Here is a 57,671-nt window from a genome sequence, read left to right as displayed (position 1 = left end):
AATGCGGCACCGGGCTGTCCTCGGGCACTATCGAAATTTGAAGTGCGAAAGGTATGTGTGGAGCAAACAGTTCCACATTTTTGATTTGCTCGCGGATCAATGACCGGTTATTGGGGAGAGGCTATAAAACTTTTCCGGGCGGCTATATTGCAACTCAAAAAAATGATATCGTTATCGCGAAATATTCTTAGCAATTTATATATATAACAATCAACCTAGGAGACAACTTACATGTCTGTAGAAAATGTACTTAAAATGATTCAGGAGCACGATGTTAAATTTGTCGACTTTCGCTTTTGTGATACGCGCGGCAAAGAACAGCATGTGACTTTTCCTGCTCATGATGTGGATGAAGACCTCTTTGAAGAAGGCAAGATGTTCGATGGCTCCTCGGTTGCGGGCTGGAAAGGCATTAACGAGTCGGACATGATTCTGATGCCGGATCCAAGCACGGCAGTGATGGATCCGTTTTATGACGATAACACGCTGATTCTACGTTGCGATATCATCGAGCCGAACGACATGCAGGGCTACGAACGCGATCCGCGTTCTATCGCGAAACGCGCAGAAGCTTATCTGGCGAGTACCGGTATAGGTGATGCGGCTTTCTTCGGTCCTGAAAACGAGTTTTTCGTGTTTGACGATGTACGTTGGTCGTCCGATATTTCAGGTGCTTCATACAAGATCGATTCTTCCGAGGCAGGTTGGAACTCCGAAAAAGCTTATGAAGACGGAAACATGGGTCATCGCCCAAGCGTGAAAGGCGGTTATTTCCCTGTTCCTCCGGTCGATTCGTTGCAGGATATGCGTTCTGCGATGTGTTTGATTCTCGAAGAAATGGGCATGGTTACCGAAGTCCATCATCACGAAGTTGCAACAGCCGGTCAATGCGAGATAGGTGTTAAATTCGGTACTTTGGTCAAAAAAGCCGACGAAGTGCTGGATTTAAAATATGTCGTGACCAATATTGCGCATGCTTACGGTAAAACCGCGACATTCATGCCGAAACCGCTGGTAGGCGATAACGGTAGCGGTATGCATGTTCATCAATCCTTGGCCAAAAATGGCGTCAATCTATTTTCCGGCGACTTATACGGGGGCTTGTCGGAAACAGCTTTGTACTACATCGGCGGCATTATCAAGCACGCCAAAGCTTTGAACGCATTTACCAATGCTTCGACGAACAGCTATAAACGCTTAGTTCCAGGTTTCGAAGCTCCGGTAATGTTGGCGTACTCTGCGCGTAACCGTTCCGCTTCAATACGTATTCCTTTTGTCAGCAATCCGAAAGGCCGTCGTATCGAGGTGCGCTTCCCTGATTCGACTGCAAACCCTTATTTAGCGTTCTCTGCAATGCTAATGGCGGGTTTGGACGGTATTCAAAACAAAATTCATCCAGGCGATGCGATGGATAAAGATTTGTACGATTTACCGCCGGAAGAAGAAAAAGCGATTCCGCAAGTTTGCCATGCCTTCGATCAAGCTTTACAAGCATTGGATAGCGACCGCGAATTCTTGAAACAAGGCGGCGTGTTTACTGATGACGCCATCGACGGTTATATTGCGTTGAAAATGGAAGAGGTGACCCGTCTGCGGATGAGCACGCACCCGGTTGAATTCGATATGTATTACAGTCTGTAATTACGAATCGAAATAACAACAATAAAACGCCCCATAATGGGGCGTTTTTTATTTGGGTGCACCATAATGCCGTTCAAGGGTTTTGCCTAATCTTGTTTTGCACCGGAAATGATGGGGCCAGGGCAAGGGGAAAGGGGAAAGGGGAAAGGGGAAAGGGGAAAGGGGAAAGGGGAAAGATGAAAAGGAGTGGGAGTAGGGAGTCACTGGTATTAAGTTAAAGGGAGCCCGTCATTCCGCCATGGATTGGCGGAATCCAGGGCCATGGATGGATGGCAAGCTTTTGAGGCACATAGAGCCTGAATGCAAGCATTACTTATTTCTGTGACGTCTTAAACTTAATGGCGGCCTCGTAGGGTACGCTATGCGTACCATGGTAACCCCATTAATGCTAAGCAAGCCCTTATGGTTTGATATGGGTGTGGATTCGGTGCTTAACGGTATGAAGGTACGCGCAGCGTACCCTACAATTTATGTATAACGATAAGCGCTGGAGCGTGGAAACGAGGGAAACCGTTATTCCGGTAGGGATTGCCGAGATCCAGGGCTCAAAGGCCTGAATGCCTATTGCTAACCATGATCGTTGGAGGTTGTCGATTAGATGTCTAATTATTATGGTCTAGTATTTGCTTACTTTTAGTAAAGCGATCGTTTTCTTTGTCTATATGTTTGTTCCTTGATTAATCGATAAGCTCATGACTTTAAAAAACCGTGTATAAAAAGATTCTCGAACACTTAAATGAAGCGGTTTTGCTATTCGATCGGCAGCTTAAACTGACTTACATCAATACCGCCGGTGAGATTCTCTTCGCCGATAGTGCTCGACATTTGTTGGGCAATAGTGCCATGGAGTTATTCAAGACGATCGATTCCGAGCAAAGGTTGGATCTGGAGCAATGCCTGCGTATGGATGAGCCCTTAGTCGATCGTGAATTGACTCTGGATATCATGAATCAGAGCATTACGGTCAATTTTAGTGCGACGCCTGTGATCAATGATGATCAGGTTACGGAGGTTATTGTCGAATTGCAGCAATTGGACAGGCATTTACGCATTTCTAAGGAAGAACAACTGATTGCTCAGCAAACAACCGTTCGGATGTTGGTCAGAGGTTTGGCTCATGAAATCAAAAACCCTCTTGGAGGGTTAAGAGGTGCGGCGCAGTTGCTGGATCTTGAATTGGATGATCCTGAGCTTAAGGAATACACTCAAATCATTATTGCCGAGTCGGACAGGTTGCAAGGTTTAATGGATAAAATGCTCGGGCCTAATAAGCTACCGAATAAAGCGCTATTAAATATTCATGAAGTTGTCGAGCGGGTTAGGCAATTGGTGCTTATTGAAGCGAACGGAAAACTGAGCGTTATTCAGGATTACGATCCTAGTATTCCGGATGTTTTTGCTGATAAAAATCAATTGATTCAAGCGGTATTGAATATTGTCCGAAATGCCGTACAGGCGATGGAAGGCAGCGGAATACTGACTTTAAAAACCAGAGTCTGCCGACAAATGACGATCGGTCGCAAGAGAAATAAATTGACCGCGAGAATCGATATTATCGATAACGGTCCCGGAATCGATAAAGAGATGATGAGCAAGGTCTTTTATCCGATGATTACTGGACGGGCCAGTGGAACAGGGCTTGGTTTGTCCATCGCACAGTCTTTGATCAATCAACATGACGGCATGATCGAATGCGATAGTCAGCCCGGTCGTACCGTATTTTCTATTTATTTACCCCTGGAGAATCACCATGAGTAATTCGGGCATGGTTTGGGTCGTCGACGACGATAAATCCATCCGCTGGGTATTAGAAAAAGCCCTGCAAAAAGCCGCGATCGAGACCCGTTCGTTCACGAACGGTAATGTCTTGCTCGAGGCTTTAAAATCCGAGGAGCCGGACGCGTTGATCACCGATATTCGCATGCCCGGCATCGATGGCCTGCAGTTGTTGAAGAGCGTTCAAAGTAGTCATCCGGATTTGCCGGTCATTGTGATGACCGCGCATTCTGATTTGGAAAGCGCGGTATCGGCATTTCATGGCGGGGCCTTCGAATATCTGCCCAAACCGTTTGATATAAAAGAAGTCGTTGAGGTCGTTCGCCGCGCATGCGAGCATTCCAAGCAACGACAGGAATCAATACAGAACAACCATGTTGTTGAATCGACCCCGGAAATTATCGGTGCCGCACCGGCGATGCAAGAAGTATTTAGAGCGATAGGTCGATTGGCCCGGTCCCACATTACCGTGATGATCAATGGCGAGTCCGGAACCGGTAAGGAATTGGTGGCCAAGGCTTTACATCGTCATAGTCCAAGAGCGAGTAATCCGTTTATTGCGTTGAATATGGCCGCGATCCCTAAAGATTTGATGGAATCCGAATTATTCGGACATGAAAAAGGTGCGTTTACCGGTGCTCAAGCGCGAAGGTCGGGGCGATTCGAACAAGCCAATCACGGAACGCTGTTTCTCGACGAAATCGGCGATATGCCCGCCGAACTGCAAACGCGCTTGCTGAGAGTGCTGGCGGACGGAGAATTTTATCCGGTCGGTGCGCATTCATCGGTTAAGGTCGATGTTCGGATCATTGCCGCGACACACCAAAATCTTGAAGCCTTGGTCGCTCAAGGCCGGTTTCGCGAGGATTTATTTCACCGCTTGAATGTTATTCGTATTCATATTCCGCCGCTTCGCGATCGCCGAGAAGATATTCCGTTGCTAATGCAGTATTTTTTAAGTAAAGCCGCGGCCGAATTGAATACCGAATTAAAGGTGCTTAAGCCTGACGCAGAACAATTCTTGAAGGCTCTGGAATGGCCGGGCAATGTACGCCAGCTAGAGAATCTATGTCGTTGGCTGACCGTAATGGCTTCGGGCCGGGAAATTCACAAGAATGAATTGCCGCCGGAATTGCTGCATAGTCGGGAGGAGTCGGGCGGGACGGATGAGAATTGGCAAGGGGTGTTGAAGAAAAATATCGAGTACCAATTGCATAAGGGCGATCAGGAGATTGCCAAGCATACGATACCGGTAGTCGAAGCCATTTTGATTAAGTCGGCATTGGATTTTACCGGCGGAAAACGTCACGAAGCAGCTAAGCTATTGGGTTACGGTAGGAATACGCTGACTCGTAAGATTAAGGAGCTGGATATCGAGGAATGATCGTAAGTCCTGCGCCGAATTTTGATCTACGAAGTATATACACATGGCCGTCACGAAATCCTTATGGCTCGAGAAGAGGGCTTTCAAGGAAGAAAGCCCTCAATCCGGTGTGATTGCCTACAAGGTTTTAGCCTTTGAGCAAGTCTTTGACTTTAGCCATGATTCCGGCCGGATCGATGCCTTGGTGCGGGAATTGCTCCCACAAGCCGCCGCAGCCTTCTTTATGCGTTGCGATATGGGCAAATTTAGGCGTGAAACCGCGTTCCAGTAACCATGAGCCATAGCGACTACCCAGGCCGGTTTTGCGGTTGAACGATTCGACGACCAAAACCATCGGCGATTTTCCGACTTTGGCAAGCATGTCTTCGTCGATGACGTTCAATGTCGGTTTGTTGATCAAGCCGACATCAATGCCTTCTTTTTTCAAACGTTCAACTGCATCCAACGCGCGGTATAACGATTCGCCGAAGCTGACGACATAGCCTTGCGTGCCTTCGCGGATGACTTCGTCCTTGCCGGAAACGAATTTATAATTGCCGCCGAAGAAATCGTTCCCGTCGCTATCCAGAATCGCGGGCACCTTGGAGCGGGTAGAGAAAACGAAACGCAGACCCGGGTTGAAGAAAATAGTTTCCAAGCAGGCTTTCATTTGGTTCGGGTCGGCCGGGAAGTACAGATTGGTGTCGTAACCGTCGCTCAAACCGTTGTCGGCGAACATGTTGTTTAAACCGAAATGGCAGGTGTTGTCGGCCATGTCGTCGATACCGGAATGCGAGAAATGACATAACACGTTGGAATTGTTCAAGCGTGCCATCGTGATTTCGGAAATACACATTTCCAGGAAAGCACTGAATGTGCCGAAAATACCTTGTTTACCGGCTTCCATACCGAAACCGGCCGCTGCGGAAAAGTTGCCGCGTTCCATGATGCCGGAAGAGATGAAAATCTCGGGGTAAGCATCATGAATTTTCTTTAAGCCGCAAGAACCTTCAAGGTCGCTGTCGATCACGCGAACTTTATCCAGACGTTCCGTTTCTGACAAGCGGCCCAAAATCGCGACAGACGCATCGCCGAAGACGTTGCGGTTGGCATCCCATTTATCGCTGGAGCCGAGGAATGTGTAGTCTTGTTTCGGTGCTTTGATGGACTTCAGATGTTCAACAGCGGCTTGCTGACCGTTGGCTTCCAAGTATTCCAGCGCCAGTTTCACCGAAATGACATCGTGACCGTGAGTCGAGCCTTCCAAACCTTTGATGCCAGGGCACATAGGACGGTGATTGATGACCGCGACAGGACCTTGCGTGTTGATCGCGGTGACGATGCGGTGGTAAAGGTCGTCGAGGTCTTCGCCGTCGCCTTCTAGTACTTTAACGCCATGGCCTTCCAGTGTTTTAGCCGTGCTGCATCCGCCCAAATAATGGGAAGGGTGGCCGGCGATCGTGACATCGTTATCGTCGATAATGAGTTTCACGTTGAGTTGTTGAGCAACGGCAAGGCGCGCAGCTTCCGCATCGTTACCTTCTTGTTGCGAGCCGTCGGAACCCAAGCAAAATAATGTCTTGCTAGGGTTTGCCATCGCCACGCCGTTGACGTAAGGCCACATGTGACCTAAGCGACCGGAGCTGAATTTTACGCCGGGTGTAAAGCCCAATTCAGGATGGCCCGGTAGATGAGAATGCGCTTCACGGTAATGCATCAGCTTTTCGGCCGGTAAATCGCCGTTTAGCGTGGACATCAAGTATTGGGTGGCAACGCGGTGTCCTGCTTCATCAAAAAAGACAGGAACGAATTTGTCGTCGTTGCCGCGAAACAGGGCGTCTAGAATCATGACTTCAGGAACCGTATCGAACGGGCCGCCGGTGTGTCCGCCAACGCCTCTGGCGGCGCCGGTCGCTGTGAAAAAAACGATCGCATCGCGGCATAATTGAATATTGGCCTGCAGAGCCGATTTTTGTTCGGCGGTTAGTTTGTTGCTGCTTGGATCGAGTGAAATGCGCTGATAAGCGCCGAGATCGATTGGAAATTTAGACATAGTTATTTTTCTTTTCGGTTGGGTTAATAAACGTGCTTTGAACCTAGAAAAGCATTCCGCCATGAAGGTCGTGAAGAATAAAACGCTAATTCAATAGCTTATTTTGCCTATGCAAATCATTTTCCCGTAAAAGGTTATTTAAGATTTTAGGACAAGCCGTTGAGAGACTTCATGTGCTTCATGGTTAAACTGCCGAATTTAGGTTGAAAGCGCTCTCTTTAATAAAAACAATTAATCGGATGGTCGAGGTGCAATTTTTCTGGGTACCGCTGTCCTCCGAGCGAATCCGTGCGTTGGCTGCCGAAACTAGATCGGTATGCATTCCCACGGAGGACCGTGGGAACGAGGGAAACGGCGAGCAAAACTTAATAGCTCCAGGAAGTTATTTTTCACGAAATCCAAAACATTTCCATAGTGTCATCCATTTTGGTCCTTCTCCTAGCGTTAGGTGAGGGACCGAACACCCGGGCGCCTCCTTAAGCAACGCCGAAATTTGAAGTGCGAAAGGTATGGATAAGAATTTAGTTGGCCTGTCTAATGAATGTTAGTGCCTCACCGTATTCAGATTTCGTTATTCTAGCTTCGGTTTTGACATACCCCCGTCCGTGTCTACGGCAGTCTTGAATACGGGCTATTCTGAGCCTGATTTTTAACTGCCTAAAAATCACTTTCGAAAGTATAACTCGTAGGCAAGCTCAACAAAACACTTTCGCAAAAAATGTCGGCTCAATCGTTTCGAATCCAAGTTTGATTTTCACGCTCGGTGTAGCGGTCTCTTGCCAGTAATAGATAAAAAGAAGGGACGACGAAGAGCGTAAATAGAGTTCCAACGCCGAGACCGCTAGCGATTACCAAGCCGATATCGAAACGGCTTGCTGCGCCCGGGCCGGAGGCGATCAGTAAAGGGACCATCGCGACGATCATCGATACGGTGGTCATTAAAATCGGTCGGAGCCGAATTTTCGCTGCTTGCTCTACCGCTTCGCGTTTGGTCAAGCCTTCGTGGATCTGCAGTTGATTGGCGAATTCGACGATCAAAATACCATTCTTTGCAATTAAACCGATTAACGTGATCAAGCCGACTTGTGTATAAATATTGATCGATGCGAAGCCGAGCATGATGAAAGCTAGGGCGCTGGCGATCGAGAGCGGGACCGAAATTAGAATGATCAAAGGGTCGCGCCAGCTTTCGAATTGCGCAGCCAGCATTAAGTAAATGATCAACAGCGACATGAAAAAAGTCACGACTAAAGCGCTGCCTTGTTGGGCATATTGTCGAGAACTGCCGGTATAGTCGTAACTATAACCGCGCGGAAACAATTCATCGGCTTGCTGTTCCAAATATTCCATGGCGTCGCCGAGTGTCACGCCTGGCGCCATCATGCCCGATACGGTCAGGCTGTTGAGCTGTTGAAATTGAGTTCGTTTGCTGGGTTCGACCGATTGTTCAAGATGAACCAACGATGACAGCGGTACTTGTCCGCCAGATGCGGTGCGCAAATAATAATGATCGAACTTACTGGTATCGAGGCGCGATAAATCGTCGACTTGCGGTATCACTTTATAGCTTCTCCCCTGCAGGCTAAAGTGGTTGACATATTGTCCGCCTAGTAAAGATGCCAGGTTGCTGCCGATGTCTTGCATCGTCAATCCTAAATCCGCCGCTCTATCCCGGTCGATGACAAGGGTCGCTTTCGGTCGGTCGAAATTGACTTCCTTCATTAAAAAATTGAAGCGTCCGCTTTGTGTCGCACGATCGACCAGAAGGTCCGCTACTTGGTTAAGCGATGCGTAATCGGCATCGGTGACGATTACGAATTGTAGCGGTAGGCCGCCTCCCGATCCGGGTAAGCTTGGCCGTGGAATGACCGCGGTTTGGAAGCCGGCAATGGTGTTGACCTTAGCCTGTAATTCCGGCTGTATCGCCATTTGCGAACGTTTGCGCAATGCGGTCGAAGGCATTTTAAAGCCGCCGAATACAGTGTTGTTGCTGCCGCCGAAGCCTAGCAGCATAAAGCTTTCGTTGTATTCCGGTATCGATTCGAATTGTTTGATCAACTCTTCGGCATAAGCTTCGTTATAATTCAAAGTTGCAGTTTGCGGACCGCTCGCCATGACGAAAAGTATGCTTTGGTCCTCGGTTGGGGCCAATTCTTTTTGCGACAGGCTGAACATGAAATAAATGCTGATCAAGACCATCAGGGCAAATGCAAGTACTAAAGATGGCGTTTCCAGGAGCGGATGCAGCAATTTTCGATAACGTTCGGACCAATCGTTAAAGATTGCTTCGACCGCACGTTCGAAACGGCCGGCCTTGCCTTGGTCTTTCAGGATTTTGGAGCTCAACATCGGCGCTAATGTGAGCGCAACGATGCTCGAAATGACTACCGCGCCAGCCAAGGTAAAAGCGAATTCGGTAAACAACGTGCCTACCAATCCGCCCATGAAACCGACCGGTAAATAGACCGCAACCAGCGCAACCGTTGTCGCGATTACCGGAAGAACCAATTCGCGCGTGCCTTCGATGGCCGCTTCGAATTTGGATTTGCCCAATTCGATATGGCGATGCACGTTTTCGACGACAATGATCGCGTCGTCGACGACTAGACCGATGCCCAGCACCATTGCCAGCATGGTGAGCAGGTTTACCGAAAACCCCATGAGTAGCATCAAAAAAGTGCCGCCGATCAAGGATAGGGGGACTGTGATCGATGGAACCAGTGCGGCACGAATCGAGCCCAATGATAAATAAATAATCATTAAGACGATGAACAATGCTTCGGCCAGCGTGCGAAAGACTTCGTTGATCGAATCCTGGATAAAACGGCTCGCATCGTAAGGTAGCAGGATATGCATGGCTTCAGGCAAGTCTTTTTCAATTTCGTCCAACATATCGCGGACGGCATAGGCAACCGTCAGCGGGTTGGCTCCGGGTGCTTGTTCGATACCCATGAAAATTGCGGTCTTGCCTTTATACCAGTTGACCATGTCGTAATCTTCGCTGCCCAATTCGGTATCAGCAACATCGGATAGCCTGATTAGCGTACCGCCGCGATTGCCGACGATTAGATTGCGAAAATCCTGTTCGCTGACGACATCGGTTGTCGCGCTCAAATCAACTGTAACGAAATTCCCCTTGGTTTGACCGGCCCCCGACAAGTAATTGTTCGAGCGCAACACATTCGCAACATCCTCGGCAGTTACGCCGAGCGACGACATGCGTTTGGGGTCGAGCCAGATACGCATCGCAAAGGTTTTATTACCGAGTACATTGGCTTTGCCGACGCCTGGTATCGATTGGATTTTCGGTTTAACGACGCGAAGCATGTAATCGCTGATTTGCGAAGGTTTCATCGTATCGCTATATAACGCGACATACATCAATGCAGTCGTATCTCCGATTTGCGATGTAATAACGGGGTCTTCCGATTCGGCTGGTAAGACATTGCGTTGACTTGCTACTTTCGCTTGAATTTCGGCGACCGCGGCATTCGGGTCGTAGTTAAGGCGCATGTGCGCTTCAATCGTCGAAACGCCTTGGCGACTGTTCGAGGACAGATAATCGATGCCGTCGGCCTCGGCGATGGCCTGCTGTAGGGGCGTGGTAATGAATCCTTGCACTAAATCGCTGCTGGCGCCGGGATAGGACGTGGTAACAGTGACGACGGTATTTTCGGTTTCCGGGTATTGTCTGAGCTCCAGCGCCGTGATGGCTCTCAAGCCGAGTACTAAGATCAATAGACTGACAACGCTGGCGAGGACCGGCCGTTCGATGAAAAGGTCAGTGAACTTCACTGTGAAATCTCCCGTTCGCCTGGGGCGGGTTTATCATCCAACTTAACCGGCATGCCGTTACGTAGTTTGACTTGGCCGGCGCTAACGACACGTTCGCCAAGTTTCAAACCGCTAATGATTTCCACGCGGCCGGAGCGTGTTTGCCCGGTTTCGATTTGCCGGTTTTGTACGATCAGGCCTTGCCCGACTGTTTCGATCACGAATACCGAATTGCCGTAAGGGTTATAGGTGATCGCGGTATCGGGTAGTGTCAGTACCTTGAATGCTTGGTCCGATAAAATGTTGATTTGTGCGAACATGCCCGGGTGCAGCAGCTTTTCGCTGTTGTTTAGCGTGGCGCGAACTTGCGCGGATCGCGTGCCTTGATCGATCAGCGGACTTACGGCGCTGATTTTGCCGTTGAATTCTCGGTCCGGGTAAGCTTGCACGGTTGCAATGACTTGGCGGCCTTTAATGAGTTGATTCAGATAGCGTTCTGGAACGGTAAAGTCTAAATAAATCGGGTCCAGTTGTTGCAGTGACACGATTGCCGAACCTTCCGTTAAGTATTGGCCGAGGTTGACTAGACGAATGCCTAGTTTTCCGGTGAAAGGTGCGCGAATACGTTTTTTGTCAATCAGTGTGCGTTTAGCATGAACGGCCGCGGCGGTTTCGTCGAGTAGGGCATGGTTCTGATCGTAATCGGATTGGGAAATAAAATTTTTATCTATTAGCTTTTCGCTCCGCTCGAAGCGGATCTTGGCGAGCCGCATTTCGGCTTCGAGTCCTTGTAATTCTGCGCGATCGGTCGAAGCATCCAGTTCCAACAGCAATTGTCCTTTTTTAACCAATTGGCCGGAATCGAAATGAATCGCTTCGACTTTGCCGGCCACTTCGTTGCTGACGTCGACACCGGCAATGGCGGTTAAGCTTCCCACCGCGGACAATGTTGAAGGCCAGTTTTCTTGGGTGACTTCGGTGGCTGCAACGACGGCCGGTGGCGGAGGTTGAAATCGGCCGGCTTCTCGTTGAAGTTGGTAAAACTTCAGTCCGAAAATGCCGCCAAAAATCAACACGGAAAATAGTATTAAAATAAGAAAACGTTTGAGCATGTGAGGTTTAAAATACCGAGTCGATGGAATTGTTGGATTGATCCCTGCACCTAAATTAATGAAGATTTCCTCGTTCCCGACGTTCCTGCGTGGGAATGCATACTGATCTTGCTTCGGCAGCCAAGGTATCGGTTCCCACGGAGGACCGTTGGAACCAGGAAAATTATCCGAGATGATTGATTATAGCCAATGGATTATGAATTTAGGTGCTGGGTGAATGCGGATTTTTTAGAAGCAATAATCGGCCTAGCTCCTTAGCACTGAAATTTTCCTCGTTCTCACCGCTCTAGCGTGGGAATGCATACCGATTTTGCCTCGGTAGCCAAGATATGGGTTCCCACGGAGGACCGTGGGAACCGGAAAATTTAGGTGCTGGTTTCACGGCGTCTTTTAATGGGCACTCCAGTGTCGAAATTTGACTAGCAAAGGGTATAAAAACCACGACAACTAGCGGTTATCAAGTTCCTTTATCATTTGCCGGATCCGATTTAGCAATTGTCGTTGTTGCGTCGTCGGCAATCGCTTTAGGTCGCGTTCGAATTCAGTAAGACCGTAATTCGCCGTGTCATTACTCGAATCGGATAGTTGTATGCCACAATCGGCGAGAACGCGAGTGATGGGCTCGCGTGCATCATCTAGCGGCATCGCCCCCGACAATATTTTTTTGAGCATGGTATGGATGCGCACGAAAACCGATGTTCCGTTTAGTAACGCCTCGGCAAATGCTTGTGCATGCTCGTCGTTATAGGCTCTTCGTCTCGAATCCGAAAAAGTGCGCATTTCTATCGTAACGGGTGCTGCTTGATTATCGATTCGATAATCGAAGTCGAACGGTTGGTTTTGCGATGTGATCAGGCTGTTGGAATCGACTATTAGTTGCAATCGGTTGGCTTTGCAAACGATTTCGAGTCTAATCGAATCATAAAGTCCACGTTTCGGCATTGGCGATCGTGCTAGGCTGTATTCCAGGTTGGTTAAGCGGTCCCAGTCACGGTGGTAACTCCATGTGTGGAAATCCTGAGCTGTCGCGGTCTGGGGCAATAAAATGATAACGCAAAGGATCGGTAAGAAATACTGAAATAATCGAGTTCTAAGTTTCATTGAGCAATAGGCCGTAAAGCTTTGATAAAGAACCTTAGGATACACTAAAACCCGAATCGAAAGCTAAATCGAGTAAAGCCGATTCAATGCCTGGTAGGACGGCGGTTGAAACCCCGTTCTAAACATTTCGAAAGTGACCAAAGCAAGCCGAAATATTTACTGTGAACGTTCGTGAATTAAGGTTCTTTATCTAATTTTTCGATATTCAACACAATGCCGGCTCCGAAGAGGGGCGGTTGCACGATCGACAGGCGTCGGCGGCAGGGCAGATTTTTGCCCCTGCAAAATCTGCATTCACGCCATCCTTGGCGTTCGAACCGCCGTCGAGCCTACACGGAAGTATTTACCCAGCACCTAAATTATATATGTAATCAATCATGGCCAATAATCTATGGAATTTAGGTGCTGGGTTTACAGCGTCCTGTCGCAGGGGAGCCCTGTCGAAGGGTGAGCGGTAGTTTGGGGCTTCACCAGGCCGGTGAAAGTGTTGTAGACCCTTCATGCTTCGACTTGGCTCAGCACGAACGGTCTACAGCACATGCCAACTGCTCTTTTCAGGATTAATGCAGTGTATTGTCGGCTAATTCGCTTTCCCGCCGGAGCATCGATATCGAACGTCTTGTCGGGTCAATTCATCCGCCGGCATGGGGCGCGCGAATAAATAACCTTGAGCGATATTGCAACCTTCGCGTTCAAGAAATTGAGCTTGCTCCTCGGACTCAACGCCTTCCGCGACGGCTTCCAGCCCTAGGTTTCGAGCTAGCGAGATGATAACCCGAACGATGGCCTCGCCGTGTTCATCGCGGCCGATGTCCTGCACGAAGGATTGATCGATTTTTAACCGGTCCAGCGGGAGGTTTTTTAGATAAGCCAGACTGGAATAACCGGTGCCGAAATCGTCAATCGATAGCGAGATACCTTGTTGACGTAAATTATCCAAAATGCGCATGGCTTGCTCCGGTTGGCGCATGATCATCGATTCAGTCACTTCCAATTCCAGATGCTTGGCAGGGATATTGACTCTCTCCAAAGCTGCGGATATTTGGCCTGCGAGATCCTCTCGGTCGATTTGTTGCACCGATAAATTGACCGATGCGAGAGGAACGTCAAAGCCATCCGCTTGCCACTCGGCCATTTGTCTGACGGCTTCATTTAAAACCCATTCGCCGATTTCACCGATGATACCCATGTCCTCGGCTAACGGAATGAATTGGCCTGGCGAGACTAAGCCTAATTCTGCGTGTTGCCAACGCACTAATGCCTCGACTCCCGCAAGCGTACGGTCGAGCAAATTAATTTGAGGTTGATAATAAAGTAAAAGCTCGTTTCGGGCGACTGCGCCGCGCAGAGCGTTCTCCATGATCAAGCGCTCGAAAGCGCCGGTAGTTAGGCCTGATGAAAAGAATTGATATGTATTACGGCCTTGTTGTTTGGCTTGATACATCGCTAGGTCGGCATGTTTCAGTAGTGTATCGACGTCTTTGCCGTCTTGCGGAAACAGTGCGATGCCGATGCTGGCGGTCACGGTTAACGTGTGGTCATCGATGAACATCGGCCGGTTAAAAATTTGCAATAATTTATGTGCGACGATGACCGCATGATGCGCGGTGGAATCGTCTTCCAACAGCAGAACGAATTCGTCGCCGCCTAGTCGGGCCAGCGTATCGTCGGCTCGAATCGCTTGTTGCATACGTTCGGCGGCTTCTTTCAATAAGTCGTCGCCTACCGGGTGACCCAGAGTATCGTTAATTGTTTTGAACCGGTCCAGATCAAGAAATAATACGGCCAGGTTCTTGTTTTCTCGTTGCGCATGGATCAAGGCATGCCCGAGGCGGTCTCTGAATAAGGTGCGATTAGGTAGGCGTGTTAATGCATCGTGATGAGCCAGAAAGTCGAGTTGCGCCTGGGCTTCCTTGACCGAGCTGATATCGTTGAACACGCCGACAAAATGCGTGGTGGTGCCTTCGCTGTTTTTGACCGCACTGATAGTCAACCATTCCGGATAAACTTCGCCGTTTTTACGCCGATTCCAGACTTCGCCGCGCCAATGGCCTGTGCCTAATAGTGTATTCCACAACTCGAAAAAAAAAGACCTGTCTTGGTGGTTTGATTTCAGGATGCGGGGGTTTTTTCCTAACACCTCGATCTTGGTATAGCCGGTGATTTGTTCGAAGGCCGGATTAACGGCTACGATATTGGCATCGATGTCGGTAACGATGATGCCTTCGCCGGTCGATTCAAAGACCTGGTCGGCGAGACGAAGCTTTTCGAGATAGCGCTTGCGTTCGTCGCGTAGTTCTTTTTCTTCCAACGCATGCCGGATCGCGGCGCCCAAGCGAGCAGGACGGTCTTTCAACACATAATCGAAAGCGCCTTTTTGCAAGGCATCGATCGCGATTTCCTCGCCGATACTGCCGGAAACAACCACGACAGGAATATCGTTATCGCGGTTATGTAGCAGTTCCAAGACTTTGAGTCCGCTGAATTTCGGTAGACACCAGTCGGTTAAAATCAAATCAGGCCGGGTATCGAGCGCTTGCAGAAAGTCCTGTTCGTTTTGTACCCGTTGCCAATCGAAACTTAATCCGTCATTCTTCAGTTGTAATACCATCAGTTCGGCATCGACCGGGACGTCCTCGACGATCAGAATACGCAATACTTCGTTACGTTCCATAAATGATTTAGTCATTTTCCGCCTCAGGTTTAGAGGTAACTCCGAGCGGCGGCCCGACATTTAGACTTAACCAATAGTTTTCGATTTGCTTGATGACTTCGATAAAGCCGGAAAACGAGACGGGTTTGACGAGATAGGAATTAGCGCCGATATCGTAAGATAAAGCCCGGTCGCCTTCTTCGCGTGATGAAGTCAAAATAACGACCGGTATGCGTTTGATCAATGGTGCGGTTTTGATTTGCTTGAGTACATCGAAGCCGTCGATACCCGGCATTTTAAGATCTAGCAGTATCAGATTTGGTAACGGATAACGCTTTCGGTCGCCGTAGTCGCCGCGTCCGAATAAATAATCGAGCGCTTCGCGGCCGCTTGAGGCCGTTTCGATTCGGTTGATCAGCCGGGCTTCATGAAAGGCGTCCAGTGCTAATTCGATATCCATGCGATTATCGTCCACTAACAATATAAAGGCCTCATTTTTCATAACGATTCTCATGCTTTAATTGGCGACGGGAAGCCGAACACTAAACGTGCTGCCGTTGCCAGGGGTGGATTCGACTTCTACCGAGCCGCCCATCATGCGTGCCGATTTGGCGACGATGGCGAGACCTATCCCTGTTCCCGGGTATTCGTCTTCACTGTGCAGGCGCTGAAAAACCTGAAAAATTTTATCATAATACTCAGGTTCGATACCTATGCCGTTATCGGTCACTTGAATGATGGCTCGGCCGTTATTATTGCGCGACGAGATTGTGATTTTGGGCGGAATATCCGGTTTACGGTAAATCAACGCATTATCGAGTAAGTTGGATAATATTTGCCCAATTAAAGTGACGTCGCCGATTGGTGACGCCAGCGGTTCGATGATTTCAAGCGAGGCTTGAGTCGCCGTCATGCGTTCGGCAAATGTTGCCGATAGTTGTTTCAGCAACGGCGATAGATCTATAGGGCTCATTTGTATGGCGCGCCGCCCGGTGCGAGAATATTCCAGTAGGTCCTCGATCAATTGACTCATACGGTTTCCGGCTTCGATGACGTTATCGAGATAATGGCGGCCCTCGTCATTTAGCGCATTGCTATGCCTGCGTGCCAGAATTTGCGCAAAACCGTTAATGGCACGCAGTGGTGCGCGTAGGTCGTGCGAAACCGAATAGGAAAACGATTCGAGTTCTTTATTGGCTTGTTCCAGTTCGGCCGTGCGTTCGCTAACTCGTCGTTCCAGATATGCATTCAGTCTGAGCACTTCCTGTTCCGCTTCGATTCGTTCGGTGATGTCCAAGCAGTAGCCCAGATAGCCGACAAAATCGCCCTTGTGATCGTAACGAGGCACGCCGTCGTCGATAATCCATCGGTATTCCCCATCGTGACGCCGCAAGCGGTAAACGATAGAGAATTTTTCGTGCTTGTCGAAAGACTCATTATAAACTTGCACGCAACGATCGTAGTCATCGGTATGCACGCCTTCGGCCCAGCCGAAACCCCATTCTTGTTCCTGCGTCCGTCCGGTGAATTGAAGCCAGGGTTCGTTGAAATAGTCGCACATTTTATCGAGGCGCGCCGACCAAATGAGTACGCGCCCGTTATTGGCAAGTGAACGGTAACGCGTTTCGCTTTCTTTCAATGCAATTTCGGCGGCCTTTTGATCTTCGATCAAGCTTAATAATACCAAGCGCTGTCGGTCCGATTCTTTTAACAATTGTTCGGTTTCGGTTCGTGCCGCATGAGTGGCTTGTTCGGCTTGTTTTCGTTTGGTGATATCGATCACGATCGCGACTGTCCAGTTCGGCGACCGACCTTGTTCCCATAACGGCGAAACCGTTAAATTGACCCAAACGCTGTGACCTTTTTTATGGATATAGCGTTTTTCCATTGAAAATTCGCGAATTTCTCCGGCCAGAAGTCGCTGCGTTTTTGCGTTGTCGTCTGCTAGGTCTTCGGGGTGCGTGATGCTTTGATAGGTTAGGTGTTCCATTTCATTGCGGGTATATCCGACGATATCGCAAAATCGTCGATTGATTCGCATGAAGCGGCCGGTGCGTATGTCGATTTGAGCAACGCCAGCCGCGGCTTGCTCGAATAAGGTGCGAAATCGCGTCTCGCTTTCGCGAAGCATCGCAGTGTTTCGGTCGCGGCGAAGCCTTATTATCATTAGCGATCCGAGCATGACAACCGCTAAAGGGTAGATCGTCAAAACCGGTAAGGCGATATCAGACAGGACCCGAACTGCGGTGGAATAAGGAAGGATCAGCATCAAGGATAGCATCAAAACATGCACGAAAAGCCCGAATAACCAAAGTTCGCGCCACGATATTTCGACGAGCGGTGATGGCCGAAAATGCCGCCAAAGTATGCCGGCGAGTCCCGATACGATAATGACCGAAACTCCGGTCCATGTTGCAATGCCGCCTTGATAGAGACGTAATGCCGCTGTTCCGGCCATGGCAACGGCGGTCGGGATGGTGCCGAAGAACAGGCCGGAAATACTTAACAGTACCGACCGAGTATCGAAGATGATGCCGGGTTGATAATACCAAGGCGTCAGCATGATGACCATGCCGATCAAGGCAATACCCAGGCCGATTACAATTTGTCCGGCTAACTTAGGCTTGAATAAGAAACGACCGGTTGTCATGTCGAAGGCTAGCGCGATCGTCAGCAGTAATGCGGCATTTTGGAGTGTTGCTAGCGCGCCGGAGACAATCATGGTTTGAGTTCCGGTACTGAAGCGGAGTAGCGCGTCGGTTCGCCGAGCCGGGTTAGTAGGGCGTTGACTTCTTGTTTCAAGTCCATGATTCTGGACTCCCTGTCTAAGGTGACCGTGTGCCAGCGGCGCAGTTCGTCTAATTGCCGGTTAAGTTTTTGAGTATCCTGTTCTCTTTCTATCGCAATCGCGGCTAAATGCGCAAAATTACTGATCAACTGTCGCTCGCTTTCGGTTGCGTGGCGCGGCGTTCGGTAATAAGCCGCAAAAGTGCCGAGTACCTTACCGGTCCCGGAAAGAATCGGTGTAGACCAGCATGCGCGCAAACCCTGGTCGAGAGCGAGGCGATTATAATTTTTCCATAGCGGGCTTTGGGCGATATCGTCGACGAATACCGGTTGCTTAGTAAAAGCCGCGGTGCCGCAGGAACCGACGGAAGGCCCGATTTCAATGCCGTCCACGGCTAGATTGTATACATCAGGCAGGCTCGGTGCTGATCCGTGCCGAAGATGTAAGTCGTCCGCATCCATTAATAAGATCGAGCACAGCATATCGGGGCAGTGCTGTTCTATGTTGCGGGCGATATGTTTCAGTATTGTTGTTAGCGGCCGTCCTTCGGTGATTTGCTCCAAGGTATTGTTTGCTGCGGCGAGTAAAGCTTGCTGGTGTTTGAGTTCGCTGATGTCTCGGGCGATGCCTAGAACGCCGATGAGTTTTTGGTTGGCATCGTACATCGGCGTTTTCGTGGTTTGCACCCGAATATTGCGCCCGTTTCCCGAAAAAGTCAGTGTTTCTTCGTTCGTGACCGGTTTGCCCGCGGCTGCCGCAGCGAGGTCGTTCGCACGGAAGTTGTTCGCTGTTTCCGAGTCGACAAAGTCGTAATCGGTTTTGCCGATAATTTCGGATACAGGGACTCCGAATAATTTTTCGATAGCCGGATTGCAGGCCAGGAAGGTACCGCTATGATCTTTTAGCCATACAAAATCGGGTATCGTCTCGAAGAGTGTTTTTAATCTATGTTCGGCTTGTTTACGCGCGGTTTCGCGTTCGAAATTATCCAATGCGAAAGAAATATCCTGAGCCATTTCTTCCAACAAAGTGCGCATTTGCCGGTCGAAAATATGCGTTTCTGCGGCATAAAGGTTGAATACCGCGACCAAGCGGTTATCGCTGCGCAAGGGTAGTGCAACCGATGCGCCGATGCCGTATTGCCGGGCCAAGTCATGCCATGGCCCGGTTGCGGGGTCGTTAAGAAAGTCCTCGCAATAATAGGGGCGTCCATTGCGTATGACGTTGGCGGTCGGCCCCCTGCCTTTCAATGAATCGGGGTCGATCACGATTTCGGTTTGACGGATGTATTCATCGAGCGCGCCGTAGCTGGCTACCGGTTCGATTCGACCGGATATGTCGTCGATGCGGCCGATCCAAGCGCCAAGATAACCGCCGTATTCGACTGCGATGCGGCAGAGGCGCTGAAAAAGCTTATCCGGATCGCGAGTTCTTACGATCGCCTGATTGGTTTCGCTGAGTGTTGCATAGGCTTTATTGAGGCGCTGTATTTGCTCTTCGGCGGCTTGTCGAGCGCTAATGTCACGAATAAAGCTTTGTCGGTAATGATTGCCGTCGATCTCTAAAAGGCTGCAACTGATTTCGACCGGAAAGATATTGCCGTTTTTGTGTAATTGTAACGTTTCGAACAACGCTCCGTCCTTCGTGTCGGTGTGCGGCCAGATGTTTTGGATGGCGGACTGAAGATGCGACGGCGTTAAGTCGCGGATAGTCATCGAGCACAATTCGTCGATTTCGTAACCGTATGCCGTTGAGGCGGCATCGTTGGCTTCGACGATGCGTCCTTCGAGATCGGTTAGTAAAAAGATATCGCGCGCGAGTTTAACCAACCTGTCATAATGCCCGACAATTGCTGCTCGATCTTCCAGTTGCCGTTGCCGGAATAAGGCAAAGCGCATTTGTTGGCTGCGCCAGAGCAGCAAAACGGCAAGACCTCCGGCTCCAACTGCAAATATGACCACCAGGAGTATCAATCTTGCCCGTAGTTTCAACGGTTTCAATATTGCATCGGTGTTATTTTCTAATAAGACATGCCAAGGCATGCCGGAAATCGGTTGAAATGCCGCCAATACTTCCATATCGCGGTCATTGATGCATACGCAGAAACCGGTGCCGTCAAGCACTGCTCGGGTAGCGGACAAGTTTGTTTGGCTTAATGGTTTGCGCAGTGTGAGTGGTGAGTTGGCTATCCCTATGGTTTTGTTGAGATAGACCACTTCATCGCCTTCTCGATGCACTAAAAATAATTCCGAATCGGCGGAAATGGCCGACCATTCATTGAGAGATTTGTAAAGCTGTATAGTCGGATCGGCGCTCAATACCATCATGACATAGGTTTTTTGCGGCTCATTGACGATAATCGGTGCGATGAATTCGAGACGATATTGGTCGGGAGCGGATCTGGGGCGATGAATGTAGTTGATCGTCAATTTCCGGGATTGTGACGAGTCGATAATGGTTTTTCGTAATGCGTCTGTAGCTTCGATGGCTTCGCCGGTTGCAAATAAAGGATGCCCTTGCTTGGTATAGATCGTTACGCCGACCCATTCTTTGGTTTCGAGCAGGGTGTCGAAATGGCTTTGCAGTTTTGCTTCAAGTGTTTTGGCTAGTTGCCCGGAAACGGGTGCGTCGATGGCTAAAAGCATCGGATGGGATTGTATCAGCTTGATGTCCTGGCGGCGTTCGGTTAACCAATTTTCTATATGGCGGGCTTTGAGTTTGACTATGGACGATTGTACGGAAAATTGCCGTGCGGTGAACTCTTTAGCCTGTTGGCGATATACCAAATAGCTGAAGCCGCCAATCGAGAGGGCTATTAAAATGTAAGCGGCGATCAGTAAACCGGCTCGAAAGTTGAAAAGCCCGGAGTCTGCTTCATTCTGGGGTGGAAGTTTTAATCTCAACAATGCATAAAGGATCAGCGCGGTCATTAATACGAAGGCCGAGCCTTTCCAGGCTTGGATTCGCACTAACAGAGTCCTGTCGGTGATGAGTAAGTCGACTAGCCAATCCGAAGTCAATATCCAAAAGCCGGCGAAAGCCAAATACAGGAGTGTGATGATGGCGGCTTTTGAAAGTCGTTGGCGCACTGTCATGTTCCTATAGTGAGCTCATAAAGTCGGCGTTGACTAAGGATTTCCTGATAAATAACCTCCTGGAACTATGAGCTTTGTTGAGGGTTCGGTAACTCGCTTGGCAGGACGCCGTGAACCCAGCACCTAAATTATCTAAGATAGTTAACCATAGCCAATGGGCTATGGAATTTAGGTGCTGGGTGAATACGTCCTTGTAGGCTTGACGGCGGCTTTCCCTGCCGCCGACACCTGCCAATCGAGCAACCGAACCCTCCATAAAATAGGGAAGTTATTTTCGACCAAATCCTAAGGTTGTTATTGACGCTGATGGTAGTTATGCGAGTTTGTTTTTATCAATTAGCGCTTAGGATACAGGTTAGTCGAAAAAAAACAAATTTTGGTTATAGGGCCCTAAGAGTCACTGCCATTAAGTTAAGAGAAGCCCTTCATTCCGCCATGGATGGCAGGATTTTGAAGCGTATTCGCGCCTGAATGCCAGCATTACTTAATTATATGACGGCTTAACTTATTGCCGTTAGCGGGTTGGTGCGGCGCGATAATTTGACCGCTTCTGTGAATAATGCTGTTTAAAGTGCGACTTTGGTGCGCAAATAAGAAACAATTGCACCTGGTTGATACAAATAGTTGTTTTATTGTAACAGGAATCATTGTTTGCCTAGCGGCAACGGGTTTTATAAAAAGCCTGGGAAACGTTTTTAATATGATGAAATCTAAGGATTAAATAGCTTGTTGTTAATGGATGGATTAAGCGTTTACCAAAATATATGGATTTTGGCAAGTGCTTTGCTTCGAACAAAGTGACTATGAAAAAAGTGGCGGGGTGATGGTTGCAGCTCTAGCTGTTTTTTGACTATTTTTGATACTTCTGTGAGGATAAGTCCATGACTTTAACAATGAATACTTCCATGAGTTTTTTTGAGGCGGTAGCTAGTTGGCCGATGATCACTTCATTCGACCTGGCTGGATTTACATTATTGATGTTTTTTATCATTTTGTCCGCCATTGAGGCGCATCGCCCTCGAAAGAAATTGCCGAAAAGTAATTTAAAAAACTCTTATCGGGTTAATATCACTTTATTATTGTTCAACAGTTTGGTGTTGTCGTTATTGTCGGTTTCATCGTTGCTGGTCGTGGCCGAGAATTTTTCCGGTGCGGGTATTTTGAGCGGTATGTCGGATTCATTGATGAAGGCCGCGTTGTCGTTAATTCTGCTGGATTTGGTATTTTATCTTTGGCACAAGGCTTGTCATGACTTTGATGTTTTATGGCTATTTCATAAAGTCCACCATAGTGAGCGGTATCTGAATACCTCGACCGCATATCGTGTGCATATTTTGGAGATATTGGCTGCTACATTGATTAAAGCATTCAGTATCGTCATTTTCGGTTTCGATAAGGCCAGCGTGTTGGCTTACGAATTGTTGATGATGCTGTTTGTTATGTTTCATCACGCAAATATTGCATTTTCTCGAGAAAAAGACCTAGGGTATTTATTCATGACCCCTTATCTGCATCGGGTTCATCACTCGACGGTTCGAGCTGAGCATGACAGAAATTATGGCGCGGTGTTTTCGATTTGGGACCGTCTGTTTGGAACTTTCATCGAGTTGGAGCCTAAACAAATTGGACTGAATGGTCAAGCGCCGCTGACTTTTTTCAAATTGTTAAAGTTTGGTGTGACGCAGGAACCCAAGGCGACTCCAGTCGATGAGATGCCCGAGGCCATGCCGATGATTGCCGAGGCGGCTTATTTCAGAGCCGAAAAGCGCGGTTTTGAGCCGGGTAATGAAATGCTTGATTGGTTGGAGGCGGAACGCGAAGTCGTACGGAATGTATATGCCGGAAATGCCATCAAAAAACGCTTCCGGTTTGATATAGGGGCCTTGTTGAAGCTAAGCCTCAAAAACAATGGGGCCATGCAGAGTTGATTGAACCCGAAAGTACCGTTTCCTCGTTCCCACGCTCCTGCGTGGGAACGCATAACTATGTTGTCTCGGCAGCGAAGATACGGGTTCCCACGGAGGACCGTGGGAACCCGAATAATCAATGATTAGGCATAGCTTCCGGTCATGTCCTGGCCGATACTCCCTTCGTTACTTTTTTCCTTCCTCGTTCCCACGCTCCTGCGTGGGAATGCATACCTATGTTGCCTCGGCAGCCAAGATATGGGTTCCCACGGAGGACCGTGGGAACCAGAATAATCAACGATTATGCATAGCTTCCGGTCATGTCTCGACCGTTACTCCCATCGTTACTTTTTTCCTTCCTCGTTCCCACGCTCCTGCGTGGGAATGCATACCTATGTTGCCTCGGCAGCCAAGATACGGGTTCCCACGGAGGACCGTGGGAACCCGAATAATCAACGATTATGCATAGCTTCCGGTCATGTCCTGGCCGATACTCCCTTCGTTACTTTTTTCCTTAACGCCATTGATTTTGTCGGTAATCAAGGTTTGCATGTCGTTGAATAATTGTTTTAGATAGCGTACGAACCTAGAGAGCAAAACTTGAGCCTCTACCTGTAATTTATGAATTTCGATAAAAGTGGAGCCGGCTCTTTGTTGGATTGGGCTGACAATCTTTCCTCGCCAAAAAAACTTTATCTCTCCAGGGGCTGCTTGCCAAACCTCTTTGAAATCGTCGCGAGCGTTTTTAATCGGCCACAGTACTTTTTGGTCGAGCGTATGAAGAATTTCGTCGGTCAAGTGGCGATAATTGCCGTTAAATTGGCCGAGCATATCGCTATGGCGGTTTGCCAGTGCGTTCAAGATGTTTTGATAATATTTCAACACATCGACTTTGGCATCGTTCAGCTTCCGTGTGCCGGTTTCCAGGATATTCATCGCGAAATAGTCTTTTGCAGTTACGGGCAATGATCGGGCGACTTCGAGCAGATCTTTGATTTGTGCGAGTTTCGCTACCGTCGATGCGCCGAGTTTGCCGCCTTGTAGAAGGCGACGGTATTCGGCGATTTTCATCCATATTAAACTGAGCAAGGAATGCTGAGCGATATTAAGAGCCGCTTCCAATTCGGCTAAGCGGCTACGGCTTTCCGATAAGGATTTTTCCAACGACTCCACTGTTTCGGATTTCGTTTGTAGAGCTTGTGTTAAAATTGAAACTTGATGTTCAAGGTGTGCTAACTGGCCGAGCAATTCGCTATGCTCGTTATTCGGATTCAATGACATTGTTTTCCCCTCTTGGAATGGATGGCCTATTTTTATTAATTGAGTGTTTTTTTCGGCCAGCGGAACTTATTAACAGTTAAATGATATAAAGTCAATTATCGATATCTGCCGATATCGGGGTTAATCGATTTGTTCCATGGATGTGAGTAGTCACTGCAATTTGACAGCATTGATGGATTCAACGTAATTTTGTTAATCTTTTTCTTTGTGTGGAATGTGCGGATTTTAATGATCCGGCTTGTCAATGCACTTTGAATTAAACTTAGGTATTAGCTATATAAATACTTGTATGATCAATAGTTTATGTTTATTTCGGCAGGCATGTGCCGAATGGTTACTAAATTTTAGAGCAACACAGTGAGTAATTACGATTGTAATGAACCGATACGACTAGGGCTTATGCCCCCGTTGACAGGATTAGTCGGGATTTACGGTGATGAAATAGTTCGTGCCGCAACGATTGCTTGCGGCGAAATCAACGAGCGGGGCGGAGTGCTTGGGCAACCTTTGCAATTGATCGTCGAGGATGATGGCAGTTTGCCGGAAACAGCGGTGCAAGCAGCTATCAAACTTGTCGACGAGCATCGTTGTTCGGCGATCATCGGTAATCTTCTGTCGAACTCCCGGATTCTGGTCGCGAATCAGGTCGCCGAACCGAGAAGAATACCTTATCTCAACTTCTCGTTTTACGAAGGCAGTATATCGGGTAGGTATTTTTTTCATTTTGCGGCTTTGCCTAATCAGCAAATCGATAAAATGATCGCTTGCATGGCCAAATATTACGGTCAGAAAATGTTTTTCGCGGGTAATAATTACGAATGGCCTAGGGGATCTATCGATGCCGCGAAACGCGCTTTGACGGAACTGGGCGGAGCGGTGGTCGGAGAGGAATATTTGTCGATCGGCGTTTCGTACCGTGAAATCGACGATTTGTTAAAACAAGTTGCTCACTCGGGGGCTGATGTTTTTGCACCATTTTTTGCCGGCATCGATCAAGTCAAGTTATTAAGCCGCTTTTCGGAATTAGGTTTAAAAAACCGTATGACGGTCGTCATGGGGCATTTCGACGAGATAATGGCTTCACGATTGCCGGCCTCGGTGCGCGAGGGCTTTTATTCTTCGAACACCTATTTCATGAGCGTGGATACGCCGGAAAACCGTAACTATTTGGCGAGGCTTGAGCAACTGCCGGGCATCGACGGTCTTTGGCCCTACGGTAACGGTATGTTGACCAATTTCGGTGAGGCTACTTATTTATGCGTGCAGGCCTTCGCCAAAGCTGCAGAGGTTGCCGGATCGGTGTATCCCGAAGCCTTGGTTGCGGCACTGGAAAGCGTGTCTATCAAAGGCCCGCAAGGACGCGTGCAAATGGATGCGAATACTCACCATGCCTATGTCAATACCTATCTATCACGGTGTACCGCTGAGGGTTCGTTTAGAATTATCGAAAGTTTCGGCCTCATACCTCCAGTAATCCCTGATCGTTATCGAATGCAAACACGACAAGCGGCCGAAGCGGGTAAGGTCGACTCGGTCTCGCAATTAATTACCGACGATGCCAAGCAATTAATGCAAAAATTGAGTACCGCTTGGGATATCTTGTCAATCGCCGATATGGCGATTTTGGCGACCGACGAATTCGGTATCATCGTCGAAGCCAACACGAACGCTTGCCAGATATTCGGGTATTCCAGCAAAGAATTAATTGGGCTTTCGGTTCATCTGTTGTTGCCGCCGCATTTGCGCGAACGGCATGTCGAGTTGTTTCGCTTATTCGTCGAGAGCGAAGAAACCGAGAGGCGCATGAGCGGACGTAGTCCGGTAACAGGCTATCGTAAAGACGGCACTTTTTTTCCTTTGGAAGCCTCGATCGCTAAATTTCGTCAGGACGGGCATTGGCTGTTAGTCGTCACGATGCGCGATATTACCGAAAACAAACGAGTTGAAGACGAAATTTTATGGTCTGCAACGCACGACGCTTTAACTGAATTGCCGAACCGAAGACTTCTTCGAGAAAGGCTGGCGGATGCTTTACAACGATCGCGAAGGCAAGGTACCAACGTTGCCTTGTTATTTGTTGATCTCGATAATTTTAGTCTAGTCAATAATATACATGATCATAAGGTTGGCGATCAGGTACTGCAAACGACCGCAAGACGCTTGATGGAAATTGTGAGGCCCGGTGATAGCGTGGCGCATTTGTCTGCCGATGAATTTGTCGTGCTTTGCGAGCAATTAGAAAATCCGACAATGATTTCAACGCTCGCCGAACGGATCAATGAAGCCTTGAGGCAGCCAATAGACCTCAAGGGCAATCAGGTATCGGTAACAGCCAGTGTCGGTATCGCGGTAGGACAAGGCAGCACACATTCGGCCGATGACTTGTTGCGTTCCGCTGATACGGCGATGTCTGAAGTTAAAATGCTGGGTAAGGATAGCTGGTATTTTTTTAACGACAGCTTACAGGAAAAAGTGCGCTTGAGGTTGTCGATTACGCAAGGTTTGCGAATGGCGATCGAGCGCGATGAATTTTCCCCCCGATTTCAACCGATTGTCTGCGCCGCAACCGGGCGCATCATAGCGGCTGAATTACTGCTGCGCTGGTTTCCATCGACCGGTGAAGTTTCTCCGGCTATTTTCATACCGATTGCTGAGATGGCCGGCCCTATCCTCGCGATCGGCAACTGGGTATTTCGAGAGGCCTGCCGGGCTGAAGCCGAATGGCGTCGACGATGGGGTGATAATGCGCCCTCTTATATTTCGGTTAATGTTTCGGCAAGGCAGTTGGATGAGGAGTCGCTTTCCGATCAATTTGCCGAAATCATTCGTGAAACCGGCGCCGAACCTTCGAGGATATTGCTCGAAATCACCGAAACATCTTTGATGGCCGATGTCGAAACGAATCTACGCATGTTACGTCGTCTTGCCGATCAGGGCTTGCGTGTGGCGGTCGACGATTTCGGAACCGGTTATTCTTCGTTGGCGCAATTAATCAGGTTACCGGTTAGCGTACTTAAAATCGATAGGGCCTTTATCGACGGCTTGGAGAATCATCAAGAAAACCGGTTAGTGACACAGGCTATCATTGGCTTGGGGCGGGGTTTGGGTCTGAAAATGGTTGCCGAGGGCGTTGAGAATGAATTGCAGTTGAGAGAACTGCGTGCACTCGGTTGTGATTATATTCAAGGCTATTATTTTTATCGGCCGCTGGATTGGAATGCCTATGTCGAGACCGTCGAGCGCGAAATCGAAACCAAAACGCCCGATGCTCCGTCGCCGTTATTTTTTGTGCTGTATGTCAGCCAAGCTGTTCGACCGATGCCGAAAAATGAAATCGAAGCTTTACTGGAGCAGACCCGGCAGTTTAACAAATTAAACGGTATTACCGGTTGCTTGCTGCATCGGGATGGTTGGTTCATGCAGCTCATAGAGGGCTCGCCTGAAAAGGTGATGGCTTTGACCGAAAAGATTAAATTGGATCCGAGACACAAGGATATGCAGGTGGTTATTCAGGGGCCGGAGCGGAGACGTCTTTTTCCTGAATGGAGTATGGGCTATCGCGAAGTAGATCAAGCGAATGACGAACCAGACTTTAGCTCTTGGCGAAAGCGAGTAATCGGTTTCGAGGAACTCGCAGAGGACGCCAAGATTTGTTACGAATTCATTACCTCGTTCAAAACACGCACGGTTTAGGCTTCGATCTGACGGTTAGTCGCTAAATTTGGGAATTATTGAAAATGCCGCAAGACATGCAAGCGATTGAAATCGTCGCTCCGGGTAAGTTAGTAGTGACGCGCCGGCTACTGCCGATGCCTTTAGCCGATGAAGTGCTAATACGCGTCGAGGCGGCAGGTGTCAATCGTCCCGATGTCATGCAGCGCCAAGGTTTATATCCGCCGCCGCCCGGCGCATCCGATATTCCCGGGCTGGAAGTGGCTGGAACTATCGCGGGTTTGGGTGATGAGGTGCGGCATTTGCAATTAGGCGACCGTGTCTGCGCCTTGGTGACCGGCGGCGGTTATGCGCAGTATTGCACTGCCGCAGCCGAGTTATGCTTGCCGATTCCGAAAGGGATAACGGCAATTCAGGCGGCCGGACTGCCGGAAACTTTTTTTACGGTTTGGAGTAATTTATTCGATCGCGCCGGACTTCAGTCCGGCGAAACCTTGTTGGTGCATGGCGGCGGCAGCGGAATCGGCGTCACGGCGATACAAATGGCCAAGGCCTTCGGTGTTCGTGTGTTCGTGACTGCGGGATCGTCGCGTAAATGCGCGTTTTGCCGAGAACTGGGCGCCGATGCGGCGATCAATTACCGCGAACAGGATTTCGTCGAAGAAGTATCGGCGTTGACTTCCGGTAGAGGCGTCGATGTGATTTTAGACATGATCGGCGGCGATTATTTTCCGCGTAATCTCAAATGCATGGCATTCGATGCCCGGCTGGTGCAAATCGCGGTTCAAGGCGGACTGAAAGCCGAAATCAATCTATTGCAAGTATTTTTGAAAAGATTGACGATTACCGGTTCGACCTTGAGAGCCCGCGATAATGCCTTTAAGGCGGCGATCGCCGGAAAGCTGCGCAAGCACGTTTGGCCGCTCTTGGAGTCGGGTGACATTCATCCGGTTATCGATACGGTGTTACCGTTGGCCGAAGCGGCGGGGGCACACGCATTGATGGAAAGTAGTCGGCATATTGGGAAAATCATTCTTACGGTATAAACAACAATGACTTATGCAAATTTAATTTCCGTCGATCAATTAGCCGAGCATATCGTGGCTCCCGGCTGGGTCGTTTTCGATTGCCGGTTTTCGTTGGCCGATGCCGAAGCCGGCGGCAAAGCTTACCGGCAAGGCCATATTCCATGCGCCCGTTATGTTCATCTCGATCGGGATCTATCGTCCGGAATCACGGATTTAACCGGTCGCCATCCGTTGCCGGATTTTAACGCGTTATGTAAAAAGCTGGGGGACTGGGGCGTATCAAACGCCAGTCAGGTCGTGGTTTACGATGATGCCGGCGGCGCTTTTGCCGGCCGCCTGTGGTGGTTGCTGCGTTGTTTAGGGCACGATAGTGTCGCGGTGCTCGATGGCGGGATTCAACAGTGGAGAAAAGGCGCTTATCCGGTCACGACGGCATTGCCTTCGATTCAACCCTCATTGTTTAGGCCTTACCTAAATGATTCGAATTGGCTCAGTGCAGAACAAGTGCAAAACGGGTTGGCACGAAAATCGATCAAATTGATCGATGCCAGGACGCCGGAACGTTTTTCGGGGCGTCAAGAGCCTATCGATCCGGTTGCGGGGTATGTGCCCGGCGCGCTGAATCGGCCGTTTCAATACAATTTGCAAGCGGATGGGTGCTTTAAGGCGGCGCAAGAGTTGCGCGATGAATGGTCTACATTTATCGGTGTCACACCGGCCGAACAAGTCGTACATATGTGCGGTTCCGGCGTGACCGCCTGTCATAATTTGTTGGCGATGGAAGTCGCGGGTTTTGCCGGTTCGAAGCTTTATGCAGGATCATGGAGCGAATGGATACGCAATAAAAATCGCCCGGTTGCGACAAAGTATACTTAATCCTAGAAAGAGCAGTTGAGAGCCTCAAACTACCGTTCGCCCTGAGCCCTTCGGCTGCACTCAGGAGAGCCCTGTCGAAGGGTGATGGGTAATTTGGGGCTTCACCAAGCCGGAGGAAGTTCGTAGATTTGGACTCTTTATCTAATTTTTCGATATGCAAAATCTCAGCAACGAAAATGCCGGTTCCGAAGAGGGTGCGGTTGCTCGACCGACAGGCGTCGGCGGCAGGGACAGCCGCCGTAGAGCCTACAAGGACGTATTCACGGCGTCCTGTCGGGCGAGTGACCGCATCCTCTCCCCGCCTCGAACTTTCTTTGCGGGGGCGATGGCCGGGTCTTCATGAGCGTTAGGTTAATACCAATCGCGAACTATTTTTCCGGTTCCTGTAAAATCACTCCGAATAATGACAGGACAGTGACCAGGATACTCGATTGTCTTTTTGCCGTCGATCATGCCTAGCCGCGATACAGGAATTTTAGAGAGGAAAATTATTTTTTATGAGTGCCACGACTCTCAGGATAGCCATTGCACAAAGCAATTTTCGGGTTGGCGATATCAATGCCAATACCGAAAAAATTATTGCCCAGGCACTAGACAGCCGCGACCGGCTAAAAGCCGATATTGTCATCTTTCCGGAACTCTCGGTAACCGGTTACCCGCCGGAAGATTTGTTGCTGAGACCGGATTTTATTGCCCGAGCGCAGCAAGCGGTGGTATCGATCGCCGAACAGGCGCAAGGCATCGATGTGGTTTTCGGATACCCCGAACAGTCCGGCGGCAAGTTGTTTAACTCGGCGGTAGTGTGCAGGTCGGGAGAAATTATTGCGCGCTATCATAAGAATGTTTTGCCGAATTACGGTGTATTCGATGAACAGCGTTATTTCACGGCCGGCACCGAGACCGCGCTATTCAACCTGAAAGGTTTGACTCTGGCATTGACGATTTGCGAGGATGTTTGGCAGTCGGGCTTGGTTGACAAAAACCGTCAGGCCGGCGCGGATATCGTGTTGACCTTAAATGCGTCGCCCTTCCATGCCGGTAAGATTCATCAGCGCGAGCAGGTCGTTTGCGATCAAGTCAAAGCTGCCGGAGTACCTTTGGTTTATGTCAATTTAATCGGCGGACAAGACGAATTGGTTTTCGATGGTGCGTCATTTGTTGTCGATAGCGACGGTGCAGTCGCGTTTCGTGCCGAGGAATTCCGGGAGCAGCTCAGTGTCGTCGAGTTTGCCGGCAAGCAACCGATTAAATCGATATGCGCCCCGATTTATCGGCCGGTTTCGAGCGAATATCAGGCTCTGGTCTTGGGGATTCGCGATTATGTCAGTAAAAACGGCTTTAACGGAGCCTTATTGGGTTTGTCCGGAGGCATCGATTCGGCGCTGGTACTGGCATTGGCTGTCGATGCGCTCGGCGCCGATAAAGTTGAAGCGGTATTGATGCCTTCGCGTTATACGCAAGCGATGAGCAACGAAGATGCCGAATCGGAAGCTAATGCGCTGGGTGTGAACTATCACATTATTCCTATCGAACCGGCTGTTACAGCATTTAACGAGATGTTGGCCCCGGTGTTTGCCGGCAGTGCCAAGGATACGACCGAGGAAAATATTCAGGCTCGTTGTCGCGGCGTCTTGCTGATGGCTTTGTCGAATAAGCAAGGTAAATTGTTGCTGACGACCGGCAATAAAAGCGAGATGAGTGTCGGCTATGCGACACTTTATGGCGACATGGCAGGCGGATTCGCGCCGATCAAGGATGTGCCGAAGCTCTTGGTCTATGCGTTGGCGCGTTATCGTAATTCGATTTCGAAAGTCATTCCTGAGCGAGTGATAACGCGACCGCCATCGGCGGAATTGGCGCCGGATCAGGTCGATCAGGATTCATTGCCGCCTTATGAAGTTCTGGATCCGATTCTGGAGCGTTATGTCGAGTTCGATCAATCGGCGGAAGAAATTATTGCCGCAGGATTTGCCGCGGAGCATGTCGTCAGGGCGATTACGCTGGTCGATCGCAACGAATACAAGCGTCGGCAATCGCCGCCCGGTATTCGGATAACCCCTCGAGCCTTCGGTCGCGATCGGCGTTATCCGATTACGTCCGGTTACAAAGGTGTTTGAAATAGCGAAGAGATGATAATGACCAGTAATAAAAGTGCATTTCGCATGGGCTTGTTTATGTTGTTGATAATGCGAGTCTCATGGGTTTCGGCGCAGGATCGTTTTCAAATTGAATTGATTATATTCGGGCAAGACATGCCGACGACCGAATTGTTCGATCAAACCCGTAGCGGGATACAATGGCCGAGTCGGGTCGTCGAAGTGTCGGCATTGGCTCAGGCCGCCACGGAACAAAAATCGTTATCCCATGTCTACGCTACGCTTTCGCGTTATTCAACGTATCAGCCGATCGCCCACTATGCTTGGATTCAAGCCATCGATGTGGACAGTGCCGGCGATGCGGTTCGAATTCAGGATGCGGCTAATGTGTTGGACGGTTTTTTTCAGCTCGAACGAGGCGATTTTTTGACCGTGACCTTAGATCTTGAGTATCAGCCCGATCCCGAGCGATTTTTTAGATTGTCCGAATCAAGGCGAATTAAGTTTGATGAGGATCATTATTTCGATCATCCGAAATTCGGCGTGATATTAAAGGTGAAAGGTGAAAGGTGAGGTTTGGGCTTGAAGAATAAAAAATAATCTCCATAATACAGTTTAAGTTTTGGAATCGAGCAGTGTTCGCTATGAATAAACCGGATTTTGCATGCCTATAGGGAATATGCGAAGTATAATAAGCGACCTTTGCAAGCTCTCGTCAGTCGATTGAGGGCTTTTTTTGTTTTCCATTTGGTGATTAAATAGCCGCCTCTTTTCTCCGTTGTAATGACGGGGTGTTTTTTTAGATGTACATACAATGACGCAAAAATTATATATTCAGACCAACGGTTGTCAGATGAACGAGTACGATTCCGACAAAATGCGGGATGTACTGAAAGCATCTCACGGTCTGGAGTTGACCGACAAACCCGACGAGGCCGATGTTTTATTACTCAACACTTGCTCGGTGCGCGAAAAAGCGCAAGAAAAAGTCTTTTCGGCTTTGGGCGTATGGCGGCCGTTCAAGGAGCTGAAGCCCGATGTTATCATCGGCGTTGGAGGTTGCGTGGCGAGTCAAGAAGGCGAGGCGATACAAAAACGCGCGCCGTTCGTCGATATTGTCTTTGGTCCGCAAACCTTGCACCGATTGCCGCAATTGCTTGACGAAGCTCGCAACAAGCATAAGCGTGTCATCGACATCAGCTTTCCCGAAATCGAAAAATTCGACGCTTTGCCGGAACCGCGTGCCGAAGGTCCTAAAGCTTTCGTATCGGTGATGGAAGGCTGCAGCAAATATTGCACGTTTTGCGTCGTTCCTTATACACGAGGCGAGGAAATCAGCCGTCCGCTCGACGATGTGATTGCCGAGATCACGGTCTTGGCGAAGCAAGGCGTTCGCGAAGTCAACCTGCTTGGGCAAAACGTCAATGCTTATCGGGGGCTGATGGCGGACGGCGATATCGCCGATTTCGCGCTTTTACTACACCATGTCGCGGCGATCGACGGTATCGACCGGATTCGTTTTACGACGTCGAACCCGGTCGAATTCAGCGACAGCCTGATCGAAGCCTATGCCGAAATTCCGCAATTGGTCGATCATCTGCATCTACCGGTTCAGAGCGGCAGCGATGCGATTTTGAAAAAAATGAAGCGCGGTCATGTACGCGACGACTATTTCGAGATTATTCGCAAATTGCGCGAGGTTCGCCCGAATATTTCTCTATCTTCCGATTTCATTATCGGTTTTCCGGGCGAAACTGATCGGGACTTCGACGATACGATGGATTTGATCGAGACGATCGGCTTCGATCTTTCCTACAGTTTTATATACAGTCAAAGGCCCGGTACGCCCGCTGCCGATTTGCCGGACGATGTGCCTCTCGAAGTCAAGAAACAGCGTTTGCAACGGTTGCAAAACCGCATCAATGAAATGGCGGCCCAAATTTCGGCGAGCATGGTCGATACCCTGCAAACGGTCTTGGTTGAAGGCCCGTCAAAAAAGAATCCGTTACAAATGCAGGGTCGAACCGAAAATAATCGCGTCGTCAATTTCATTGGTCATCCCCGATTAGCGGGGCGATTCGTCGACGTATACATAGCCGAGGCCTTGCCTAATTCTCTTCGCGGGCGTATGGTCGAATCTTCGACCGCAAAAATAACTGCGGTGGCTTAAGCAATTGATGTCATCTCAAGAAATTACGCTGTTGCCGGCCGATAACAGCAGACTCTCCAATTTTTGCGGCCAATTCGATTGCCATCTGCGCCAGATCGAGCAGCGCATGCTGGTGGAAATCGCCAATCGAGGTAATCATTTCAAAGTCAGCGGTGAAGAGCAGGCGGTCAAAGCAGCTTGCGCGGTGATGCATAAGCTATTTGACAGCACCGAACTGGAATTATTGACTCCCGAGCAAGTACATCTATCGATGCAGGACTCCAGCATCGACGAAGCCCTTGATGCGGTCAAGGCCGAAACGGCGGCTCAACATCAAGTGACGGTCAAAACTAAGCGCGGCGTGATCAAAGGCAGGGGCGCCAATCAACAAAATTATTTAAAAAAAATCACGACTCACGATATTAATTTCGGCGTCGGCCCCGCAGGAACCGGGAAGACCTATCTTGCGGTCGCTTGCGCGGTAGAAGCCTTGCAAAACGAAAAAGTCCGTCGAATCATTCTGGTTCGTCCTGCTGTAGAAGCCGGCGAAAAACTCGGTTTTTTGCCCGGCGACATGGCGCAAAAAGTCGATCCTTACTTACGTCCTCTGTACGATGCTTTGTATGAAATGCTCGGCTTCGAGCGCGTCGAGAAATTGATCGACCGCGATGTCATTGAGGTTGCGCCGTTAGCCTTCATGCGCGGCAGAACCTTGAACGATTCCTTCATTATTCTCGATGAAGCGCAAAACACGACCGTCGAGCAAATCAAGATGTTTTTGACGCGGGTCGGCTTCGGTTCGACCGCCGTCATTACCGGCGACATCACGCAAATCGATTTGCCTTCCGAAAAAATGTCGGGATTGCGCCATGTGTTGAAGGTATTAGAGCATGTCGAAGGCATCAGTTTTACGTTTTTCGGCGCGAAAGATGTCGTTAGGCATCCGTTGGTACAGCGAATTGTTCTTGCCTATGAGGCCTATGAAAAAACACACCCGAATCCTTGATGAACAGCATTGAAATTCAACAAGAGACCATGACGGACGCTGTCCCGGATAGTGGTCAATTGCAAACTTGGGTAGACACTGCGCTAAAGGAGTATCCCGACGATACCGAGTTGGTGATCCGTATCGTGGATAAACTAGAGATCAGTCAACTCAACGAACACTATAGAGCAAAACCAGGCCCGACCAATATTTTGAGTTTTCCTTTCGACGCGCCGGACTATATCGAATCCAATCTATTGGGAGATTTGGTCGTATGCGCGCCGGTCTTGGCCGAAGAGGCACTGGAACAACATAAGGCCTTGGATCATCATTGGGCGCATATCATCGTGCATGGAGTCCTGCATTTGCTGGGCTACGATCATGTCGAAGATAACGAAGCCGAATTAATGGAAGCGAAAGAAATCGAAATATTGGCACAATTGAACATCGATAATCCGTATAACGAGGCAAACGAGGTATGAACGACGAACCCTATCCGAGTCAGACGCCGCAAAAAAGTTGGATCGGCAGACTAGGACAACTTTTGAGCGGCGAACCCCAGGATCAGGAAGATCTTCTTGAGATTTTACGGGAAGCTCGGGAAAAACATTTATTAGGCCCTGATGCGCTGGCAATGATTGAAGGCGTACTTCAGGTTTCGGAAATGCGGGCACGGGATATCATGATTCCGAAAGTGCAAATGGTCGTCGTGCCAAGAGATGCCGACTTGAAAACCATTTTTCCGTTGGTGCTCGAACACGGTCATTCGCGTTTTCCGGTGATCGAAGAGGACCGCAGTAAAGTGGTCGGCGTTTTGTTGGCAAAGGATTTGCTGCCTTATGCTCTGACCGAGACCGATCATGATATCAAAGTCGAGGAATTGATGCGTCCGGTCAGCATCGTGCCGGAAAGCAAGCGCTTGAATGTGTTGTTGAAAGAGTTTCGTACCAATCGCAATCACCTAGCCATCGTCGTCGACGAGTACGGTACCGCGGCGGGACTGGTGACGATAGAGGATATACTCGAAGAAATCGTCGGCGATATCGAGGACGAGCATGACCAGGAGCCCGATGAGGGTTATATCGTGCAGCGCAACGAAAACGAATATATGGTCAAGGCGTTGACGCCGATGGATGACTTCGATGAATTTTTTTCCTCGGGATTATCCAGCGAGGAATACGATACGGTCGGCGGCTTTATCGTGACCAAGCTCGGACACCTACCGCAAAAAGGCGAAAAAGTGATCGAAGGCAAGCTCAGGTTCGAAGTGGTTCGAGCGGACAGCCGCCGAATTCATTGGCTAAAATTGAAATTGCTCGAAGAAGAGGAAGAGTAGGCGGGTTATTTAAACCGCTCCGAACGTTATGGTTTGCTTTGAGCATAGTCGAAAAGCTTCCGCTCCTGCACACTCCCTTACCTATATCCAAGTAGGTAACGTAAGGACGGGGCTGTAATCCTCGCCCTGCATAGGTTTTTTTAGGTCATTTTAGGTAAGCAGCGAGTATTGCTTGAGCCGCATGACGCGGCGAACATCTTCCAACAAGGTCGGCGATTTTGAACTAGACATAAGGTTGTTAGCTGCTGTGGTCAGGCTAAAGGCAAATCTGCCCGAATTTATGGCTAATATCAGGTTATCAAGGCACATTTGCCCGGTTTAGGAGTTATCAGGGCAAATGTGCCTGAAAAGATCGCCAATATCAACTTATCGGGTAGATTTGCCTGATAATCAATAGTTAGCTATATAGGAGACACTATGAGATTCATTATATATGTATTTATGTTGTCATATAGTTCAATTTCATTTGGGGTTGATATTGCCTCCTGTTCCAACCCTCAAGGTAAAGCTTACTATTATGAATATGGCCTAGTAAGTAAAAAAGATTCTGGATGGGTAGATGATGAAAAGATCAGTTCAGGAATTACAAAATTAACCAAGACAGGCGAAAACACATACGATATTCTTTTTGTTGACACAAGAAACCAAATGATTTCATCTACTGAAGATGGTGGCAAAGTTTTAATGGTCAGCGGTGGTAAGAATATTGCGTCTTTTATAATTATTTACCCTGGAGCAACTACTGAAATATATACTTTCCTAAAAAACAACTCTGGCGTAAATGAATATATACATATAACTAGCCGCGGAAGTGATGCCATGCTGATAAACAAAGCATCATTAATGCGCGGCGAATGTGACTATATTAATTTTGATAAATTATAAATACTAGGCTAATCAATATAACTATAAACTATATAAAGCATGAATAGAGAGCGCACAAAAAAAGAATACGAGAAAACTATATTTCTACATTTTCTATCCTTATCTAATCTTGAAATAGCAACCGATTCAATAACAAGCGGCAATCCTAACAAACAGGAACCCGATATTTTATGTAAATATATTAAGGGCGGAACCGTAGGATTCGAGCTCGGCAGATTAACCGATCCAATATTGTCTGCCGAGGTAAATGCATGGGAGCCAGAAAACGGAAAATACATACGCACAAAAGATCATAGCGGTGAAATTACTCGTAAAAAGCTAACTAGAGAATATCAGGTTTCATTTCCTGTAGAATTATTGTTATATAGAGAAAATCCAATTGTTACACCAGAAAATGTAATCATCCCCACAATTAGACCAATTTGTGGATCTATTCAGCATGGTTATAAAAGAATATGGTTCATGGGAAAAACTGTTGAGGTTATATATGAAAATAGCTAACAATCACATCAACCCCGACAAAAAGGATGCACGGCCAAAAATCGGGCCGGGAGCTATGGGGTCAGGTCTTGAATTTTGCAAATACGTGCTTGCATAAACGAGACTTGATGCAAATTAAAAGACCTGGCCCGTGCGGTTAGGGCAACGAAAGGTCGAATATCAAATAAGAATATAGTCATGCCGGAAATAGCAAGATTTTACGGGATCGTAATAAAACTGTTCTTCGGCGATCATCCGCCACCGCATTTCCATGCTGTGTACGGCGAATATGTCGGGTTATTCAATATCGACACGCTTGAGATGATTGAAGGTGATCTACCAAAGAGAGCGAAGAAATTGGTTATCGAATGGGCATTGATCAATAAAGATGAAATGAAAAAGATGTGGGATATTCAAGAATTTCACAAGTTGCCGCCTTTGGAGTAAGCAATGCAATACCCAAAAATTAAATCAGCATCAGCAATCGATAATCATACTTTGATAGTCGAGTTCGATAATAGCGAAACGAAAAAGTATGATATCTCTCCGCTCCTAAATAAAGACATGTTCACCCCATTGAAAAATCCAGCTTTTTTCAAAGCAGTAAAAGTCGAGCAAGGTGGGTATGCCGTTGTCTGGAATAGCGAGATTGACATCAGTGAATATGAATTGTGGAAGCACGGTAAAGCAATGCCCTAATACGGGCTCAGGGTCTGGTCTTTTACAGAGCTATGGGGTCAAGAGCTATGGGGTCATAAGAGCTATGGGGTCAGGTCTTAAATTTTGCAAATACGTGCCTGCATAAACGAGACTTGATGCAAATTAAAACCTGACCTCGTGCGCGGCCAGAAGAGAGGCTATTCGGCGTTAATCAAGTGGGCAGAGTTGTTGTAGCCGGAATACCTTCGCCAATTAGGCTAAGTAATGCATTCGCTCCATAAGTTCAAGCTGAAGAAGTAAAGGTCGACAGCTCTGATCCCTTGATTTCTTAAACTTGTTAAACCTCAAACCGTTCTTCTGGCTATATAGCCTTGCAATCGCTTAGCAAAGTTTGTTCTGTCGCGGTATGGTCGGCGGCAAGAAATTTCAGAATGCCGGAATCGCCTTTCGTATGCCAACGAAGGCTTTTTTGCTCGTCCAATGCAATATACAGCGCGCCGGAAGCCGCTTTCCGAATCTGCATTAAACTTAGCAAGCCCTGGTAATAAAGGGCGGCGAACGATTCCCCGGATTGTAAGTTTAAATAAGCGACCTGCAGTTCGGTGTCGGGATGGCAATGATAAACGACTATTTTGCTTCGCCAGCCGCTACCTTCGATGATACTGGTTGTAACCGGTGTGCCGTCAAAATGTAAGGGGTCTAAGGAATTGCGCTTAACTTGTTGTGCACAGGCCGTCAGTAATACGGTTAAACTGATCACGAAAAGAATTCTACTCATAATTAATCTCTAGTCTTGAATAGCAGGAGCGGCAGTAGGCTGTCGAAAAAAGCCATTTTAGCTAATTGTTGTGTTCCGGCTTTTTAAACTGAAATATTTTTGAAATTGTTGGTGTTCATAGGCTATTAAGCGCTAGGTGTAGGGTGCGCATCGCGCACCTGGGTCGGGCACTTGTCGGTTTGGCACCGTGGAAAGGTGCGCGATGCGCACCCTACGGCGCTCAAAATACCTTGAAAATTGTTGATTATTATAGGCTATAAAGCATCATTTATTTTCTCAAAATCTATAAAAACAGTCATTTTATCTGACATTAAAATCAGTAAATCTCGACCCTCTAGGGCGGCCGTTATCCCGATAGAGATCAATACCCCGCAGCCTCTATACGTACATGCCGAAGTTTTAAGCACAAAAGGTATACTTATATTTTCATTGCTCGTCTAGCGGTTTTATATGCAAAATACCGGTTCAGATGGGTAAAGCCTTCAACAAATCCTAGCAAACTGGGGAGAAAAGTATGATGAAACGATGGATTATTTTTGTGTTATGCAGCGTGCTGATAGGGTGCGCAACTGATGTTAGCCGAGAGGAAAACGACGACGAGCAACAATTTAAGTGGGACAATATTGCCTGGCAATTAGAACACTTTATCGAGCCGAACGGCGAAACGACAAGTGTCAAAGATGGTACGATTATCGATGCCTTGTTTACGAAAGGTCAATTATCCGGAAGTGGCGGATGTAATCGTTATTTTGGGAAATTTGAGATATCTGAAGAATCTAAATTAATGGTCAGCCCAGTTGGCTCAACGATGATGGCTTGTTCAGAGATTATCAACGAACAAGAGCGCCGTTATTTCGATTGGCTCGCTAAAGTTGGCGGCTATCGCTACGATGAAGGCGCTCGATTACTGACGCTTTCGGATCAAGAAGGAAATCCATTATTGGTGTTCAAAACAAAAAACCAGCCGACGTTGGAAAAAAACCAATGGCAGGTATCCGTCATCAACAATGGCAGGGGTGGTGTGGTATCGGATAAAAATACCGCTTTAGCGAATGCGTATTTTGCCGATGGCACTGTCCAAGGCAAAGCGGGTTGTAATCGGTATTCGGCGGCTTATACAAAGCAAGATGAAGAACTCAGAATCGATTCCGCGCAAACGACACGAATGTTTTGCGCAGAGGATGGTGTCATGGAGCTCGAAGCGAATTTTTTGAATGTCATGGCTCGGGTCGTGCGTTATGAAATCGATGGCGATCGACTAAAACTACTCGATAAGGATGGGGCGTTGTTGATTGGCTTTGTCAGGAAATAAAGTTTGAACATCCTTTTCCAGGAAGTTATTTATACCATTTGCTAGCCCAAATTCGGCACCGGGTGTCCTTTGACGGGCAACCCGGTGCCGAATTTGGATTCTATGATGGGTAAAGCTTTCGATTCCTAGAGTAACGTTCATGAAGGCCTGGCCACCACCCCGGGAAATGAAAGCTCTCTGGGGGCGGAGGATGCGGTCACTCACCCGACAGGACGCCGTGAACCCAGCACCTAAATTATCCAAGATAGTTAACCATAGCCAATGGACTATGGAATTTAGGTGCTGGGTGAATACGTCCGTGTAGGCTCGACGGCGGCTATCCCTGCCGCCGACGCCTGTCGATCGAGCAACCGCACCCTCTTCGGAACCGGAATTGCCGGAATGGAGATTTTTATATCGAAAAATTAGATAAAGAGTCTTAATCTACGAACTTTCACAGTAATGACCGGTCCGCTTTTCAAACCGCCTTTTTAATTCTCTCCAGAGCATTTTCCAAGTTTTTCATGCTGGTCGCGATCGAGATTCTGACGTGACCGGGACAACCGAAGGCAGAGCCAGGCACCAGCGCGACACCGGCATTTTCGATCAGGTATTCTGAAAAATCCAAGTCATCTTTGATGTTGTCCATTTTGGCGATAGCTTGTTCGACATTCGGGAATACGTAGAATGTGCCGTCGGTTTCAAGGCAATCGATGCCGTCGATTTTGTTCAATTCCGAGACGACGAAATCATGGCGTTTCTTGAATTCGGTCATCATCATATCGATGAACCCTTGATCGCCGGTGAGTGCGGCTTCGGCGGCATATTGCGAAATCGAGGTCGGATTCGAGGTGCTTTGCGATTGAATGGTGCTCATTGCTTCGATTAGGTTGGCTGGCCCTGCCGCATAGCCAATGCGCCATCCGGTCATCGAATAGGCTTTAGAGACGCCGTTCATCACGAGGGTGCGGTCGTAAAGTTCCGGGCAAGCGTTCAGAATATTGACGAAGTTGCCTTTTTGCCAAAGGATATGTTCATACATATCGTCGGTCGCGATCATAATGTCCGGGAATTCTTTCAGTACATTGCCAAGGGCTTTTAGCTCGTCGAGCGAATAGGCGACGCCGGTCGGATTCGACGGGCTGTTTAGGAAAATCAGCCGGGTCTTGTCATTAATCGCCGCGCGCAGTTGTTCCGGCGATATTTTAAAGTGCTGCGCCTGTGTCGTTTCGATGACGACCGGTATGCCGCCGGCTAACAGCACCATGTCGGGATAAGAGACCCAGTACGGTGAAGGAATGATCACCTCGTCGCCTTCGTTCAACAGTGCTTGCGTCAGGTTGTAAGAGCTCTGCTTGCCGCCGCACGAAACCAGAATTTGCTTGGCTTGGTAATCGAGGCCGTTGTCTTTTTTGAATTTGTCGATGATTGCTTGTTTCAGGCTTGGCGTGCCGCCGACCGGAGTGTATTTGGTAAAGCCTTTATTCATCGCTTCGATTGCGGCGGCTTTGATATGATCCGGTGTGTCGAAGTCCGGTTCGCCGGCGCCGAGGCCGATAATGTCCTTGCCGGCGGCGCGCATGGCGGCGGCTCTTGCTGTGATCGCCAGTGTCGGTGAGGGTTTAACGGATTGAACTCTGCCGGAAAGTTTTATGCTCATAAGTACCTGTCAAATCAATGTAAAAGTAGTCATGATTATACTCTATGTATAATAGCTGTTGAAATTCCATTAGAGAGTGAGTGTGTGAAAAAGGCATTTAATATTCAAGGCCGTTTTCAACCGGCGGGCGATCAGCCGATGGCAATTAACCAATTGGTCGAAGGATTGAACGACGGCGAAGTGCATCAAACCTTGCTCGGGGTGACAGGCTCGGGCAAGACTTTTACGATTGCCAATGTGATTGATCAAGTACAGCGTCCGGCGATGATTTTAGCGCCGAATAAGACATTGGCCGCGCAATTGTACGGCGAGATGAAGGAGTTTTTTCCGGAAAATAGCGTCGAGTATTTCGTGTCGTATTACGACTATTATCAGCCGGAAGCCTATGTGCCGGCTTCGGATACCTTCATCGATAAAGATGCTTCGCTGAATGAGCATATCGAACAAATGCGTTTATCGGCGACTAAGGCGCTGATCGAACGCGAGGATACAATTGTTGTCGCGACCGTGTCGGCGATTTACGGCTTGGGTGAACCGGAATCGTATTTTCAAATGGTCTTGCATTTGGTGCGCGGCGATTTGATCGATCAACGCGCGATCGTGCGTCGTTTGGCTGAAATGCAATATACGCGTAATGAAACCGAATTGCGCCGCGCGACCTATCGCGTGCGCGGCGAAGTCATCGATATATTTCCGGCGGAATCTGAACAGGAGGCGCTTCGTATCGAGTTGTTCGATGATGAAATCGAGCGACTGTCGCTGTTTGACCCGTTGACCGGCGAAATTAAGCAGCGTATTGCGCGTTACACGGTCTACCCAAAGAATCATTACGTCACGCCAAGGGATCAATTGTTGGCAGCAGTTGACGCGATTAAGATCGAACTGAAAGAGCGGTTAGCGCATTTATATTCACTGAACAAATTGGTTGAAGCGCAACGTCTGGAGCAGCGGACTTTATTTGATCTCGAAATGATCATGGAAGTCGGCTATTGTTCCGGCATCGAAAATTATTCACGTTACCTGTCCGGTCGCGGCCCGGGAGAGCCGCCCCCGACGATGTTCGATTACTTGCCGGATAATGCCTTGGTCATTGTCGATGAAAGCCATGTGACGATTCCGCAGATCGGTGCGATGTATAAAGGCGACCGCTCGCGTAAAGAAACCTTGGTCGAATACGGGTTCAGATTGCCGTCGGCGCTCGATAACCGCCCGTTGACCTTCGAAGAGTTCGAAGCAAAATCTAGGCAGCGAATCTATGTTTCGGCAACGCCTGGACCTTATGAAAAAGCACATTCCGGTGTCTTTGTAGAGCAGGTCGTCAGGCCGACCGGCTTGCTTGATCCGGAAATCGAAGTTCGGCCCGCGACGACTCAGGTCGATGATTTATTGTCGGAGATCAACAAGCGGGTCAAGGTCAATGAGCGCGTGCTAGTCACGACGTTGACCAAGCGCATGTCCGAGGATTTGACCGAGTATCTGGCCGATCACGACGTTCGCGTGCGTTATCTGCATTCGGACATTGATACGGTTGAGCGGGTTGAAATTATTCGCGATTTGCGGCTCGGACAATTCGATGTGCTGGTCGGTATCAATTTGCTGCGCGAAGGCTTGGATATTCCCGAAGTTTCGTTGATCGCGATTTTGGATGCCGACAAGGAAGGTTTCTTGCGTTCGACCGTGTCTTTGGTGCAAACGATAGGCCGCGCGGCGCGCAATGTACGCGGTAAGGCGATCTTGTACGGCGATAAGATCACTCGTTCGATGCAACAGGCGATCGACGAAACCGAGCGTCGCCGTGAAAAGCAAAGCCGGTTTAACGAGCTCAACCATATCACGCCGACAACGGTATTCAAGTCGGTTAAGGATATTTTGGAAATCGCCATTCCGGGCGCCGGCTTTCAACCGGTTGCGAAGGCCGTAGCCGTGACCGAGCCCGATGCGGACTATAAAGCGATGACGCCGAAACAAAAAAGCAAGAAGCTCAAACAGATGGAAGAGCAAATGTATAAGCATGCTCGGAATCTGGAGTTTGAAGAAGCTGCGCGTCTTAGGGATGAGATTAAATTATTGCAGGAGATTTATGTGGCGGAGTAGTTTGTTGGCAGTTAGCAGTGAAAGGTGAAAGGTGAAAGGGGCAAGGTTAAAGGGGGAAGAGGTAAGGTTGTTGGTGGGTTTAGAGGGTTTCCCTTAAGTTAAGGGAAACTCGTCGTTCCGTCATGGATGGCAGGCTTTTGAGGCGCATTCGGTCCTGAATGCCAGCATTACTTATTCTGTGAAGGCGCTTAATGGCATGGGGTTTAGTGGGTGATGGTTTATTTGTTGTGTTTTTGGGAGGGTAGGCAATGAGGTTTAAATTAGGTTGCGATCTCGAATATCAGGTTGATTCCTTTAGTACGTTTATTTTTAATTTTCGAATCGCGCAGATCGACTGCCAAAAGATTATTAGCGAACATCTGCAATTGAATCCTGTTATTCCTGTTGATGAGTTTGCGGCGCCCGTTCTAGAAAATCGATATTTCAGAGTCAATGTATCGGCAGGAACGAATTTGCACGTTTCGTATCGGGCAGAAGTTGAAATGTCGCACTTTTACGGTGATCCGAACCGAATCGTGGAGATTCAGCCGGCGGATTTACCGAAAGAAACCTGGCCTTATCTCTACCCAAGCCGCTTCTGTCAATCGGACCGGCTAATTAATCTTGCCCTTTCGGAGTTTGGTGGAGAGTTGATGGGTTATTCCAGAGTCACGGCCATCTGTAATTGGATTTTTGATAAAGTTTATTATCAATACGGTGTCAGTAGTTCGCATACTTCCGCATTCGATACCGCTACTGAGCGAATCGGGGTGTGCCGGGATTTCGCGCATTTGGGCATTGCGTTTTGCAGGGCCTTGAATATTCCGGCGCGGTTTGTCTCCAGTTATGCTTATGGGTTGGCGACACCCGATTTTCATGCCTGTTTCGAAGCCTATTTGGATAATCGATGGTATTTATTCGACGCCACCCGTCTGGCGCCGCAGAACGGTATCGTGCGTATCGGCACGGGGCGCGACGCGGCCGATGTTTCGATAGCCACAATCTTTGGAAATGTTTCAATGAACGATATGCGTATTTTTATCGAGCATGTTCCTGATCCGGATTGTCCCGGAATTCCGGAGCCGACGACGGAGGCCATTGCGATTTTATGAGGCTGAATTCTGCCGGGATTTTCAGAATAATCGAGTTGTTTGGTCTTATTGCTCGCCATAAACCCTTTTTATCAGTGCCAGGAACCATTGCGGGCGGAAGATGACGATGAACAGCGCGATTAGACTGACAGTTGGGATGGGTCCGATATCGAGCAGCATGAACACGATCATCGCCGATAACAGTTGAAGCCGGGCGACGGCTGACGCAAGGTTTTTTTTTCGCCCCGGATTGCCATCGGATGCGCCGGAGCTATCCGGCGAAGTTGGATTTTGCCGCGAATTTCGATAGATATTATCGACAAGGGTCTTAAACCAGCGCGGGCGGAACAAGGCAACGAACGCACCAATCGGTGAGGCGATCGGAAACGGTCCGATGCTTGCGATTACGATCAGAATCAATGCAAAAACGCACTTCAAGCGTATCGTTGTCATTTTCTATGTCCTATTATCACGATTTTGTTCGATGGCTCGGAAATGGCTAAATCAATTAACATCAGCGTAACTTGGAGTGTCGGTACCGTCAATTTACGATTTAAGTATTGATCCTAAAAAGAGCAGTTGAGAGCCTCAAACTACCGTTCGCCCTGATCCCTTCGGCTACGCTCAGGAGAGCCAAGTCGAAGGATGAGCGGGAGTTTGAGGCTTCACCCGGTCGGTGAAAGTGTTGTAGCCCCTTCATGCTTCGACTTGGCTCAGCACGAACGTTCTACAACACATGCCAACAGCTCTTTTCAGGTTGATCGTTCATTAATTCCACACTTTAAGTATTGTGTAGCGAGGCATTGTGGTGGTTTATGTTCGGATGGTGCCTCAAATAAATTTAATTTAAATCGTTGCAAAAAATAAATGCTTCGATATAATAGCGGGCCTGAACACAAAGACCTTAGGCGCGTAGCTCAGTTGGTTAGAGCACCACCTTGACATGGTGGGGGTCGTTGGTTCGAATCCAATCGCGCCTACCAAATTTCAAAGCACCGTATATCGGTGCTTTTTTGTTAGTGAACCTTGATAAGCTTAAATTAACATGCCGGTAATCACACTTCCCGATGGATCACAGCGTGAATTCGACCATTCCGTCACAGTTATGGATGTGGCTCGTTCTATCGGTTCCGGATTGGCAAAAGCTACATTGGCCGGTCGTGTTGACGATAAATTGGTCGACGCCGAAACGGTCATCGAGCAAGATGCCCATTTGCAGATTGTAACCGCTAAAGATGAAGAAGGCGTCGACGTAATTCGTCATTCGGCTGCGCATTTGCTGGCGCAAGCGGTTAAGCGTTTGTTTCCCGATGCGCAGGTAACGATTGGACCGGTCGTCGAAAACGGATTTTATTACGACTTTTCCTATAAAAGACCCTTTACGCCGGACGATCTTGCTGCGATCGAAAAAATGATGCAGCAAATCGTCGGCGAAGATATAGCAATCAAACGCTTTCTTCTGTCGCGCGACGATGCGGTTAAGTTTTTTAAGGATCAAGGCGAAGCTTATAAGGCCGAGATCATCGAGTCGATTCCGGCCAATGAAGACTTGTCTTTGTATGCCCAAGGTGAATTTACCGATTTATGCCGAGGACCTCATGTTCCGAGCACAGGTAAACTAAAGGCCTTCAAATTAATGAAGATTGCAGGCGCTTATTGGCGCGGCGATTCCAACAACGAAATGCTGCAGCGTATTTACGGTACTGCCTGGGGCGATAGCAAAGAGCTGAAGGCCTATATGCATCGCCTGGAAGAAGCCGAGAAGCGCGATCACCGTAAGTTAGCCAAATCTCTCGATTTGTTTCATGCTCAAGAAGAAGCTCCGGGTATGGTGTTTTGGCACAGCAAGGGCTGGACGCTCTATCAGCAGGTTGAGCAATACATTCGCAATAAACTGCGTCTAAACGGCTATCAAGAAGTTAAAACGCCGCAAGTCGTCGATCGTTCGCTGTGGGAAAAGTCCGGGCATTGGGATAAGTTCGGCGATATGATTTTTACGACGCATTCGGAAAATCGCGATTATGCGATCAAGCCGATGAACTGTCCTTGCCATGTGCAAATTTACAATCACGGACTAAAAAGTTACCGCGATTTACCGATTCGCATGGCCGAATTCGGTTCCTGTCATCGTAACGAGCCTTCAGGGACCTTGCATGGCTTAATGCGGGTTAGAAACTTTGTGCAGGATGATGCGCATATTTTCTGTACCGAGGATCAAATTCAACAGGAAGTCTCGATATTTATCGACTTATTGTTTGAAGTTTACAAAGATTTCGGCTTCCGCGAAGTCATTATTAAATTATCCACTCGGCCGGAAAATAGGGTAGGTGACGATTCGGTCTGGGATAAGGCCGAGGACGCGCTGGAAGTCGCATTGAACAATAAAGATTTGGATTGGCAGTTGCAGCCGGGTGAAGGCGCTTTCTACGGGCCTAAGATCGAGTTCTCGTTAAAGGATTGTATTGGCAGGGTCTGGCAATGCGGTACGATACAGGTCGATTTTTCAATGCCTGGTCGACTCGGTGCGAGTTATATCGCCGAAGACGGTTCTAAACAAGTGCCTGTCATGTTGCATAGAGCAATACTCGGTTCGCTCGAACGTTTCATCGGTATCCTGATCGAACAGCATGCCGGTACCTTCCCGCTCTGGCTCTCTCCGGTACAGGTTGCTGTACTCAATATTGCCGACAGACAAGCCGAATATGCCGAACAAGTCGTACGTAAGCTGGAGAAACAAGGCTTCAGAACGATAATTGACTTGAGAAATGAGAAGATAGGCTTTAAAATTCGCGAACACTCTATGCAACGGGTGCCGTATCTTCTGATTATCGGTGATAAAGAAATGGACAATCAGTTAGTTACGGTTAGGACGCAAAAGGGTGAAGATTTAGGCAGTCTTTCAATCGATCAATTGACCGAACGGCTAGGTAGTGAGATTGAAGACAAAAAATAATCATTGTTTGGAGGATTAGGGTATCTCAGCGAAAAAAGACGAAGTGCGCATAAATGACACGATCACCTCGAGAAGGGTGAGAGTCGTTGGCGCAGATGGCGAAGCGCTCGGCATTATATCGATCGATGAAGCAAAGCAGCTGGCTTATGATAACGACCTGGATCTGGTGGAGATTTCACCGAATGCGGATCCGCCGGTTTGCAAGGTCATGGATTACGGCAAGTTTCAGTTCGAGCAAAATAAGAAACAGCAGGCCGCCAAGAAAAAGCAAAAACAGATACAGGTTAAGGAAGTCAAGTTTCGTCCGGGCACCGAAGAAGGAGACTATCAGGTTAAATTGAAAAACCTGACTAAGTTCCTCGAAGAAGGCAATAAAACCAAAATTACACTCCGTTTTCGCGGTCGTGAAATGGCTCATAAAGAGCTAGGTATGGATTTATTGAAGCGTATCGAAAAGGATTTGGAAGAGCTGGCCTTGGTTGAGCAGTTCCCTAAAATGGAAGGCCGTCAAATGGTTATGGTCATGGGGCCGAAAAAGAAAAAATAAAAGGGCGTCGTTTGATGCGTCCTTGTTGCTAGGAAGGCAGCAGAAAGCATTGCCTAGGGTAATGCGACACAAATTCTTCAGGGCCTTGCATTTTGCCTTGTCGAGTTTAAATCTCAAGGAAACTTACTATTTTAATCGGAGCAAACAAATGCCAAAAATTAAAACTAATCGCGGTGCGGCAAAGCGTTTCAAAAAAACCGCAGGCGGATTTAAGTGCGGACAATCGCATCGCCGTCACATTTTGACAAAAAAGTCCACTAAAAGAAAAAGACAGTTGCGTAAAGCGGCTCATCTTCACCCGTCCGACGTGCGCATGGCGACACGTATGATGCCTTACAGTTAAAACGACAGGAGAAGAACAGTGGCAAGAGTTAAACGTGGCGTAACAGCCAGAGCAAGACATAAAAAGATTTTAAAGCAAGCGAAAGGATACTATGGCGCGCGCAGCCGGGTTTATCGCGTTGCTAAGCAAGCAGTGATCAAGGCGGGCCAATATGCTTACCGTGACCGCAAACAGAAAAAACGTCAATTCCGCGCATTATGGATTGTTCGTATCAACGCCGCTGCGCGTCTGTGCGGAATGTCCTATAGCCGTTTCATCAATGGTTTGAACAAAGCCAATGTTGCGGTCGATCGTAAAGTGTTAGCCGATTTGGCCGTGCGTGACATGGAAGCTTTCGCGGAATTGGCTAAAATTGCACAAGCCAACTGCAGTAAGCCCTAAAAACAGAAAAACCGGTCGGGTTGGTTCATTCTAGATTTTCGCGATTTTTTGAAATGGCTATGACGCAGGGTGCGCATCGCGCACCTTCCTCAATGGCAACCGATCCCCAAGTGTTTTTCTTTAAAGTGCGCGATTCTTAGTACGGCCGCTTTAGTAATGAGGCGGCCGTGCTTTTTGGATATTTCCCATTCATTTCTAATAGCGAGTTGAGCAGTGTCGGCTACTCTCGAAGATCTCCTGGCGCAAGCTTTACAAGAACTTGCGAATTCTCAAGACCTCAATCAGTTGGATCAGGTGCGCGTTCATTATCTAGGCAAAAAAGGCCTATTTACGCTGCAGATGAAAGAATTGGGCAGGCTCGATCCGCAGCAGCGACGAGAAGCCGGGCAGGTCATCAATCAAGCTAAAAACCAATTTCAAGAAGCGCTTGAAGCGAAGAAGCAAGCGTTAGAAGCAGCAGCGCTGCAACAACGGTTAGCGAGCGAATCTATCGATGTGACATTGCCGGGACGAGGGCAGCAGGTTGCGGGGTTACATCCGGTTAGCCGAACCTTACGCCGTATCGCCAAGATATTCGCCGGCGTCGGCTTCGATGTCGTCGAAGGTCCCGAAATCGAAGACGATTATCACAACTTCGGGGCATTAAACATTCCGGATCATCATCCGGCGCGAGCAATGCACGATACCTTTTATTTCGATGCTCATACGGTACTCCGCACCCACACATCACCGGTACAGATTCGTGTCATGGAAACGCAGCGCCCGCCGTTGAAAGTGATCGCGCCGGGGCGTGTCTATCGTTGCGATTCGGATATCACGCATACGCCGATGTTTCACCAGGTCGAAGGCTTTTTGGTCGATAGCGGAGTAAGTTTTGCTGATTTAAAAGGCGTCGTTTATGAATTTCTGAGTGCCTTCTTCGAAAAGGACATTCAAGTCCGCTTCCGGCCATCCTATTTTCCGTTTACCGAACCGTCCGCAGAAGTCGATATCGAGTGCGTGATGTGTGGAGGAAAAGGCTGCCGCGTTTGCGGACATACCGGTTGGCTCGAAGTGATGGGTTGCGGCATGATTCATCCCGAAGTGTTTAAATCGGTGGGTATTAACGGCGAGCTGTATTCGGGCTTCGCATTCGGTATGGGGGTCGAGCGACTGGCGATGCTGCGTTATGGAATCAACGATTTAAGGTTGTTTTTCGAAAACGATCTGAAATTTTTGCAGCAATTTAGGTAGGTTAAGGTCGGATCATGCAATTAAGTGAAGCTTGGTTAAGGGAACTGGTCAATCCGCCGATTTCGACGGCGGAACTGGTCGGACAATTGACAATGGCCGGTCTCGAAGTCGATTCGGTGACGCCTGCGGCGGCCGATTTTAGCGGAGTTGTGGTTAGCGAAGTGATGGCGATGGAGCCGCATCCGGATGCCGATCGATTGCGAGTCTGCCGGGTCGAGGTTGGTGAGGCCGAACCGTTGCAAATCGTTTGCGGGGCTGCAAATGTTCGCGTCGGTTTGAAAATTCCGGCGGCACTGATCGGTGCGGTATTGCCCGGTGATTTCAAAATCAAAAAGTCGAAACTGCGCGGCGTCGAATCGTTCGGTATGCTGTGTTCCGAAAAAGAGCTGGGTTTGGCAAAAGATGCCGAAGGCTTGATGGAATTACCGGCCGACGCGCCGGTGGGAACCGATATTCGAGATTACTTGTCGCTGAACGACAATATGATCGAGGTTGATTTGACGCCTAACCGGGCCGACTGCCTGAGCGTCGAAGGTATTGCCCGTGAAGTGGCGGTGTTGAATCGCTTGGATTTTAAACCGGAACATGTGATGCCTGCATCTGCGGTTCATCAGGAGACATTAGCGGTCGCGGTGTCGGCAGCCGAATATTGCCCTCGTTATACCGGTCGATTGATTAAGAATGTGAATCCGGATGCTGAAACCCCGTTATGGATGCAGGAACGTCTGCGAAGATCCGGACTGCGTAGTCTCGGGCCTTTGGTCGATGTCACTAACTATGTGTTGTTGGAGATGGGGCAGCCTTTACATGCCTTCGATGCCGATAAGTTGACCGGCGGAATTCGGGTGCGTTTAGCCGACGCCGGAGAAAAACTGAGCTTGTTGAACGATCAAGAAATCGTGCTCGATAACGAAACGCTGGTTATCGCCGATGATAGCCGTGCGTTGGCCTTGGCTGGCGTAATGGGCGGTAGCGAAAGTGCTGTCGGCGACACAACAAACAATATCTTTTTGGAGTGCGCTTTTTTCTCGCCGGATACCATCATGGGCAAAGCGCGCCGATACGGTTTGCATACCGATTCCTCGCATCGCTTCGAACGTGGTGTCGATCCTTATTTACAATCTCGAGCTCTGGAAAGAGCGACGCAACTGATTCTTTCGATTGTAGGCGGCAGCGCTGGTCCGGTTACGGAAGTTAAAGCCGAAGCGGCCTTACCGAAACGCTTGCCGGTTTTATTACGCAAACAACAGATTTTGGACATTCTTTGCGTCGAGCTTGAAGATGAAGTGATTGCCGATATTTTCGAGCGTTTGGGCATGTCGGTTGAAACCTCGGAAGAGGGTTGGCAAGTTACCCCGCCTGGATTTCGTTTCGATATTGCCATCGAGGCTGATTTAATCGAGGAAGTGGCCCGTATTGTCGGCTACAACAATCTGCCGCAAAGTGAATTATTCATGCGTTCGGAATTAAGCAAGGCGCCGGAAGCGATGCTTGAACTCGATAGAGTTAAGGATTTTTTAGTCGATAGAGGTTATCAAGAAGCGATCACCTATAGTTTCGTCGATGAGGCTATACAAAAAATCATAGCACCGGATGATGAGTTCATTCCATTGAAAAATCCGATTTCATCGGAATTGGCCGTGATGAGAACCACGTTGTGGTGCGGATTGCTGCGTGCCGCCTTGCATAATATCAACCGGCAGCATACTCGGGTCCGGTTATTCGAAACCGGCTTGCGTTTCGTGCGCCAGGATGGTGTGATTCATCAGCAAAAAATGCTGGCAGGTCTCGCGATCGGTGATGTGTGTGCCGAACAATGGGGCGATAAAAGTCGTGCAATCGATTTTTTCGATGTTAAGGCCGATCTTGAGGCGCTGTGTGCCTTAACCGGTATAACTTTTCTGTTTGAGGCTGCAATTCATCCAGCATTACACCCCGGCCAGTCGGCGCAAATTCGCTCTGCATCAGGGGAGGTTATAGGATGGATGGGTATGTTGCACCCGTCGCTGGAAAAACAATTAGATTTCGATTCGAGAGTTTTCTTGTTCGAATTGGATCAAGATTTACTATTGGACAAGGCCATTCCTTCGTTCAAGCCTTTATCGAAATTCCCTTCGGTACGCCGCGATATGGCCTTGATCGTCGATGAAAAAGTGACGGCCGGTCAAATCATCGATGCGATAAAAAGCTGCAATGAATCGGTTGTTCAAGACATTCTGATTTTCGATGTGTATCGCGGGCCAGGTGTAGAAACCGGCTACAAAAGTATTGCCTTAGGGCTGGTTTTTCAAGATTTTTCACAAACTCTTACCGATTCGCAAATAGATGCTATATTTAGCAGACTGTTAGCGGCTTTAGCCGATAAGACCAATGCAAAACTGAGGGATTAAATTTATGGCATTAACGAAAGCTGATTTTGCCGAGAGGCTGTTTGACGAGCTTGGATTAAACAAGCGCGAAGCGAAAGACATGGTGGATTTGTTTTTCGAAGAAATAAAAGGATCTTTGGAGAACGGAGAGCAGGTCAAATTATCGGGATTCGGCAAATTCGAACTTCGGGACAAAAACAGTCGGCCGGGTAGAAATCCGAAAACAGGTGAAGAGATACCGATTACCGCCCGTCGTGTGGTAACATTTAGGTCCGGTCAAAAACTAAAAGCCCGAGTAGAAGCTTATGCTGGAACCGAGTAATAATAATGAACTGCCGCCGATACCGGCGAAACGCTATTTTACGATAGGTGAAGTCAGCGAATTATGTGCGGTCAAGCCGCACGTACTAAGGTATTGGGAGCAGGAGTTTTCAGAACTAGCCCCTGTAAAACGGCGGGGTAACCGTCGTTACTATCAACGGCACGATGTATTGATGATTCGTCAGATTCGATCGCTCCTTTATGAGCAAGGCTATACGATAGGCGGCGCGAGGGCCCACTTATCAAGCGACGATGCCAAGGAAGATTCAACTAGGACCAAGCAGTTGATTCATCAAATGATCGGCGAGTTAGAAGATATACTGGAAATTCTTAAATAATTAGCAAGCTTTGATTATTCAATAGATAGGCCTGAATAGTAATGTTTGTATTCACTTTTTAATGAATATCCAGTATCATTCATATCTTTTTATATTGTCGGGGCGTAGCGCAGCTTGGTAGCGCACTTGCATGGGGTGCAAGGGGTCGAAGGTTCAAATCCTTTCGCCCCGACCAATTGATTCAAAAGCTTATGATTTTCGATTAAATCATAATGCTATTATTTCGAGGTGCCAATTATAGGTGCTTCAATTTTTATGTTTTGCTCGGATTATCGATCGTCAGTCAATGACGACAGGTCCCGTCCAATTGAGTTCGTCGATCGCTCTTTGAGCCGACTCGATTGTTGGATAGGATGTGTTTAATACATGTCCGGCTTCGCTTCCGATAACGATGAATACCCGAATGCGATTTGAATCGTTATTGATCCTAATAGAGCACACTATCCCCCGTCTAACGAGCCTACGCGCTTCGTTGGCTGTAATTTCAATCATAAAACAATCATTCATATTGATACCTGTGTTGGACAGTCTAGTTTAAGGCTCATTTTGGCACACTTTGGTTTCGTCTGTCTGTTTCCGGCTCATTACAACGATTATTTTTCGCCAAGCACACTTCTCGCTCTTGTTGATTTCCAAATTGGGTATTTGCAGGGCTACCCCACCATGACCGTAGATTACGCTGATTTGCTATGTAGCTTTTGCATGGCTTGATCGAATTGCCCTTGAAGCAATAATGATAAGACTAAAGCGCTTTCGTCTATCGATTGCTCTATAACTTGCAGTTCGTTTTTTGAGGGTGTGTGTAGCACGTAATTGACAACGGCATTTCTATCGCCTGGATGACCTATGCCGAGTCTTAAGCGCCAGTATTCATTGCTGCCTAATTGCGCATTGATATCTTTCAGGCCGTTATGACCGCCGTGACCGCCGCCTTTTTTCAGCTTGCAAGTACCGGGAGGAAGATCAAGTTCGTCATGAATGACTAGGATTGCTTCGGGGGGAATTTTGTAAAATTTAGCCAACGCGCTAACCGAACGGCCGCTGAGATTCATGAAGGTTGAAGGTTTTAAAAGCCATGCCTCATGACCCGAAGTATTCAGTTTGCCGGCGTTTCCGAAAAACTTGGCTTCGGCGTTCATTCGAGTATTATTGAGTCGTCCGATATGATCTATCCACCAAAAACCTGCATTATGTCGTGTATCTTCGTATTGCTTGCCGGGGTTGCCAAGGCCGACAAAAAGTTTGATTCCTGTCATTTAAAAAATAATTTGTGAAAAAATGGAAGTATTGTTTTTTTAGTGAGGCGCTATTATATACTTCGCGCGGCAATTTTTTCGGAGGTTTGTCGTCCCTTTTGTCCGATAGCAGTATTGCGGAAGATATATGAATGCAGAAGCAAATTTTCTGTCCTGCATCGCTAAAACGCTTGCTGTTGATGCCCTATGCCATCCTTGGCGATCGCAAAGCTTAGACAAAGCTAATGGCGAACGGGATTTTGGAGTGTGTAACCGCTCCTTTTGTTAAATCGTATCGGGTTGCGGTTCAGGTTGTTTTGAAGGCAGTTTTTTTTCTAATTGGCGGCCGAATTCTTCAAGTTGTTTTTGCAATTGCTCACCGAAAGATTCGATCTCTTTTTCAAGCAAGGGCAGTTGTTTTTCAAATTGATTTTGGAATCTTTCACCGAGGTTTTGCAGGCTTTTGAAAAAGTCGTCGAATACGGTTCCTGCCATGTTTTGTCGTGTTCGGAGATAGTCGATTCGCCACAATTCGTTTTCGAAGACCAGTGCCGTTTCAAAGGGTCGAGCACTAAGGCTCGTTTCTTCGGATTTAAGGATCGTTTCGACGGAGGCAATATCGCCGTCGATGATCATTTTGCCGGTTTCGAGCGAGGTGATGTTTGAATAATCGTGAGAAGATGCGGCAAGCGAAGCCTTGCTGGCATCGGTTACGTAGCTTTCGGCGGTAGCTAAGTCGTTATCGATTAGAGCTGTCCAGAATGAGCGGGTGACTTCGTCTGGTGTTTTTGCGCTGTCGCAGCCGCTCAATGCGAATACAATAAACAAAAGCCCGGCGTATACCGGGCTTTTGACGCGCAGTGTGTTTCGATCAATCATCGCCGCCGAAGACGCCAAGCAATTGCAACAAGCTCAGGAACAAGTTGTAAATAGACACATACAACGAGACCGTCGCCAGAATGTAATTGTTTTCTCCGCCGTTAATGATGGCGCTGGTTTGGAACAAAATCATGCCCGACATCAGCAGAATGAACATCGCGGATACTGCCAGTGACAGTGCAGGCATCGAAAATACGACCGCGCCGATTCCGGCCAAAAAGGCAACGAGAATGCCGACCATCAAGAATCCCCCCATGAAGCTGAAATCTTTGCGGGTCGTCAACGCGTAAGCGGAAAGGCCCAGAAAAATTACGCCGGTGCCGCCTAGTGCCGTCAGAATTAATTCATGACCGTTGCTGAATGCATTGATATACATGCTTAAAATAGGTCCCAAGGTCAGTCCCATGAAACCGGTCAAAGCGAATACAAAGACTAGGCCAAGACTGCTGTTACTGAATTTGGTCGTCAGAAACAGCAAACCGAAATAGCCGATCATCGAGACGATCATGCCCGGATGAGGCAGGTTCAGCGTCATTGCCAAACCTGCTGTCAGCGCGCTGAACAATAAGGTCATCGACAACAGCATATATGTGTTTTTCAGCACTTTATTGGTCGCCAGAATGCTTGCTTCCGGCCGTGAAACTGCGGTATTCAATCTCATGTTTAATGACTCCTATGTCAATTAATAACTTACGGATTATACAGACCTCCCAATATTACAAGAGTTTCATTGTGTTTGTAAGTCATTTGCAGCGAAATGTGTAGTCGGCTCATTATTAAAGCTATGTATTTGGTAATTTTTGAAACCACCCACCACTACCGGAAGCACTTAAAAGTTCAATGTGAATTTTAGTGCATGCTATGCCTACCTAATGTCGGCAAAAGGCAACGCATGAAGACACGTTAAACTATTGGTGGTACTGCCTTGGTAGGTAAAGCCTACAATTATGTTTTGAGATTGGTGTAGTATTAATGGCTAATGGATTAACCTTTTTAAAATGCTGAATTACAGTAAAATACGTCGTTTTCCATTAAACCTTCTATTCCATGTCAGAACCTACCGGATTAACGCCTTATGAGTTGATAGGCGGAGAAAAAGCCTTGTTGAGCTTAGTCGACCGATTTTATTTTTTTATGGATACCTTGCCCGAGGCCGAAGGTATTCGCACAATGCATCAACCGGATTTGTCCGGCGCGCGCAACAAACTGTTCAAGTTTTTGTCCGGTTGGCTCGGCGGGCCGGATTTGTTCATTCAAGAATACGGACACCCAAGACTGCGAGCCCGGCATTTTCCGTTTGCGATCGGCGAGTCGGAGCGCGATCAATGGATGCTGTGTATGAAAAAGGCCCTGAGCGAACTGCCTATGGATGCTCGGCTCAGAACCGAATTAAGCGAGGCGCTTCAGCAATTGGCTACGCATATGATTAATGTTCAAGGTGAAAGGTGAAAGGTGAAAGGTGAAAGGT

The 57,671-nt window shown here is 48.3% G+C and carries 46 protein-coding genes and 2 tRNA genes; 32 read left to right on the top strand and 16 right to left on the bottom strand.

What is annotated here, in order from left to right; all coding sequences use genetic code 11:
- The first annotated feature begins 231 nt into the window (after positions 1-231).
- The 3 genes from glnA to ntrC all read left to right on the top strand — a co-directional run bounded on the left by glnA (position 232) and on the right by ntrC (position 4,801).
- On the top strand, positions 232-1,641 hold the full coding sequence (glnA, locus tag ACRJJO_RS03915; RefSeq protein ID WP_431064609.1) for a glutamate--ammonia ligase: 1,410 nt from the start codon (positions 232-234) through the stop codon (positions 1,639-1,641).
- A 708-nt stretch (positions 1,642-2,349) separates the two neighbouring features.
- On the top strand, positions 2,350-3,399 hold the full coding sequence (gene glnL / locus ACRJJO_RS03910) for a nitrogen regulation protein NR(II) (RefSeq protein WP_431064608.1): 1,050 nt from the start codon (positions 2,350-2,352) through the stop codon (positions 3,397-3,399).
- The gene (gene ntrC, locus ACRJJO_RS03905; protein ID WP_431064607.1) at positions 3,392-4,801 is read left to right on the top strand and encodes a nitrogen regulation protein NR(I); all 1,410 of its coding nucleotides are present in this window, start codon (positions 3,392-3,394) and stop codon (positions 4,799-4,801) included. The genes glnL and ntrC overlap by 8 nt, the downstream gene beginning before the upstream one ends.
- A gap of 127 nt (positions 4,802-4,928) precedes the next feature.
- Here ntrC and ACRJJO_RS03900 read toward each other — a convergent pair whose 3' ends face one another.
- From ACRJJO_RS03900 to ACRJJO_RS03865, 8 genes are all read right to left on the bottom strand, one after another.
- The gene (locus tag ACRJJO_RS03900; protein WP_431064606.1) at positions 4,929-6,833 is read right to left on the bottom strand and encodes a transketolase C-terminal domain-containing protein; all 1,905 of its coding nucleotides are present in this window, start codon (positions 6,831-6,833) and stop codon (positions 4,929-4,931) included.
- Between the two features lie 726 nt (positions 6,834-7,559).
- Positions 7,560-10,628, bottom strand: a complete 3,069-nt coding sequence (locus ACRJJO_RS03895; protein WP_431064605.1) for an efflux RND transporter permease subunit — start codon at positions 10,626-10,628, stop codon at positions 7,560-7,562.
- Complete coding sequence (locus ACRJJO_RS03890) at positions 10,625-11,719, bottom strand: efflux RND transporter periplasmic adaptor subunit (RefSeq protein ID WP_431064604.1); 1,095 nt, start codon at positions 11,717-11,719, stop codon at positions 10,625-10,627. The genes ACRJJO_RS03895 and ACRJJO_RS03890 overlap by 4 nt, the downstream gene beginning before the upstream one ends.
- Positions 11,720-12,166: 447 nt before the next feature.
- On the bottom strand, positions 12,167-12,661 hold the full coding sequence (locus ACRJJO_RS03885) for a hypothetical protein (protein WP_431064603.1): 495 nt from the start codon (positions 12,659-12,661) through the stop codon (positions 12,167-12,169).
- Positions 12,662-13,400: 739 nt separating this feature from the next.
- Positions 13,401-15,509 (bottom strand): EAL domain-containing response regulator, encoded by a 2,109-nt coding sequence (locus ACRJJO_RS03880; RefSeq protein ID WP_431064602.1) that lies wholly within the window; start codon positions 15,507-15,509, stop codon positions 13,401-13,403.
- On the bottom strand, positions 15,502-15,975 hold the full coding sequence (locus ACRJJO_RS03875; protein ID WP_431064601.1) for a response regulator: 474 nt from the start codon (positions 15,973-15,975) through the stop codon (positions 15,502-15,504). The genes ACRJJO_RS03880 and ACRJJO_RS03875 overlap by 8 nt, the downstream gene beginning before the upstream one ends.
- A gap of 15 nt (positions 15,976-15,990) precedes the next feature.
- Positions 15,991-18,195 (bottom strand): PAS domain S-box protein, encoded by a 2,205-nt coding sequence (locus ACRJJO_RS03870; protein WP_431064600.1) that lies wholly within the window; start codon positions 18,193-18,195, stop codon positions 15,991-15,993.
- Entirely contained in the window at positions 18,192-21,350 is a 3,159-nt protein-coding gene (locus ACRJJO_RS03865) for a GAF domain-containing protein (RefSeq protein WP_431064599.1), read from the bottom strand. The genes ACRJJO_RS03870 and ACRJJO_RS03865 overlap by 4 nt, the downstream gene beginning before the upstream one ends.
- 887 nt (positions 21,351-22,237) lie before the next feature.
- Between ACRJJO_RS03865 and ACRJJO_RS03860 the strand changes: the two genes are divergently transcribed.
- Positions 22,238-23,284, top strand: coding sequence for a sterol desaturase family protein (locus ACRJJO_RS03860; protein WP_431064598.1), 1,047 nt, complete (start codon positions 22,238-22,240; stop codon positions 23,282-23,284).
- Positions 23,285-23,722: 438 nt separating this feature from the next.
- On the opposite strand, the gene ACRJJO_RS03855 is transcribed toward ACRJJO_RS03860, so the two are convergent.
- A complete protein-coding gene (locus tag ACRJJO_RS03855) occupies positions 23,723-24,544 on the bottom strand; it encodes a hypothetical protein (RefSeq protein ID WP_431064597.1) in 822 nt (273 codons plus the stop codon).
- 357 nt (positions 24,545-24,901) lie between these two features.
- Here ACRJJO_RS03855 and ACRJJO_RS03850 point away from each other — a divergent pair, with 357 nt between their 5' ends.
- The 14 genes from ACRJJO_RS03850 (at position 24,902) to ACRJJO_RS03785 (ending at position 38,750) form a co-directional block, all read left to right on the top strand.
- Positions 24,902-28,237: an EAL domain-containing protein gene (locus ACRJJO_RS03850; RefSeq protein WP_431064596.1), complete on the top strand. Its 3,336-nt coding sequence runs from the start codon at positions 24,902-24,904 to the stop codon at positions 28,235-28,237.
- A gap of 44 nt (positions 28,238-28,281) precedes the next feature.
- Positions 28,282-29,262, top strand: coding sequence for an NAD(P)H-quinone oxidoreductase (locus ACRJJO_RS03845; protein WP_431064595.1), 981 nt, complete (start codon positions 28,282-28,284; stop codon positions 29,260-29,262).
- 6 nt (positions 29,263-29,268) lie between these two features.
- Positions 29,269-30,120 carry a sulfurtransferase gene (locus ACRJJO_RS03840; protein ID WP_431064594.1) on the top strand — a complete coding sequence of 284 codons (852 nt, stop codon included), beginning with the start codon at positions 29,269-29,271 and terminating at the stop codon, positions 30,118-30,120.
- A gap of 154 nt (positions 30,121-30,274) precedes the next feature.
- Complete coding sequence (locus ACRJJO_RS03835; RefSeq protein WP_431064593.1) at positions 30,275-30,463, top strand: hypothetical protein; 189 nt, start codon at positions 30,275-30,277, stop codon at positions 30,461-30,463.
- Between the two features lie 154 nt (positions 30,464-30,617).
- Positions 30,618-32,237 (top strand): NAD+ synthase, encoded by a 1,620-nt coding sequence (locus ACRJJO_RS03830; RefSeq protein WP_431064592.1) that lies wholly within the window; start codon positions 30,618-30,620, stop codon positions 32,235-32,237.
- Between the two features lie 18 nt (positions 32,238-32,255).
- A complete protein-coding gene (locus ACRJJO_RS03825) occupies positions 32,256-32,789 on the top strand; it encodes a CsiV family protein (protein WP_431064591.1) in 534 nt (177 codons plus the stop codon).
- A gap of 241 nt (positions 32,790-33,030) precedes the next feature.
- Entirely contained in the window at positions 33,031-34,386 is a 1,356-nt protein-coding gene (gene miaB / locus ACRJJO_RS03820; RefSeq protein ID WP_431064590.1) for a tRNA (N6-isopentenyl adenosine(37)-C2)-methylthiotransferase MiaB, read from the top strand.
- A 7-nt stretch (positions 34,387-34,393) separates the two neighbouring features.
- On the top strand, positions 34,394-35,371 hold the full coding sequence (locus tag ACRJJO_RS03815) for a PhoH family protein (protein ID WP_431064589.1): 978 nt from the start codon (positions 34,394-34,396) through the stop codon (positions 35,369-35,371).
- Positions 35,371-35,832 carry an rRNA maturation RNase YbeY gene (ybeY, locus tag ACRJJO_RS03810; protein ID WP_431064588.1) on the top strand — a complete coding sequence of 154 codons (462 nt, stop codon included), beginning with the start codon at positions 35,371-35,373 and terminating at the stop codon, positions 35,830-35,832. The genes ACRJJO_RS03815 and ybeY overlap by 1 nt, the downstream gene beginning before the upstream one ends.
- The gene (locus tag ACRJJO_RS03805; RefSeq protein WP_431064587.1) at positions 35,829-36,686 is read left to right on the top strand and encodes an HlyC/CorC family transporter; all 858 of its coding nucleotides are present in this window, start codon (positions 35,829-35,831) and stop codon (positions 36,684-36,686) included. Before ybeY ends, ACRJJO_RS03805 begins: the two co-directional genes overlap by 4 nt.
- Positions 36,687-37,103: 417 nt before the next feature.
- Complete coding sequence (locus ACRJJO_RS03800; protein WP_431064586.1) at positions 37,104-37,571, top strand: hypothetical protein; 468 nt, start codon at positions 37,104-37,106, stop codon at positions 37,569-37,571.
- 39 nt (positions 37,572-37,610) lie between these two features.
- Positions 37,611-38,072, top strand: coding sequence for a hypothetical protein (locus ACRJJO_RS03795; RefSeq protein WP_431064585.1), 462 nt, complete (start codon positions 37,611-37,613; stop codon positions 38,070-38,072).
- A gap of 177 nt (positions 38,073-38,249) precedes the next feature.
- Positions 38,250-38,498, top strand: a complete 249-nt coding sequence (locus ACRJJO_RS03790) for a DUF4160 domain-containing protein (protein WP_431064584.1) — start codon at positions 38,250-38,252, stop codon at positions 38,496-38,498.
- 3 nt (positions 38,499-38,501) lie between these two features.
- Positions 38,502-38,750, top strand: a complete 249-nt coding sequence (locus tag ACRJJO_RS03785) for a DUF2442 domain-containing protein (RefSeq protein WP_431064583.1) — start codon at positions 38,502-38,504, stop codon at positions 38,748-38,750.
- Between the two features lie 322 nt (positions 38,751-39,072).
- Here the strand turns inward: ACRJJO_RS03785 and ACRJJO_RS03780 are convergent, their stop codons facing one another.
- Positions 39,073-39,489, bottom strand: a complete 417-nt coding sequence (locus tag ACRJJO_RS03780; protein ID WP_431064582.1) for an MliC family protein — start codon at positions 39,487-39,489, stop codon at positions 39,073-39,075.
- 514 nt (positions 39,490-40,003) lie between these two features.
- Between ACRJJO_RS03780 and ACRJJO_RS03775 the strand changes: the two genes are divergently transcribed.
- Positions 40,004-40,801: an META domain-containing protein gene (locus ACRJJO_RS03775; RefSeq protein ID WP_431064581.1), complete on the top strand. Its 798-nt coding sequence runs from the start codon at positions 40,004-40,006 to the stop codon at positions 40,799-40,801.
- A 457-nt stretch (positions 40,802-41,258) separates the two neighbouring features.
- On the opposite strand, the gene ACRJJO_RS03770 is transcribed toward ACRJJO_RS03775, so the two are convergent.
- Positions 41,259-42,440 carry a pyridoxal phosphate-dependent aminotransferase gene (locus ACRJJO_RS03770; protein WP_431064580.1) on the bottom strand — a complete coding sequence of 394 codons (1,182 nt, stop codon included), beginning with the start codon at positions 42,438-42,440 and terminating at the stop codon, positions 41,259-41,261.
- Positions 42,441-42,524: 84 nt separating this feature from the next.
- On the opposite strand from ACRJJO_RS03770, the gene uvrB reads away from it, so the two are divergent.
- Positions 42,525-44,534, top strand: a complete 2,010-nt coding sequence (gene uvrB / locus ACRJJO_RS03765) for an excinuclease ABC subunit UvrB (protein ID WP_431064579.1) — start codon at positions 42,525-42,527, stop codon at positions 44,532-44,534.
- 248 nt (positions 44,535-44,782) lie between these two features.
- On the top strand, positions 44,783-45,625 hold the full coding sequence (locus ACRJJO_RS03760; protein WP_431064578.1) for a transglutaminase-like domain-containing protein: 843 nt from the start codon (positions 44,783-44,785) through the stop codon (positions 45,623-45,625).
- 45 nt (positions 45,626-45,670) lie between these two features.
- Here the strand turns inward: ACRJJO_RS03760 and ACRJJO_RS03755 are convergent, their stop codons facing one another.
- Positions 45,671-46,057: a hypothetical protein gene (locus ACRJJO_RS03755; protein ID WP_431064577.1), complete on the bottom strand. Its 387-nt coding sequence runs from the start codon at positions 46,055-46,057 to the stop codon at positions 45,671-45,673.
- A gap of 453 nt (positions 46,058-46,510) precedes the next feature.
- On the opposite strand from ACRJJO_RS03755, the gene ACRJJO_RS03750 reads away from it, so the two are divergent.
- The 10 genes from ACRJJO_RS03750 (at position 46,511) to ACRJJO_RS03705 (ending at position 54,264) form a co-directional block, all read left to right on the top strand.
- Positions 46,511-46,587, top strand: a tRNA-Val gene (locus tag ACRJJO_RS03750).
- Positions 46,588-46,649: 62 nt separating this feature from the next.
- Positions 46,650-48,557 (top strand): threonine--tRNA ligase, encoded by a 1,908-nt coding sequence (gene thrS / locus ACRJJO_RS03745; protein ID WP_431064576.1) that lies wholly within the window; start codon positions 46,650-46,652, stop codon positions 48,555-48,557.
- Between the two features lie 43 nt (positions 48,558-48,600).
- A complete protein-coding gene (gene infC, locus ACRJJO_RS03740) occupies positions 48,601-49,104 on the top strand; it encodes a translation initiation factor IF-3 (protein WP_014147391.1) in 504 nt (167 codons plus the stop codon).
- Between the two features lie 148 nt (positions 49,105-49,252).
- The gene (rpmI, locus tag ACRJJO_RS03735; protein WP_083877669.1) at positions 49,253-49,447 is read left to right on the top strand and encodes a 50S ribosomal protein L35; all 195 of its coding nucleotides are present in this window, start codon (positions 49,253-49,255) and stop codon (positions 49,445-49,447) included.
- Between the two features lie 18 nt (positions 49,448-49,465).
- Complete coding sequence (rplT, locus tag ACRJJO_RS03730) at positions 49,466-49,828, top strand: 50S ribosomal protein L20 (protein WP_017840104.1); 363 nt, start codon at positions 49,466-49,468, stop codon at positions 49,826-49,828.
- A gap of 213 nt (positions 49,829-50,041) precedes the next feature.
- Positions 50,042-51,061, top strand: a complete 1,020-nt coding sequence (gene pheS, locus ACRJJO_RS03725; protein WP_431064575.1) for a phenylalanine--tRNA ligase subunit alpha — start codon at positions 50,042-50,044, stop codon at positions 51,059-51,061.
- A 14-nt stretch (positions 51,062-51,075) separates the two neighbouring features.
- A complete protein-coding gene (pheT, locus tag ACRJJO_RS03720; RefSeq protein ID WP_431064574.1) occupies positions 51,076-53,451 on the top strand; it encodes a phenylalanine--tRNA ligase subunit beta in 2,376 nt (791 codons plus the stop codon).
- Between the two features lie 4 nt (positions 53,452-53,455).
- Complete coding sequence (ihfA, locus tag ACRJJO_RS03715) at positions 53,456-53,752, top strand: integration host factor subunit alpha (RefSeq protein WP_014147396.1); 297 nt, start codon at positions 53,456-53,458, stop codon at positions 53,750-53,752.
- Positions 53,736-54,089 carry a MerR family transcriptional regulator gene (locus ACRJJO_RS03710; RefSeq protein ID WP_014147397.1) on the top strand — a complete coding sequence of 118 codons (354 nt, stop codon included), beginning with the start codon at positions 53,736-53,738 and terminating at the stop codon, positions 54,087-54,089. The genes ihfA and ACRJJO_RS03710 overlap by 17 nt, the downstream gene beginning before the upstream one ends.
- Before the next feature lie 98 nt (positions 54,090-54,187).
- Positions 54,188-54,264, top strand: a tRNA-Pro gene (locus ACRJJO_RS03705).
- A gap of 104 nt (positions 54,265-54,368) precedes the next feature.
- Here the strand turns inward: ACRJJO_RS03705 and ACRJJO_RS03700 are convergent.
- The 4 genes from ACRJJO_RS03700 to ACRJJO_RS03685 form a co-directional block, all read right to left on the bottom strand.
- Entirely contained in the window at positions 54,369-54,581 is a 213-nt protein-coding gene (locus ACRJJO_RS03700; protein WP_431064573.1) for a hypothetical protein, read from the bottom strand.
- Positions 54,582-54,763: 182 nt separating this feature from the next.
- The gene (pth, locus tag ACRJJO_RS03695; protein ID WP_431064572.1) at positions 54,764-55,345 is read right to left on the bottom strand and encodes an aminoacyl-tRNA hydrolase; all 582 of its coding nucleotides are present in this window, start codon (positions 55,343-55,345) and stop codon (positions 54,764-54,766) included.
- 264 nt (positions 55,346-55,609) lie between these two features.
- Positions 55,610-56,203 (bottom strand): hypothetical protein, encoded by a 594-nt coding sequence (locus ACRJJO_RS03690; RefSeq protein WP_431064571.1) that lies wholly within the window; start codon positions 56,201-56,203, stop codon positions 55,610-55,612.
- Positions 56,196-56,864, bottom strand: a complete 669-nt coding sequence (locus ACRJJO_RS03685) for a Bax inhibitor-1/YccA family protein (protein WP_431064570.1) — start codon at positions 56,862-56,864, stop codon at positions 56,196-56,198. The genes ACRJJO_RS03690 and ACRJJO_RS03685 overlap by 8 nt, the downstream gene beginning before the upstream one ends.
- Positions 56,865-57,250: 386 nt before the next feature.
- Here ACRJJO_RS03685 and ACRJJO_RS03680 point away from each other — a divergent pair, with 386 nt between their 5' ends.
- Positions 57,251-57,652: a group II truncated hemoglobin gene (locus tag ACRJJO_RS03680; RefSeq protein WP_431064569.1), complete on the top strand. Its 402-nt coding sequence runs from the start codon at positions 57,251-57,253 to the stop codon at positions 57,650-57,652.
- The last annotated feature ends 19 nt before the right edge of the window (positions 57,653-57,671 follow it).

Source organism: Methylotuvimicrobium sp. (assembly GCF_050611805.1).
Taxonomy (GTDB): domain Bacteria; phylum Pseudomonadota; class Gammaproteobacteria; order Methylococcales; family Methylomonadaceae; genus Methylotuvimicrobium.
The sequence above is the reverse complement of the archived record's forward strand: the minus strand, read 5'-3'. Positions and strand labels throughout refer to the sequence as shown.

Coding starts and splice junctions, on each gene's coding strand:
- ACRJJO_RS03885 (WP_431064603.1), bottom strand. CDS start 12,661: ATGCCGAAACGTGGACTTTATGATTCGATTAGACTCGAAATCGTTTGC.
- ACRJJO_RS03780 (WP_431064582.1), bottom strand. CDS start 39,489: ATGAGTAGAATTCTTTTCGTGATCAGTTTAACCGTATTACTGACGGCC.
- miaB (WP_431064590.1), top strand. CDS start 33,031: ATGACGCAAAAATTATATATTCAGACCAACGGTTGTCAGATGAACGAG.
- ACRJJO_RS03830 (WP_431064592.1), top strand. CDS start 30,618: ATGAGTGCCACGACTCTCAGGATAGCCATTGCACAAAGCAATTTTCGG.
- ACRJJO_RS03775 (WP_431064581.1), top strand. CDS start 40,004: ATGATGAAACGATGGATTATTTTTGTGTTATGCAGCGTGCTGATAGGG.
- ACRJJO_RS03890 (WP_431064604.1), bottom strand. CDS start 11,719: ATGCTCAAACGTTTTCTTATTTTAATACTATTTTCCGTGTTGATTTTT.
- ACRJJO_RS03760 (WP_431064578.1), top strand. CDS start 44,783: ATGAGGTTTAAATTAGGTTGCGATCTCGAATATCAGGTTGATTCCTTT.
- ACRJJO_RS03835 (WP_431064593.1), top strand. CDS start 30,275: ATGCAAAATCTCAGCAACGAAAATGCCGGTTCCGAAGAGGGTGCGGTT.
- ybeY (WP_431064588.1), top strand. CDS start 35,371: ATGAACAGCATTGAAATTCAACAAGAGACCATGACGGACGCTGTCCCG.
- rpmI (WP_083877669.1), top strand. CDS start 49,253: ATGCCAAAAATTAAAACTAATCGCGGTGCGGCAAAGCGTTTCAAAAAA.
- ntrC (WP_431064607.1), top strand. CDS start 3,392: ATGAGTAATTCGGGCATGGTTTGGGTCGTCGACGACGATAAATCCATC.
- ACRJJO_RS03795 (WP_431064585.1), top strand. CDS start 37,611: ATGAATAGAGAGCGCACAAAAAAAGAATACGAGAAAACTATATTTCTA.
- ACRJJO_RS03880 (WP_431064602.1), bottom strand. CDS start 15,509: ATGACTAAATCATTTATGGAACGTAACGAAGTATTGCGTATTCTGATC.
- ACRJJO_RS03700 (WP_431064573.1), bottom strand. CDS start 54,581: ATGATTGAAATTACAGCCAACGAAGCGCGTAGGCTCGTTAGACGGGGG.
- ACRJJO_RS03805 (WP_431064587.1), top strand. CDS start 35,829: ATGAACGACGAACCCTATCCGAGTCAGACGCCGCAAAAAAGTTGGATC.
- ACRJJO_RS03860 (WP_431064598.1), top strand. CDS start 22,238: ATGACTTTAACAATGAATACTTCCATGAGTTTTTTTGAGGCGGTAGCT.
- ACRJJO_RS03785 (WP_431064583.1), top strand. CDS start 38,502: ATGCAATACCCAAAAATTAAATCAGCATCAGCAATCGATAATCATACT.
- ACRJJO_RS03800 (WP_431064586.1), top strand. CDS start 37,104: ATGAGATTCATTATATATGTATTTATGTTGTCATATAGTTCAATTTCA.
- ACRJJO_RS03815 (WP_431064589.1), top strand. CDS start 34,394: ATGTCATCTCAAGAAATTACGCTGTTGCCGGCCGATAACAGCAGACTC.
- ACRJJO_RS03900 (WP_431064606.1), bottom strand. CDS start 6,833: ATGTCTAAATTTCCAATCGATCTCGGCGCTTATCAGCGCATTTCACTC.
- ACRJJO_RS03685 (WP_431064570.1), bottom strand. CDS start 56,864: ATGAGATTGAATACCGCAGTTTCACGGCCGGAAGCAAGCATTCTGGCG.
- glnA (WP_431064609.1), top strand. CDS start 232: ATGTCTGTAGAAAATGTACTTAAAATGATTCAGGAGCACGATGTTAAA.
- ACRJJO_RS03825 (WP_431064591.1), top strand. CDS start 32,256: ATGACCAGTAATAAAAGTGCATTTCGCATGGGCTTGTTTATGTTGTTG.
- thrS (WP_431064576.1), top strand. CDS start 46,650: ATGCCGGTAATCACACTTCCCGATGGATCACAGCGTGAATTCGACCAT.
- ACRJJO_RS03770 (WP_431064580.1), bottom strand. CDS start 42,440: ATGAGCATAAAACTTTCCGGCAGAGTTCAATCCGTTAAACCCTCACCG.
- ACRJJO_RS03845 (WP_431064595.1), top strand. CDS start 28,282: ATGCCGCAAGACATGCAAGCGATTGAAATCGTCGCTCCGGGTAAGTTA.
- ACRJJO_RS03870 (WP_431064600.1), bottom strand. CDS start 18,195: ATGATTGTCTCCGGCGCGCTAGCAACACTCCAAAATGCCGCATTACTG.
- ACRJJO_RS03855 (WP_431064597.1), bottom strand. CDS start 24,544: ATGTCATTGAATCCGAATAACGAGCATAGCGAATTGCTCGGCCAGTTA.
- ACRJJO_RS03680 (WP_431064569.1), top strand. CDS start 57,251: ATGTCAGAACCTACCGGATTAACGCCTTATGAGTTGATAGGCGGAGAA.
- pth (WP_431064572.1), bottom strand. CDS start 55,345: ATGACAGGAATCAAACTTTTTGTCGGCCTTGGCAACCCCGGCAAGCAA.
- ACRJJO_RS03840 (WP_431064594.1), top strand. CDS start 29,269: ATGACTTATGCAAATTTAATTTCCGTCGATCAATTAGCCGAGCATATC.
- ihfA (WP_014147396.1), top strand. CDS start 53,456: ATGGCATTAACGAAAGCTGATTTTGCCGAGAGGCTGTTTGACGAGCTT.
- ACRJJO_RS03755 (WP_431064577.1), bottom strand. CDS start 46,057: ATGACAACGATACGCTTGAAGTGCGTTTTTGCATTGATTCTGATCGTA.
- ACRJJO_RS03710 (WP_014147397.1), top strand. CDS start 53,736: ATGCTGGAACCGAGTAATAATAATGAACTGCCGCCGATACCGGCGAAA.
- ACRJJO_RS03875 (WP_431064601.1), bottom strand. CDS start 15,975: ATGAAAAATGAGGCCTTTATATTGTTAGTGGACGATAATCGCATGGAT.
- ACRJJO_RS03690 (WP_431064571.1), bottom strand. CDS start 56,203: ATGATTGATCGAAACACACTGCGCGTCAAAAGCCCGGTATACGCCGGG.
- ACRJJO_RS03790 (WP_431064584.1), top strand. CDS start 38,250: ATGCCGGAAATAGCAAGATTTTACGGGATCGTAATAAAACTGTTCTTC.
- pheT (WP_431064574.1), top strand. CDS start 51,076: ATGCAATTAAGTGAAGCTTGGTTAAGGGAACTGGTCAATCCGCCGATT.